This window comes from Candidatus Alistipes pullistercoris (assembly GCF_027665465.1).
Classification (GTDB): domain Bacteria; phylum Bacteroidota; class Bacteroidia; order Bacteroidales; family Rikenellaceae; genus Alistipes_A; species Alistipes_A hominis.
This window is the reverse complement of the sequence record NZ_JAQDED010000005.1, coordinates 209721-267391: the sequence shown is the minus strand read 5'-3', so window position 1 is coordinate 267391 and position 57671 is coordinate 209721. Positions and strand designations below refer to the sequence as shown.

Here is a 57671-nt window from a genome sequence, read left to right as displayed (position 1 = left end):
TTGCAATCCGTCGCAACGGGTTTCCAACGGACACCGGCCGGTATGCGTACGGTTGACGATATGCGGCACGCAAAGCCTGTAACCGGTGCCGACCGCATTTTTCTCCAGCAAATCGAGGGCCGGCCGGCTGATCACATCCGCAAATACCTCTTCGACGCCGCCCAAAGCCAGCAACGCTGCGGCCGCCTTGCCCACGACCTTATCCGCGACGAAAGCCCCGCGCAGGAGCCCGGGTTCCTCTTTCAGCAGCCGGTACAAGTCTTTCACGCCCCGTTCATAGAATACCCGCATATCGGAACCGTTACGAATCACGCACGAACACCGTTCCGCAAAGAGCCGGTCAATCGCCTGCCTTCGCAACTCCGGAGTTATTCCGTTTGTATCCCTTGCCATACTCCGTTCATTTTAGTTAGAATGCACGCCCCTGCTTCAGATCTTCGACGAATTTGTCGATGCGCTGCATCTCCGCGGGAATGTTGATGCTTTGCGGACAATGGGGATTGCACTGGTTACAGCCGATGCAATGATTGGCCTGCCGCAAGCGCGGCACCGAACGGTCGTAGCCAACCAGAAACGCCCGCCGCGCTTTCCGGTAATTCGCATCCTGCGACGAAGAGGGCATATTACCTTCGTTGATACACTTGTTGAAATGCAGCAGAATGCCCGGAATATCCAATCCGTAAGGGCACGGCATACAATATTTGCAGTCGTTGCAGGGAATGGTCGGATAACGCAGCAACGCCTGCGCCGTCTCTTCCAGAAACTCCTTGTCCGAACCGGTCAGTTCCTCAAGCGGCGAATAGGTACGCAGATTATCCTGCAGATGCTCCATGTAAGTCATACCGCTCAGCACGGTCAGCACGCCGGGAAACGATCCCGCGAAACGGAACGCCCACGAGGCGACGCTCGCTTCCGGACGACGTTGCTTCAGTTTAGCGGCGATATGGTCGTGCACGTTCGACAGCCGGCCGCCCAGCAGCGGCTCCATGATGACGGCCGGAATACCCCGTTTTTCGAGTTCACCGTAAAGATATTCGGCGTCAGTATTCCTATCGTTGACCTCTTTGGCGTGTTTCCAGTCGACGTAATTGAGTTGGATCTGCACGAAATCCCATTTGATCTCATCGTGCCGCGCAAGCAGGTAATCGAAGACCTCGATATCGCCGTGATACGAGAATCCCAAGTTTCGGACACGTCCCGCTTCGCGTTCGGCAACGAGAAAATCGAGCATCCCGTTATCGAGATAGCGTCCTTTCAGCGCCTCCATACCGCCCATACCGATGCCGTGAAGCAACAGGTAGTCGAGATAATCGACCTGCAACTCCTTGAACGAATTGCGGTACATCGCCAGCGAAGCTTCCCGGCTCCAAGTCGCAGGAGCAAAGTTAGACAATTTGGTGGCAATCAAATATTTGTCGCGCGGATGACGGCTCAGCGCAATGCCCGTTGCGCGTTCCGAACGCCCTTTACAATAAGCGGGCGACGTATCGAAATAGTTGACGCCGTGCGCGATGGCGTAATCGACCAGCGAATTGACCATCTGCTGGTCGATCTGCTCGTCGCTGCTGTCGGCAACGGTCGGCCAGCGCATACAACCGTACCCCAGCAACGACACGCGGTCGCCCGTAGTCGGATTAGTGCGGTAGGTCATCTTATCGGTCGGAACCTCGCCTTGCGCCGAGCGGTCGCCCGACGCCGGATTGCGCTTCGGACGGCAACCGGACAGCGCAACCGCCGAAACGGCCGCTCCCGCGCCGAGTCTTTTCAGAAATTCGCGCCGGTCTATTTTCTCTTTTTTTATCTTTTTTTCCATGAGTTCGCAATCTTAAATCGTTCTGTGATTTTCGTGTCCTTCGATATAGATCGCACTGAACGGACGCGCCGGGCAAAGGTTTTCGCACGCGCCGCAGCCGATGCACCGCTCTTCGTTCACAACGGGGATTTTCGGAGAATCCGCCGTATCGGGATCGGACGGAACCATCGTAATGGCTCCCGTCGGACAATGGCGAGCGCAGTTGCCGCAATCCACCCCGTCCGTAAGCGGCACGCAGTTCTCTTTCACCCAGACGGCATGGCCGATCTGAATCGACGATTTTTCCGCAAGACCGGTCAGGCGTATCGCATCCGTCGGACAAACCTCGGCGCATTTAGCGCACTCCGGACGACAGTAACCACGCTCATAAGACATTTCGGGCTGCATCAGGGTCGCCAGACGGGCCGAAGGCCGCAATACGCCGTCGGGACATACCGACACGCAGAGCTGGCAGCCGGTACAGTGGGCCGCCATATTCCGGAGACTCCGGGCTCCGGGCGGGACGACGGGCGTCGCCCGATCCGGTATCTTCTTGTCCAAAATAACGGCCAGGCCGCCGTCCACTTTTTTCTCCTGCGCCCGGACGGCTGCCGAAGCGGCCAACAGTCCCAGACCGGTCAAAAAACTGCGGCGGGCTGTATCCGGCTTTCGCGTATCGCCGACCGCTTCGAAAGCGACGGCCGGTTTCGCACCGGTTTTCGCAAACCGGAACCGATAACCGACGGCTCCCTGCCGGCAAGCGTCGATACAATCCATACAATCCACGCACCGGCTGTAATCGATCCGGTGCTTCGACGAATCAATGCAGGCCGCTTTGCATTTACGCGCACAAAGACCGCAACCGTTGCATTTTTCCGTATCGATCACCGGACGGAACAGGGAATACCTGGAAAAAAAACCCAGCACCGTACCCACCGGGCAAATCGTATTGCAATAAGTACGACCGTTACGCCACGCCAGCACGATCAGCGTCACGAAAGTAACGGCGGCCACGAGAAAAGTCGGCAGGCTTTTCATCCACACCTCCGTCCGGTAGAAAGCGTAACTGCCGGCCCTTTCGGCCAGATAGGCCAGCAGGTTGTTTCCCCACTGATACGCGGGAGCGAACAGGTTTTGCACGATGCGGCCGTAGGAACTGTACGGAGCGAGCAACGCCACCAGCGAACCGATACCGGCGACCGCTGCGACGACGAACAACGCCAGCGCACCGTACCTCAGCCACGATACGGCCGGCGAATACGAAAAACGGTATTTTTTCTTTTTCCGTTTCCCGCTGATCCACGAAATCGCGTCCTGAAATACCCCCAACGGGCAGATCACCGAACAGTAGACACGCCCCGACAGAAGCGTCAACGCCAGCAGCGCCACGATTACGCCGACATTCAGCGCCAGTACCGCCGGCAAGAATTGAATTTTCGCCAGCCACCCGAACCACGCGTGCAACGTTCCCGTAAAATCGAGAAACAACAATGTGATCAGCGTAAAACAGACGACGGCGAGCGTTACTCTTATTTTTCGCAACATAGGCTTTTATATATTATCGTTCTTTCGTTTCCATCTTTTACTCCCCGCACCACAAAAATACCTAAAAACAGGCCATATCGACCGTACCCGAATTACGGATAATCCTACCCGTATTACAGACGGGAAACACGTGTGCATAAGGATATTTCCCCGATGTTCGCAAAATTAAAAAAACTTATAACAATTTCACGATCGCTTTTTATTTATAACGATCCGGAACGGAACCGTTTCGCCCCGCTTCGCGGGTTTCGAAAAAGGGTCCGCCTCGGCGAAAGCCGCCGCCGGCCCGCTATGCATCGCCTGTCGCCAGACAGTTCCGGGCATCGGGCAGGATTTACATTCCCGCCGCTTCGCAACGCGCCGACGCCGTCATTCCCACGTCCGGGCAAGAGTATCTGAAAACAAAAACATCCGTACAACCGCCTCACGGCCGGCTGTACGGACATCTGCAATTATCTCAAATCGCGGAGAAAGGGGGATTCGAACCCATCCTCGCAATTGCCTATTTATTAATGCTTACCGCATTCCAATATTTCAAACAGTAACGATTTGGTAACGATTCTGACTGACGTATTTGTCCAGCATTTTACGTCACTTTACCTATCTATTAAGCAAAGGTACTATCTTTTATAGAATTATGCAAGAAGTTTGTCGTAATCTGTAAATCCCGATAAATCATTGAACAAAGACACCTAGCCTCCCCCCGCCCAACCGATTTAATTAATACACCTCAAACAGACAAAAATTACTACATCGGAACTATAAAAACGCGACATAACGATATTCCACAAAAATCGTATATTTGCCCGTCACATTTAAGACTCAATAAAAATGAAAGAATTATTTGAGAAGATCCAGGCCAAGATGGCTGAATTTTCTGCCGATGCGACCCGTCAACTCGAAAATGGAAACAAAGCAGCCGGCACCCGCGCCCGCAAAGCTACCCTTGAACTGACCAAACTGATGAAAGAATTCCGTCAGGCATCTCTGGAAGAGTCGAAAAAATAAACCGTCTTCGGTTTTGCCAATAGAGCCACGCTTATATAGGCGTGGCTCTATATGTTTGTATGGGAATATTAACAGCCATCAACCCTGCTCATACACATAGAGCTAAAAATGAGATTTCTGAGAGATTAGTAGGAAAAAAATAGCTCGTCCATCCCCTTACATTTTCGTAAATACACATTATAACGCTGAATTTCATCAATATAAAACATCTACATCAGTATTTAATTATGCTAAAAAAATAATCCTAATACTGCATTGTATTTCAATCATTATTATTATTATATTTACATCGAACAGATTTTAAATCTCAAAATAAGCAGAGGTTTTACTCGACATAAATAGTTATGTGAATTGTATTGATGAAGATGTTGGAGTAAACAAGGGAAGCCAGTTAAGTCAATTCATTATTTTATTAATTTAAATATAAAAATACGATGAAAACAAAACTTACCTTGGACAAGCTAAAATCAGCAGATTTTCTAGAGATTATTGAAAAAGATGAGATGGAGTCCTCTATTGGAGGGAAAGAACCCCCACCTTCATGTGTATTCCATTGTTTAGATTTTCTAGACGGAGATGCCTTCGACTGGCAGCATTACTCAATTGAAACGCATGAGGTACTAGGATATTGGGCAGGTAGTGGGGGCGAAGTAAATGCAAGTGATATTCCCACAATGGGATCTTTCGGAGACATGGAGGTATTTGAAATCGGAGATAATCAGATATCGATTTCTCAGCAAGGAAACATCACATATAACGGCAAAGAGTACAAAGGGATGATGGTTTTCAATAATGATAATGGCCAGGTGGGCCATGCGGTGGTTATCACCGGCACCTACCTAAATCCTAACACAGGAAAAACTCAAATTAAGTACTGGGATGAGGCAAATCAAATGCCTGGCAAGGTTGATATTGGCGCTTGGTCGACGATCTATGCCGTCGGAGAAGTAGGGTCGTATTCTGCCGGCGGTTCTATATTTTAATAAAAACAGACTATGATGCGAACATTCATATGCCTTATTTTTTTAATTCAGTCCATCATGGTACCGGTGTTATGCCCTGCCCAAAACCAGAAAGTCTGGGCAGGGGACGTAACCCGGAACATCAGTTATTATGAAAACAGATGGTTGGGGAATGAAAACTCCAGGATACTAAAATTGATGGGCGCAACATACACTAAACCGCGTGAGTTCGACGAAATTTTGTATGGGGAAGACTTTTATGGTTATCCTAAATTAAGGAAAATCATGACTGCCGGCTATAACGTATTATATTCCAAAGACCGGCAATGTATCGCCATGTTTTCCTTGTTTCCGCCCCTTACCCCCGAGGACACGCTGTATATCATATCGATGAAACGTTACTCTCCCGACGATCCGCTTCGCGTACTCGACATGCAACACATGTGGTCAACCAGAGCGGATATTATCTTTGCAATGGGACATTATCATTATTTTTTACATGGAAGAAACGATATAGACTGGCGTCAATACCTCGAATATTATCCGGAAGAAAAGGCTAAAAGTATATTCAATGCCGATACGGCTTTCCGGGTTTCACTGAATTTTAAACCTGTGAACGAATACTACGACTACCAGGGGAAGTATAAGTATCTCGACACACTGGTGATCCAAAAGAAAGGACGGGGGTATATTATGATGTACATCTTCACTACGGAGGAAGGACATAAGAAATTCCCTGAATACTTGGAGCAGATAGAAGGAATGTTCCGATATGAGGACTAACAGGTTTCGACGCCAAACGCAAAAAGGGGGAAATTCTCCCTTTTTTTATCGATTTTTCAAAATATAGCGGTCATAAGCCTCCTGATAAATCTTTAGTTTCATCCCGGAATTTGTAAACCGATACATTATCTCGCATTGCAAAGTCCCCAGTCCTCCCGATTTCGGGTAATTCCGAACAGAAATAAATGGGTAGAGCGTCATTTTATGGCTAGTCATTTTCGAAAGATTCTGGTCGAGAGTCAAATTTTCTGTCCCCGGCTCATCGAGCAAGTTTTGATAGAATTTTACATATATGATCGTGAAAGACGAAACCATGAAACTATCGATCCAATACCGATTTCGGCTCAACGGAACGGCATCCTGAAAACTTGCGACACCTCCGCACAAAATATTACATCCTTGTCCATGAGCCTCTATAATATTTCGAATCAGATAATCCTTATGGTATTGTGCCGTAAAAATATGATCGGACTCGCAAAGGACAAACAAATCCTCCTGAGCCTCAATCGCTTTTTTCACGCACCGTTTCACTGTTTGCCAACGATCCGGTTTCCCCCGAGCATCTTTCACGTCATCAATCATACTCAGACAGAACTCATCCCTTCCTTCAAACTGTTTGAACGCTGCCTCTACGGTACCTCCGTCAAATTGACTGCCGATTAGGTAAACCGGCAATTCGATATTAGCCGTCTCCATAATTCATCGCATATTACAATAATAGCGTCTAACCTTATCGATCTTCGATAGCTTTTTAATCGTCGTATCGAACAAGTAATCCACTCGCCCGGTATTATTGTTATTATTCGTTGCATCGGAGTATCCGAATTCCTTCTGAAGTGAAATAAACGGGAATATAACGAATTTGTTTTCGGACAGTTCAGATATTTTTTTATCGGCAGTCATATTTTCAAAATCAGTTATTCCCAAAATCACAGGATAGAACTTATTGAATATCACCACAAACTGATTACCGGTATACTTATCCACCCAGAACATACGATCAGATACCTGTACGGCCGTTTCCAACCAACTGACACCTCCAAGGAGAATATCGGCATTGTGACTCTTCGCTGTTTCGATACCTTCTTGCAGTACCCCGGACGTATAATGCTTGGTAAATGTATGATCATCCTCACAAAAAATGAAATACTCGTCATCGTACAGAGACATCTCTTTTACCACTCCGATCAATGATTGCCATAGCCCGATCGCGCCCACTTCATGTTTGATAGCTTGGACGATCCGCAGATTAAATTCATGGCGATCGGAGAACTCTATTTCGATATGGTTCTTACGTTCGGTACGGCTTTCCAGATTAATGCAGTTTACTCTAATCATATTTTCCCTCCTTGATTTTACAGGTACTTCGAAATATTATCGGCATTTCGAATCAGATTATCCCATTTCCCGGATATGAGCTTCTTTTTCATCAGAGGATATCCCCGCTGTATCATCTCCTCCCAGAAATCAATATGCGGATTGACACTTTCAACCGATCGACACATCTCCGAACATAGTACTTCTGATTTCATCCAAGACACTGGCTTCACTTTACGTCGGATCATATAGCGAGTTAACCCAATTTCGCATTCCTTGATAATGAACCGTCTCAGAGTGGTCTTATTCTCGATTGAAAAGAAACGCCTGAAATCTATCTCATCGAAAAAATCTAGCAAATACTCAATGGCCCGCCCTTTAAATACGAGCAAATGGCTTTGCAAATGATATGCATATCGGGGATCGACATCTTCAGGTGCCTGATAGCTATCGGTAATTCCGCAGAACGAAGATCGTTGTAAACGGCACCATGAGAAAAAGTCATGTAGGGAAGCTCCTCTCACTAATCGATTACTATTATTTACAAACCCGACAGTATGATAGTATGCTAAATTCATCCGTCTAACCGCCTGATAGAAAAAACCGAAGTCATATCCTTTATTTTCCAACAACATATATTCATAACCAGGAACTTCGTCCGATGGTTGATAATTAGTCAGTACAATCACCCTACAAAAATGTTTCTGGAGCTCGCGGATATATTCCATATCTTCCGGAGCGGTCACACCTGAATCGGAGTATCCGACGAAAAAACAAATTGAACTTTTAGAATCAGAATGACTACTTCCACTTGAACTTGGAATCAACTGATACCGTTTGAAACTGGCCCACTCTCTCCGGGCTTCCACAAAACACCGCTTCAGTAAATATCCAGATGCTTCTTTATAAAAACGAAGTTCGTTGATTGTATTTTTGAAATAGTTCCACGTAAAAGCCAGTGTCCTACTGTAACTTACATTGTCAAATCTTTTCCCCAGGATGTTTTTACGTATATCAAAGATCGTATCCCAGGTATCTGAGCGGGGAATCCCGGCCTGCTGTTTTTCATGTATCCTATAACTGATCAACTCTTGATCTACGGGATATATTTCCTTATTCATCGCTAACTGGCTAGCAATCATCCAGTCGTGATATTCATATCCATACCTGTGATAAAACGGAAGAATTTTATCCCTACATGCTGATTTTAAGACCAGCGTAGCGCCTGTAACAACATTGCCGAAACGTAGAATAAACTCCAATATTCTATCTGTAGTCAAAAGGCACTCCTCGTTACGTTTAGCACCAAATGCCTGCCATAAACACCCGTCGATAGGCTCCCCTTCCCCATCAATCAGGGAAGCATTGGTAAAGCAAGCCTGAATTGTATTATCATTTTCAAGAATAGGTATAAGCACTTTCAATTTATCAGGATGCCAGACGTCATCCTGATCCGACAGGCAGATATAATCTCCTTGGCATCGCATGATTGTACGTTCGAAATTCTTCACAGGGCCCAAACGCTCATCATTTACGGTCAAATGTATTTTCCCGTATTTTGCCTGAAATTCTTGGATAATATCAATCGTATGATCTGTCGATCCATCATCACCTATTTGAATTTCATCGATAAAATATTCATCCTGGCAAAAAATGCTGCATAGTTGTTCAGCAATATACTTTTCGCCGTTGTATGTACACAGCGCGACCGATATTTTCATAGATTGATCAGGCAATAGAATAATTACAGGTAATTATCTCTGTCGAATGACAGAATCTAGCATTGAAAGTTACAGTATTTCCCTGATTTTCACAAATAATTTTGGCGAATTTTCCGGATATTTTCACTATCGTGATTTGCCAATTATTATCCCGACCAGATTTCCACATGAATCTTGGTTTAAGCATCTAATCTCGGATGAAGACCTGTATCAAATTAAAATTAATTCCTATATTTATAACAAATAAATTCAACTATTTCTATTAGCAATAATCTTCAGCGAAGCTGGCCCGCAGTCTTGCGAGTCCATCTGATATTCAACCGGAAAGAGTTTAAACATAAAGTTGGGTGAATAGGTTGGACAATCAATTTCTGGATGTGACGGATCGGCAGGATATATTATTTCTCCGCTTTGGCTTTCAGATTATCGAACAATCTCTCGATCAGTCGCTTTCGTTTAGTGATAATCTCTACCTGGCCCTGCGTTTCGAAATCGAGAGGAAGACGGCGACCAAAATTCGTCGTCATGCCATCCGGAAACGATATGGTAACCAAATAAGTAGGGGTGATTCCATTCTCAGTATTGATATTGTTTGTGATCCGTGAAATGGAACTTACCTTACCACGCAAATAACCGTACTCGTCATAAGGATATTTCAGCAATTTCACGTTGGCCTGCTGCCCCACCTCGACCTTTCCCGCTCCCTGAGCCGGAATCTTTATCTCACCGAAGAAATCGCCTTTATCCGGAATAACCGTGAAAAGCTCCTGTCCGGAATTGACAAAACTGTTCTCCCTCCAAAAGCCGAGATATTCCAATTCTCCGTCGATCGGTGCATACTGTAGATATCGCTCTTTCCATACATTGACAGCGTTCTCCAACGCATTGCGGGCCGTATTCACCTCGGCGAATGTCTTAGCACGGGTTTCATTTTCTTCGAGTGTGATACGCTGGATTTCCAAACGATTCTGGGCAATCTCCGATTGTTTGGCCAACCGGTTATTCTGCAACGTTAATACCGCCTCTTCCAGAACAAGACAGTTATTACGTTGTTGTTGATACTCCGCCACAGACAAGGCGTTTTGTATTACAAGTAGGCTATCCCGATCTAATTGTGCGTATGCGCTGTCCACAGCCTGTTTCTTCAGCTCGATTTCCCGGACCATGTTCACCACGATCTGCTCATCAAGGGCGATCTTGCCCGTGAGATTCCTACGCATCGTTTCATAAATATCCGACTGAATCAGAAGCTTGTATTGGGCATACGCAACCATAAAAGAGTTGTAGGCCGTACCCACGTCACCGAGGATCAGATCTCCGGGCAACGAGTCCATACCGGTATTCTCAAAACCTGTTGAACGTAGTGTTGAGTCCAGGTACAGGATATCCCGATAGTCGGCCCCGCTCTCGATATAAGCGATTACATCTCCTTTACACAAATAATCTCCACTTTCACGAAGCAAGTACATTTTGCCGCTCGTATTAGCCACAAGACGTACCGGAGCCGCATGGGCTGTCACTGAGATCTGACCATCTACCGTATCGGGGTATTTGATGATAAAACCCAACGCGATGATCCCTAAAATCAACAATGCCGTAAGCAACGAAATGCGCTCCGTCCACCGTGTAGGTATCCGATCAATGATATCCTGAACTTCTTCGCTCTTGTCAGCATCCTGATTATCATTCATTGATATGGACTGCCCAGCGCCGACACCAGGAGAAATATCGCCTTCTTCTCTTATTTCAGTCATATGCCCTACTCAGACTATCCGGATAGATGTTTTTATTAATCCCCCTTTTTCTTATTGGATCGCTTCTTCTTTTTTTGAAAGCTTTCTTTTCTGAATTTGTATCAGGGGATATGTTTCAAATTTTTATCTCGACACCAAAATCTCATTTTGAAATATCAACTTAGTGAACGGTAACGACTGTCATGCTTTAGTATCAGGGAATATCGAATCTAACGCTTTCTTCACATAAAAACAGCCATTTACCCTTTCAGCTTTGATCTGTCCGAGGGAAATTATTCTGAATGGCGGCAATTTCACCTTTTCGCCAGGAACGGATTGTTTCCCCAAAAAAAATTTCCATCGAACGATACACCCTATCCGAAGCAGCTCCAAATGAAAGAGAAGTACAGCTATAATCCAATGCGGTAAGGAATAAGGTGCTATCGAATAAAACCCATATCGTGGCATATGGTTTTTCAATAGTGCTTCTCCGCCTCCTCAGGATGTGGAAATCAGTAAATATGAACCCTCCTTCACCGCACGCTCCTCGATAATCTTTAAGATCCCGTAGAGGGGACTCGCTCAATATCCCAGGCATGTAAAACGAGATCATACCTCTGGTGTGCAGTTGCCCTTATACCTCACTGTCCATCATCGTTCTCGATAACCGACAAGATATCTACTAGTTCATTGAGATTATATTTCTTTCGATTGTTTTTCATGGTAGTTTTACTTTTATAATTATGTGCGATTTCTTAGCGCATTGAAAACAATACTATCAGCCTCCCTTTTTAAAAAGGGACTTTATTATTATTATCGTCGTATAAGTCCAAATATTTCAAATGATACCGTTCCATGTATTCGTTTACTTTACCCCGATTCTCCCTGTTCTCTATTAACTTTTTCTGGTATTCTTTTTCATCGTCTTCCGTAACGGGAAGAGTTTCTATTTCCCTGACCGAAACGAGTTTCCCCTCGTCGAAAGTCAATTCTTGAAACGGACTTTTTCTCCATGCGCCCAAATCGAAGAATTCCCCGGGCTTATCCACCGCTTTTTTGACGTAAAACAAGCCTGTTACCCAGGCGGCCCGAATGGGTGTCTTATCGAGAGGAGTTTCGGCTTTTTTCACCGCTTTTTTACTTATGAGGAATTTCTTCATTTCCGGAATATATTGCGTACTCATGTAGACTCTCGGTACCGTTCTTATGCCGTCGATAGCTCTCAGATAAAGCATGCTGTCAACCAACGTCCAGATCGCTGCGTATTTTTTATCATCGTTTCCTATTGTTCCGGGGGGGTATGGCGGATCTATCATCGTCACTCCTATGGGCAGCAAATACTCATAACCTCCAAGTCCATACAGAGGCGATCGGTCCATCAGGTAACGAGTACTGTCGAGAAATATCACATCGCTCGTCCAGCTATGAAACTGCCGAGGAGGAACTTTTACGCTATCTGCACACGATGTAATAAGAATCCAAATACCCAGAATGAACATTGCAATGCCCCTTTTCCCATGGTAAACTTTCTTCATTTCAATTAAAATTAGAAATAAACTGTTCCGCCACGGAGTACAAAATCACATAACACCCGCAATTGGTAATCTTCGGAACAACGGCTGAAGTAAGGATCGTTTATCTGCGCTTGCCGGGCCAATAATTCCCGGTCATCACTAGTCAAATTGGAGCCTATTTGTCCCAAATGAGTCCTTTCATGCAATAATGTCGAATATACATCCCAAAAATCACACTGCCGGTATACACTTCCGTAATAATTCATATAGATCTGCCCCGAAGGCGTACAATATGCTTCTTCAACATAGCCGTTGGCATCTGGAACCGAGGCACCGGCCGTGACTTGACAATCGACTCCCGCTATCTTGGAAAACACATTACGTTGAGCCTCAGAAGACGCATAACAAAGTAATTTAGCGGTGCTATACATTCCATTACTGTATTGCGCTTTATCAATCACGCGAATTTGATTGCCCCCAGGCTGATAACCAAGCAACTCTCCTTGTTCTGAGTAATAGTAATCTCCACCTACGGAATTTTTCTGTTCTTCATTCCCGATAATTGGCATAATCCCCGCCAACTGGTTGAGATTGCATTTTTTTCTATTGCTTTTCATGGGAAATATATATGTTTGGTTAATATTGATTTTCGACCAGAATATGACAAATAATGTTAAATATTCATAACAAAGTATGTCGTAAATATACAAGCCCCTTTTCAATAAAACAATAGTCATTTAACATTTTTTTAACCCGTAAATGTTAAATACCACATAAACATTAATTACACATATTTAATAATAAAAGAATGCCAAAAACAAATTTCTTAACAGGAAACAACCATCAAAACACAAAAAAAAAATTATGGGAAATATTCAAAAAAATCCATTTAAAGAAATTTTTCCCTACTTTTACATCGTCGACTATACTCGACCCAACCATATTGAAAAGCGTTCAAATTTGTTTTGCTTATACGAAATCTGGTAAATGTTATCCTATATTTGCATAAATAACATTTAATCAGTAAAATATAGCTAAGAACAACCGTTGAAAGAAACAATATAGGAACAAAAGGGGATATAGCATCGGCAATCTAAGCACCTCTCGGCACTCTTGTTTCGTGTTTCTTTTTCTTTTCGTCAGCACATTTAGGAGCGTTTTCCCTGACAATTGCATTATCCCCCTCTTATCGCTTGAATGATACTTGTTTTTTGCTGGCCAAAAGAAAAAGAGTTATCGAGGTGCACCGCATTTGCGAAGTTAAACATTTTCCAAAAACAAAAGCGTACAGGCAATCCAATCTACCCGCCTGAATTTAGTTTACATTAGTTTAGCTTATATATAAAGCTAACCCGACTAAACTGAATCCCCGAACCTTTGCAGATATACGCCTCCCTACAAAAATTACCGACCTACCGAAGACCCGTTCTAACCTCACGAACGGACCGAACATAATCGAACCGGGACGCACTTATATAAGTGCGTCCCGGTTTACTTCGTGTACTAATGTTATGTAGAGGATATTCCTCGTCGAAAGGTTATTACAAATCCCGGTATTCGATCGTGTAACCGCATTTGTCGGGATTCAACAGCACGGTTTTCCAGTAGTTCTCGGTCCCGTCTTCCTGAAGATCGTCTTCGTATCCGGTCGCACCGGTAGGCACGATCAGTTTCTTTTGTCCGTCAGGCACGTTCAAGCCTGCCAGATAGTTTCTGCCGTGGTCTTCATTGATCATTCCGAAATCCTCGAATTTCACCGCAGGGGCTTTCATAGCTTTGCAGGTGATGGTTTCCAGATTGTAGCATCCGAGCAACACCCTATTGTTGAAAGCGGCCGTATTGGACGGGAAGGTCACGGATGTCAACGCTTCATCCTGATAAAAGAATCCGAGTCCGAATGTCAACGGAGCTTCCCCGTCTTCGATAACGGCGGTTTTCAGGTTCGGCATATCGGCGAACGCCACCTGTTCAACCGTGGATACCGTACCCGGAATGGTGATCGACTCCAGAGCAGTCCAACGGAAAGTTTCAGATCCTATGGATGTAATATCGTTGGAGAAAGTTGCCGATGTCAGTTGTTCGCATTGTTTGAACATCCTCGGCGACAGTACGGTAACCGCGTTGGGAAGTACGATCGAAGAGATGGATGTTCCCGCAAAAGCGCCATAATCGATACTGGTCACCGATTCGGGCAGATTGATCTCTGTTATACCCGAACAACCGCTGAACGCATTGTACCCGATGGTTTCCAGTTGCGGCGGGAAAGTTACGGCCCGAATGCTTTTGCAGTTGGCGAATATTTGATCGGGAATCGCCGTCATATCGTCGGGGAAAGTTACGTTCTGTATCTCTAAATGTTCGCACCCCTCGAACAGCAGACGCTCGTAAGTGGTAATGTTCGACAAATTGACGGTTCGCAGATTCGTACAGCCTCTGAAAGCCATTGTCCTTAACGTCGTCACGCTTTCGGGCAGTGTGACTTCGGTCAGCGAGGTGCAGTTCTGGAACCCGCCGGCCCCGATATATGTCATTGCATCGGTCAAACCGACACTTACCAAATTACTGCACCCTTTGAAAAAATAGGCTGGCATATAGGTAATGTTCTCCGGGAATATGAACGAACGCAAAGCCGTGCTGTTTTCGAAGGAGTTGTTGAACATGGTATTCCTTTCGAATATGGCTTTGCTCAGGTCGATCACTTCGAGATTCCGATCCTTTATCGCGGTGAGATGATTCTGAGTCAATTTCTGTCCTCCGACGGAGAGCGCCGCGAACGAAGAATAGGTCCCTTCCGGCATATCCGCTGTTTCCCATTTCGTCCAGTCTTCACCGTCCAGCGAATAGTAAAGTCCTGTTTCGGTAGGCGTATCTTTCGGCTCGGTCGTTTCGATGTCGTCTCCGGCGAAAGCGGCCTCGGTCTCGACATGGAGCGTTCCGGTTTGAGTAAGCAGGGCGCCGGTCACGTTGGTACGGTAGTTCTGTTGCAACGGAATGTTGGTCATGTTATATGTCACGACTTCGCTATTGTCGGCACGGTAGAAATGCACGTCCATATCCACTACGTTTTTCCCTTCGGACGAAGTGAAATAATAACCGGTGAACACCTTGTTCTTGTCGGGCGTAGTACCTTCCTTTTCGGTCTTGACAGCCACATACGAGCGGAGATCGGAAGTCGCCGAACCGAACGAAGTCCCGGTCAGTACATTGAAATCCGCCGCCGTCGTTATGGTAAGGCCGGTGTAGACGGGTCTGAAGCTCTCCTCCACCTGCTCATAGTCCGTAGTAAAGATATTGAGCTGCGCTACGGCACGGGTCAGGGTAATGGTTTCGTTTATGGGTGCATCTGCGGTCACTTGCTTGTGTGCCGAAAAAGCATCGCGGGTGGCTGCCAGCCCGTAGTCGTGCTGCTCGTCGGTAATATAGGTCTTTTCGGACCGGCTGACCTCCTTCAAACCGTTGACGGTCGTATAGTGCATATCCTCGTTGCCGCCGTCCTCGGCATAGTCGGCCCACAAGAGAAAATCGAAAGTACGGCCGGAAAGGAGCGTGACGTCGAAAGAGGTCGTCTTGTCTGCGTCCGCCTCCTTTACGATCCGTTTGTAGAGTTCGGGCTTATCGCCGCTTGTCCAGATTTCGAGGATATACCGCAGGTGGTATCCCTCTATGTCCGCTACCTGTTCGGTTACGGCCCTCGATTGCGGGGCCGACGGCAGCCGCGTAGCGAGTGAAACGGCTACTTCCTTCGTCCGGACTTGTCCCGGATCAAGCTCTTTGCTGCACGATGTAAAGGCCAACGCGGCCGATAACATCACCAATGAAAACAATGTGAACTTTTTCATAGAATTAGAATTATTAAAAAGGTGAAACTTAAAGGTAGATATCGTATTCTCCGTCATAATCCGGATCGATGCCCACACCGGAATTGTAGCTTCGGGTCAGAAAGTCCCCGTATATCCGGGTGACGACATTCCGCTTATAGGGAATGCGGATGCCGGTGCTTTCGCTGACGAGTTCGCCGCCGTCGTCATATATGCGTATGTCGGCCGTTACGGCGGATTCCGTACCGTTGACGAACACATAATCGAAAGCGAGCGTAGCCGAGGTTTCGGTCACTTCGGCCAGCGATGCGTTGAAAGCGACTCCCTGCACGGCATCGCTGGGATTGTCCGTAGCCGCGTTATACGTGGACGGCAGGTATCCCCGGTAGGCGACCTCGACCCGGTAAGAGGAGAGGTCGCCGCCCGTTCTCGCTTCGGCGGCACGCTGCCGCCGGAACTCCGCCACGTCGCGCGTGATGATCTCGTAGCGGGCGAGGGGCCTGTCGAGGGTGATTCGTTCCTCGACGACTGCGTTCCGCTGTCCTCTGTATCGGGAAAGGTCTATGCGTTTGTTGGCGGCGAAGGCGTCTTTCGTTTCCGCATTACCGCGATAAGTTCCGCAGAAACATACGCTGTGAAGTCTGTCGGCCGTGTAATGCAATTCATCCCCCGTTTCGGCATCCTGATAATCGGCCCATGCGAGGAGCAGGTAGGCCCGGGGAGCCAATTCGAGCGTCAGTTCTACGGGATCGTCGCAAAAGGCCCTTTCGTCCAACGGGATCACCTGCCGCAAGCAAGGTTCGGCCCCGTATATATCGGAAGGGTACAGTTCCCCGCCGGGATGGTTGTCGGTATAAGCCTCGACGATCAACCGGGCAGGCCCTGCGGCGTTTTCCGTTCCGGCAGCGCCCGCACGGGTAATTTCATGGACATCCTCAAAAGGGGTAAGGAAGTTTATGTCGGCCATGATCCGGACCTCCATCGTCGAAGGTGTTCCGAAATCATCCGGAAATTCGTGCACGTCGCAGGCGGTCAGCCATGCCAGCGGAAGGCATATCGCCAGGTACAGTAGTCTTTTCATCGCCTGCCTCCTTTCTTTTTCAGGTCGAACGTATAGGAGAACGACACGGCGGCGTTATCTACCCCGAAGAAGGTCTTGCGGACGGTCGAGGAATACGCTCCGCCGGGTTCGTTGTGGAACTTGTCGTAATGCAGGCGGTACGCGCCCGCGCCGAGCGAGAACTCGACGTTCCAGCGGTCGCTGCGGCCGAGGGGCATCCGGTAGCCGACGCTTACGCCTCCGCCCAAAGCCGGGGTCATCCCGTCGTGGTCCTGTATGCGCCACTTGCCGCCGAGGGCGAGATTGTACGAGGCGACGCCGAAGTGGACGCCCGCGAAGAGGCGGCGATCCCGCGTGGGCCAATAACGCAGTTCGGGCTGGGCGGCCAGCATGCGGAACTTGGTCGTCCCGCTGAAGTAGTTCCATGCGGAGTAGTAAACCGGAATGTTGAGCGACAGCTTTTGCGAGAGGTCTATCTCCACCGCGACATTACTTATGGCCATAGCCCAGCCGACGGCGTTGGTCTTGACTACGAGCCGGGGAGTCCACCCCTTCGCTTCGGGACTGGCCTTGCCTATAAGTGCCGGGATTGCTTCCCCGGCTTCGTCCGTACGTTCAGGTGCGGCGGCCGTATCGGGAACGGTTGCCGGTTGCGGCTCGTCGTTCTCCGCAGGTTTCAGTCCAGGTTCCGGAGCAGGGGGCGGAGCGACCGCAGGCGGTTGCGTGCTTTCCGGTGTTTCTTCCGACCGGAAGTATAATGTCACGACGACGCTGCTTCGCAGGTCGGGGAAGAACTCCCGCAGCATATAGCGATAAGGTTCGCCGCCGCGCAGGTCCATCAGCCGTTGTTTACGGCCGCCCACGACCTGGTTCTTTTCATCGAAGATCCAGACGGGCGTGTTGTCCAGCACGTCGAGCACTTCGTCGCGGTACAGCATGCCGGATGCGGCCACCTGTGCCCGCAGTTCGTCCCACGCTATCCCGGCGGCCTGCCTGTCGATCAGGGAGGCGGGAACGGAGCCGTGGCGGACTATCCATGAAGAGAGCGAATCGGCACGCCGTTCGGAGAGCAGTTCGTTGGCACGGTTAGCCCCGTCCGGGGAGGCGTAGGAACGTATGGAGATACGTTCGAGGCGGCCCGCAGAGCGTGCCTCGCCGATATACCGTACCAGTCGGTCCAGCGCGGCGCGGTTATCGCGGAATCCCGGTTCAACGTAGCGGTAGCCTGCTCGGTAGTAGATACGCACCGAATCGGCTCCCTGTCCGGCATGGGCCGACAGAAAGCACGACAGGCAAATGACCGATAAAAAGATTCTTTTCACCGACATAGCCGCGAACATCCGTTAACCCGTTCGTAACCGGGAAAATCTTTCATGTCGTTGCGGAGGCCGGTAATGTTGTATTGATCGAATCCGGTCGGCACGGCTCCGACCGATAGAGCAGAGATAGGCAGATTGTGTTTCATGTGTGTAAATCGGTCCCGCCCGTCCCCCGGCGGAAGTTTAGTTACACATATAAAAAAGACGTGGGACAGTACCTTTTATTTGCTTTTGAGGTCTTGGCCAACCGTGCAGACAAATAAACGAGTAAAGCCCACGTTTCCGTGAGCGTTTACGCTTTACTCTTGTCTGCGATTAAAACGGCCAAGTTTCAAAAGCAAGAATAAAAGCTAACGCTTTTTATATTTTATCTCTTAATATTTCTCCGTTTATGCCATAGGCATCGTCTAATTAATTGGTTTGTCGCGGTAAATATACGAAAAAAGACTATATATTGATTGAATACGGGAAAGAGAAAGGAAAGATCGGGAGCAGAATTTGTGCGGACAAAGCAGGAGTTGCCCGTTTTGCGGCTTTCTCTTCCCTTTTTTCGGCCAAGATATAAAAATCATTAAGTGTAAATACAATTGATTATCAGTTATTTATTGTTGGCGCGATAGAAAAGTGGAATGGTTTTTCTTTGAATGCATAAGTAAAGCTGAATTTAACTTTTGTAAATCACAATAAATGAAGTGTGCAAGTTTTGTGCTGAAAGTATTACCTGCGAAGAATGGCCATAGTGTTCTGTTTTTGGACTCAATATAACGAGAACTTTTTAATAATTATGAAAAACGAATGTACAAATAAGTTTTGTATTTCAAAATCCACTTATCGCCAACTATTTTGTATATATTTGCGTTCAAGTTAAAGATATTTATAAATGAGGGATTTAAATCGAATCAAAGTTGTGCTTGTTGAAAAGAAGAGAACAGCTAAATGGCTTGCCGAGGAATTAGGGAAAAATCCAGCTACTGTAAGCAAGTGGTGTACTAATGTCTCCCAGCCTGACCTATACACATTAGACAAGATTGCAACGTTACTTGACATTGACAAGCGAGAACTTATAACGGGTAAAGATTGAGACCATGACAGACATTACGCAAATACAAGGATTAGAGTATGATGCAATTCTGCGACAGGCTGTCGCAGTTATTGACAGAACAAGAGCTATGGTAGCAACAGCAGTATGTTCTGCCATCGGTACGGCTCATTGGGAAATAGGGAAATTGCTTCATGACAGAAAAGTTGAGAGCAAGCATGGGTGTAGCGTAGTCAATCGTTTGTCCTATGACTTGAAGCAACGCTACCCTCAGATGGGTGTTTCTCCTAGAAACCTGTGGGACATGAAGAAATTCTATGAACGCTTCTGTGGTAGCGAGTCAAAACTGCGACAGCTTGTCGCAGTTATACCATGGGGACATATACTTACCTTGATGCGTAAGTTCGGGAAGATGACAATGCCATATTATACTATGCACAGGAAATAATATCAAAAGGGTGGAATCGTGAACTTCTATCTAGTGCCATCTCTCTGAAAATGCACATGAGGCAAAATGAGCCTTCTGATAATAATTTCGAGCAAACACTACTTGCCGCACAGGCGATGTTTGCCAATGAGGTGTTCAGAAGCGGTTATAATTTGGGATTCCTTGGTGTTAAAGCCCCTATATTGGAAACAGAACTTGAAGTTCGATTAGTAGAAAAGGTAAAGCAATTCCTTTTGGAACTTGGCAAAGGCTTCACCTATATAGGCAATCAGCATGTGCTCGAATACACTAGAAAGCGGAGTAGAGTTGATATGCTTTTCTTTCATCGTGGGCTATTGCCTTGTAGCTATTGATTTGAAAATTGGCGAGTTTAAGCCGGAATATGCAGATAAGATGAACTACTTCTGTCATTGCTTGACCGCTTGGAGCGTAGGGAAGATGAGAATCGTTCTATCGGCATTATTCTATGCGCCGAGAAAGACCGTGTGGAAGTGGAACTGGCATTGGAAGAAATGGGTAAACCTATAGGTGTGGCAGATTATCGGTTAATTGCACCACAGGAAGAACTAAAGAAAGTCGTAGCAGAAGAAGTTGAGGCTTTTGGCAAAGAACTTTCTTTTTGCACTGATACTGAAAATGCTTCAATTCAGGGATGAAGATATTTGTAACATAAAATCGCAGATTTATGTATTTAAGTAAGATTTACATAAAGAACTTTCGGGGAATCAAGGAACTATTAGTGGAATTCGATAAGAAATTGAATGTGATTATCGGAGCCAATGGGCAGTTGAAGACATCTTTGATGGATGCGATTCGCCTTTTCTACGCATGGGGTGAACCTAATCGTGATATAGAGATTTCGAAAGAGGATTTCCATGTGGAGGTTACACAAAACGCTGACGGGTCAACAACAGTAATACCGTCAACGCGAATAGATATTTGCTACTTGTTTGAAGGATTGTCTGCACAACAAGAAGGGGCTTTCTATCAGTATTTGGAGAGAAAAGACGATGGAACAATGACTGCTAGGGTTCATTTGAGTTTCGAGATGAAGGAGAAGGGAAGGATTTATTCCTCATACATAACAGGCAAAGAAGAGAATGGTCTCCGTGCTGACTGGGATACGTTTCATTATTTTCATCCATATTATCTGGGGGCATTACGCGACAGTACGCGTGACCTGATGAGTACTCGCAATAACCTGTTAGGAAGGGTCATTAAAAGAAAGGTTGACAGGGCGGGTTCGGAGGATGATGTGAAAAGTATAGTGGATAGCGCAAACAAACAACTTTTGCAGAGACAAGAAGTAAGGGAAACTCAAACTGGTATAAACGACAACCTGAACCAGATAAACAGGTCAGAACTTCAGGACGTAAAACTGCATATAGAGCAGAATAGGATTGAGTATATCGTTAATATCATTAAACCTTTCCTGCCATATTCTGCCGCTGATCAAAAAGGATTTGTTTTGACTCAAAATAGCCTTGGGTACAACAATTTAATATATATAGCTTCGGTATTGAGTGACATCAAAGATTGTCATACAGATGATAATGTCAGTGTATATGCATTGTTGATAGAAGAGCCGGAGGCTCATCTTCACCCACAATTGCAGGTTAATTTGTATAACTTCCTTGAAAATGCAGATGCTAGTGAGAATAGTCAGACATTCATCACAACCCATTCGCCGACTTTGACATCAAAGATACCGCTGGAGAATCTGATTTTGCTGAAGAATAATGCAGCTTATCATGTGGGTAATTGTTTTAAAGAGCGACACACGGAAAATATTGTCCGTGATGTTGCTAGTAACAACAGGCTATTAAAGGAGAAAGAAATAGTAGCCTACAGAAAGATGATTGCCCGGTATTTTGATGTTACTCGCTCGCAAATGCTATTTTCTAATGGATGTCTGTTTATTGAAGGCATATCAGAGTGTCAGTTAGTAGAAACATTCTCTAAGTTGATTGGCAAATCACTTATTGACCACCAGATAGAAATAGTGGATACGGATGGAACGGCTTTTTACCAGTTCCTAATGTTGTTTAACTCTTCAAATGATAAAAAAAGATTACCAATTAAGACTGCTTTTGTAACAGACGAAGACCAGTTTACTGATTCTAAAGATAAAGAGTATAATCTGGACTCTCTTGTGGAAAATGGATACGCGAAACTAAATGTATTAAGAGACGGAATCAATAGCGGGTATGTGAATGGTCGCGTTAACAATATGAACGCCATGGCCAACGGTCAGGCAAATATTAAAATTAGTTCGGGAAAGAAAACTCTGGAATACCAAATATGTAAAGCAAATGTTTTTACTAATAAAGAGAAGACGAAAGGAACTTGGCTTTACGAACTGATACAGCAAGAGAATGCAGCAGGTATAAGCAAAGTGGATTCTTATATGGCTGGACTTGAAGATCGAGATATGAGCGAAGAAGAACAGCAGAATGTCGCCTTGCTGATGTGGAAATGTTTGCCGGGGAAAGCTGAATTTGCTCAAACACTGAATTCATTTTTGTTAGATAAGAAAGAAGAAGGCGGTGACATAAAGTTCGCTTTACCATCATATATTCAAGACGCGATTACCCATTTGGTACCATGAATATAGAATACGATGTAACACATCAGCGACAAGCATACCTAGATGCTCGTGGATATACAATTTTAACAGCGTGTCCAGGTAGCGGAAAAACAACGAGCATTGTGGAAAGTCAGGTTCTTATTGATACCGCAAACATCCCCGATCTCTTTCAGGTAAGCGTTCATCTTCTGGTTACTGATTACCGGCAGCAATTTGCCCTGTGGTAGTTGACCTGCATATTTGTCGAGAATCATCTTAGGTATGTCCATCAATGGCACATTGACTTTTACATTGGTTTTTATTCGTTTAGTCATTATCCAAAGTTTGCCATCAAAGTTTTTCCGGATATTTTCTGCTTTCAAGTTCATCACGTCGATGTAAGCCAAACCGGTGAAGCAGTAGAAGATTTTAATTTTATCTATTGATTAATAGATATTTAGAAGAAAGAGAAATAGCAATGGGTAACGATATAGAAATGAGCAAACTACTTTAGTCTGCTGTGTTTTGCCACTACCTCAAATAACTCCTTACAAAGGTAAATAACTATTTTTATATATCAACTAATCGTCTATCTTTTAACCAATTTCTTTTGGTTATTCATCCATTGAATGGCTTCAGCGGTATTTTTCACTCCAATACGTGCAAATATCTTTTTCTTATGGTATTTGACTGTGGGAATTGATATTCCAAGTATTTCAGCTATTTCAGTCTCGGTTTTTCCATTACTTGCGAGTTTCAAAATCGTCATTGCCTTTGAGGTAAGTCTTTGGGTTTTTACTTCCACGAACTTATCTATAGATGGTATATACTGCCAAACAACCGAATTGTCATTCAGTTTCAAATAGGCATTGCCCGGCTTCTCTGCGGTAGGATAGCTGATAACACAAAGTGTCAATCTTATTACCCCGTCATTGGTTAAATCAAGTATGGTTATTTTTTGGTTTATCAGAATCATTTTGCCTCTTCTATCCCTAACCCTCAAATCATATGTATAATAACCGTTGAAATTCAATCTTTTATTTAATGGTAAAGAATAGAAATATTCAAAAACTTTCCTATTACAAGGAGCTCTTGTCTCAATATCCTTCTCATGTATGAATTTCTCAAAATACAGATACCCTTCTCTTTGGATGTCATCCAAAGTGTTTCCCAAAAAGAGTGAGCTTCCTTTCGTAACATACAGTATCTTTTTATTCATATAATCAAGAATATAGGCATCAATATCCATCAAAGCCTCAAGTGCTTTCAAACATTGGATAAAATGCTGGTTCCGTTCCGAATAGTCGATACTATCTTCTGTATCAAAGACGTGGGACGGATGAGATGATACGAATGTGGATTTAGTTGTCATGTTGCTTTCCAGTTATAGTAGAGTACAAAGATAGTAAATCCACTAATAAGGCTATTCTTTAGTATAGTTAATTTTACCTTCCCATATTTTGATTATATATTTGCATTACAAATATATACGTAATAAATTTATGTTATGGACACAAATTATTTATCCCATAGAACTGTTGAAGTTAGTAATCTAAAAAAATTATGTCAGCTACCTAAAGATGAGGAAGAATTGTTTTTTATGTTTCCTAAAGCTGAATATCCATTGACTGAAAGCCAATTAGAATCTGCCATTAATAGCCGCCTTGATTCCACAGTTATTTTGTTTAATGACATTATTGTTGGGTTTGCAAATTTCTACGAGGTGAAGAAAAGTCAATATGCTTCGATAGGGAATGTAGTGGTAGATGCTAACTATCGAAATCTTGGAATCGGCAAATACCTAATTCAAACAATGGAGCAAATTGCCATAGAAAAATATGGTGTTTTAGAACTTCATCTTTCGTGTTTTAATACGAACACAAAAGGTATTTTATTGTATTCGAAATTAGGCTATTTACCATACGAAATAGAAAAATGGTTGAGCTTTCAAAACGAATCATTAGCATTAATAAAAATGAAAAAGAGAATATCATTTATTTAATGAACTATAAGATTTTGATTATGAAAGAAATAACAATACGAGAAATAGAGCCTAACGAAATTAGTCTACTAAAAGAGATACTTTATGAGGCAATATATCGACCAGATACAAGTACTTTTATACCTAAAAGTATACTTGAAAAACCAGAAATGAATGCTTATATAAAGGATTTTGGGTGTAATAAGGATGATTTTTGTTTAGTAGCAGATTTAAGGGATAAAATTATAGGAGCAGTTTGGGTTCGGACTTTCTCAGGCAACATAAAAGGCTATGGTTATTTTGACGACAACACCCCTGTATTTGTAATTGCTCTGTATAAAGAATATAGAAATCAAGGTATTGGCACACAGTTAATGGCAAACATGATTAAACACTTGCATTGCAACGGATACAAACAAGCCTCTTTAAATGTCAAAAAAGCAAACTACGCCGTCAAACTTTACAAGAAAATGGGTTTTGAAATTATTGGAGAAAGTGAATTTGATTACCTAATGTTGTTAAAGTGTAGTTAGAATTTAATATATAGATAAGTAGTTAGCTGTTCATGTAGCATAAAAAATAAAATATGATTTTATCTAAATATCAATATTTACAAATTAAAAATTATGCCTATGAACGAATTGTTAAACATGAGCTTATTCGGACTATTGTCTGAAACCTCACAAAAAGTAACTAACGAAGAAATGCAAGAAGCCTATGGCGAATTTGTCAAACAAATTAGAACCGTAAGTAATGAAAATGATTATTTGACTGCTTATCGGATTCTTGTAGCTACCCGTATCGAGATAGCTTCATTTGAAACAACACCTCTTTACGGGCAGGGGGAAAAATGCGCTTAAAAAGCTATTTTCACAAAAGGCACTGGCGATTATTAACGCAGAACTGGAACTGCTAAATTTCAAAATCACGCATCCCGAATCGTTTTCTTCGGCAACTCCATTAGTATTTGAATCTCCTTTATCGGTCATACCTAAGTTCCAATATCTTGGAATTATGGGTATGACCGAAATTCTTTCAGCCCTGATGTTATTAGGTGGCATTGCCGACAGTACTGGAAAGAAGTCCTCTATTATTGCTTTCTCCGATGTATTTGAACAGGCTTTTGGTTTTAGTTTTAATGGCATCTATGACCGTCAAAGGGAACTATACAAACGTAAACCGTACAACATTACAAAAACGCTTGATGCTATGAAAGCTGTTCTTCTTAAAGAATATAAGAAACGGCAAGCAGCACAGAAAAACAAAGATGAAAAAAGATGATTTTGCAATAGATTGATAAATAGCCGCTTATGCTTTCCATATAGAGGGGTCAATACCAGACTCCTCTATTTTTAATTCCTTATTCTGCCGAACTTTGCTTCATCAATCGATTGAAAACAATAATGTTGAACTTAAAATTGAAGCAAAATGTATATAGACAATGAAAACTTCGACAAGTGGATGGAACGGCTATCGAAGAAACTCACTGAAATCGGGCACGACCTGAAATCTCTAATCAACACCGACAACGTACTGGATGAAAACGACAAACTGTTGGATAATCAGGATTTGGCATTTCTGCTCAAAGTATCGTACCGCACTCTGCAACGGTATCGGGCAAGTGGCAAACTCCCTTATTTTACGATAAGTCATAAAACCTACTACAAGGCATCCGACATTCGAGCATTTGTTCAAGAAAATGCCGATTGTAAGACCTACGAACGATTCAAAAAGGAAAACCAACTTGATAAGCAAACCGAAGCAAAGTAGAAAGGATGATGTTACCGCCTGATGAAGTGCCACCGCTCCCCATTTAGCAGAAACTGCCTCGCTCTGTGGCTCGGCTCATTTCGCTAAATGAAGCAAGAGGGAACTGGACAAGTCCTGTTCTTCCCTCTTGCCCTGCGGGGCAAAGCCTTCGGCTTTAGCGTGTTACAAAAACACGCTGTAATGACACCTGTAATAATTCTTTTCTTTGAAATGCTTATTATCAGGTATTTATCTATTCATATTTCTATAAAAAAGTAATTACCATGCCAAATAGCAGTCGAAAAACGATATTTACTACCATTTCCGTAGACAAGGAGACGGCAACTTTGGTAGAGAAGATATGCCAACGCTATTCGCTGAAAAAGAGCGAAGTTGTAAAGTTGGCATTTGTCTATATTGATAAAGCACACATCAATCCATCCGAAGCCCCTGAATCCGTAAAATCGGAACTGGCGAAGATAAACAAACGGCAGGACGATATAATCCGTTTCATCCGCCACTACGAGGAAGAGCAACTAAATCCGATGATACGAACCGCCCATTCTATTGCGGTTCGGTTTGATACCATTGGTAAGACATTGGAAACGCTTATTCTTTCTCAATTGGAATCCAGTAGGGAGAAGCAAACAGCCGTCTTGCAAAAAGTCAGCGAGCAGTTCGGCAAGCACGCCGATGTAATCAATCAGCAGGGGAAACAACTCACTGCCCTGTATCAGATACACCAACGAGACTATAAGAAGTTGCTCCAACTGATACAACTCTATTCGGAGTTATCCGCTTGTGGCGTGATGGATAGCAAACGGAAAGAGAGCCTAAAAGCCGAGATAACCAACCTGATAAACACATAGAGCCATGCACATAGATTTTGCCCCACCATCAAAAGGAACATACAACAATGCAGGGAGTAGCCGTCAATTAGCAAATTATTGCGAGCACGAAGATTTGGAACGGATGGAGAAAGGAATCTATACTGATGGCTTTTTCAATCTGACGGATGATAATATCTACAAATCAAAGGTTATTAAGGATATAGATAGCAATATCGGGCAACTCTTGAAAACAGATGCTAAGTTTTTCGCTATCCATGTCAGCCCATCGGAAAGCGAACTTCGGGCAATGGGGAATACTGAGCAGGAGAAAGCCGAAGCAATGAAGCGGTATATTCGTGAGGTATTTATTCCCGAATATGCCAAGAACTTCAACAAAGGGCTATCCGAAGCAGATATAAAATTTTACGGCAAAATCCATTTCGACCGTAGCCGTTCTGATAACGAACTAAATATGCACTGTCATTTGATTGTGAGCCGTAAAGACCAATCGAATAAGAAAAAACTATCACCGCTAACCAACCACAAAAATACCAAGAAAGGAACGGTAACGGGTGGTTTTGACCGTGTAAACCTCTTCCAACAGGCAGAACAGGGCTTTGATAAGTTGTTCGGCTACGACCGCCAACTATCTGAATCCTTTGAGTATGCCAATACCATGAAAAACGGCTCTATCTCTGAACAGCTTGAATTTCAGGAACAAAACGTTACTGGCGAAAATAAAAAAGAGATATTCCAATCCAGTGAAAAAGAAAACAATATTTCTTGCAATCTTGATAGCAAACAGGATAATAAACACGCTTACAATCAACAGAATAATAGTGGCGGCGATTCTTTGTTATCTATTTTTTCATTGGGAGATGGCAACAATTACGATGCTACACAAGCAGAGAATTTACAGGCACAGAAACGCAAGAAAAAGAAGAAAGGGATAAGACGATGATTGAATATGAGGAACTAAGAGCCGATATAGACCGCTACCTGATGGAGCGGTTTAAGTATCGCAAATCGCTTGTACGGCTGACAGCGGATAACATCATCGCCACCCGTAGGAATAGCCGAGTAGATTTGTATTTGCGTATCAGGAGGATAGAAAGTAGATTTCCACCTGATTGTCTGATTATTGCCCGATTGGGTTTTAGCAAAGAACGGGTAGGACACGGTACGCACTTTGTCCAATTTTTGACTGGTGTAGCCAAGAAATATGGTTTTAATTATATCGGCATTGAATGCGCCAACGACAAAAGTAGTGCATTAGCCAAGAAGTTAGGCTTTTACTCCATAGATAGCGAGAATTATGCAATAGCCACAAGTAATCTAATATCTTATTTTTCAATGGAATAATCTTAATTAATCCTTTCTTTCTCTGAACACAAAGGTATATTCCAAGAATAAAACGGCAACACCAAGCCCTACGGGTTTTGATAAATTTCTTCCTTTTTCGTTCCTCAAAAGAGTAAATTTCCCAAAAGTGTTGCCTTATTCATTCTTTCCATATATGTAATGTTTATCAGAGAAAAAAAGGAAAAAATATGTGGTTGGAAGGTGACGGTGTAGCCAATAGCAGCCAGTTCAGTCCACTGCATACACAATTTCCCAAAGCGGTTGTTTTTATCTCTTTCTTTGCTGCAAATCATTGCAATGAAAGGAGTTTATAACAATCTAAAACAACATCAATATGGAAATTGTAGCCATCGAAAAACGAACCTTTGAACAGATGATGCAGAGGTTTGAGGATTTTGCCAAGCAAGTAAACGCACTTTGCGGAAAGAACCAAAGTAACGAAAACTGGTTAGACAACAAGCAAGTTTGCGAACTGCTTAAAATCTCTTCCCGTACCCTGCAAACCTACCGAGATACGGGAGTTTTACCCTTTTCTCAAATCGGGCGCAAGTGTTATTATAAAGCTATTGACATCGAACAGTTTATCAATCAGCAACAAATCAAGAAATAGACTATGGAAAGAGAACTTTTTGATTTGGATATATTGGTCGGGAATTGGGAGAGTATTAACCTAAATCCAACGGTGATGATACACAGGAACGGTGAGTGCCACCAGTTAAGCATCATCCACATGAACGAAATCACAAAACAGGCAAGTCCTGCAACGTATGAGATTCAGGAGGACGGACAGGGCTGTTTTGTGTACCTCAATGGCAAGCGAGCTTCGATTACCTATTGCCAAAGGTTGGATATGCTAACCATTGCCACATTGGGCGATTATATGAGAAACTAACAATCAATGAATCATGGATATACTCGACAACAAATCTCCGCAAGTAAGCTCATTCTTTACGGCTTTAGACGAACTTTTAAATACCATTCAACAAGCCCTGAAAAACCGCACTCCGCAACTTAACGGTGAAAAGTACCTCACCAACCGAGAGGTCTGCCAACTTTTGCGTATTTCACCCCGTACCCTCCAAAATTGGAGGGACACGGGGAAAATACCGTTTATTAGGCTGAAAGGGAAGATTCTGTATAAGGAATCAGAGATTTTGAAAGAACTAAAATAGCTAAACCAATAAAAATAGTCGGCAGGGAACATCTTGCCGACTATTTTTTGATGTTATTATACCGTTTTGAATATGGTCTTTTGAACACGCTTCTTTGTCGGAACAACATCCGAAAACTCGTATTTGTCTTGAATCCGTTCTGCCAAATTTGTCATATCCTCATTAATTTTAGTACGAGTAACCTCTGCATAAATCTGAGTAGTCTTAATAGAAAGGTGTCCCATCATTTGTCTAAGGCTCTCTATTGGAACGCCTTGTGTTAGGCATACGGTAGTTGCGAACGAGAAACGGCTCATGTGGAATGTCAGCCGTCTATCAATACCAGCAGCTTTGGCAATACGTTTTAATTGCCAATTCATACAAACATGGTGTTGTAATTTGAAAACTTTCCCGTCTATGCCCGAGAACTCCGAATCCCTGTATCTTGCAAGAATCATTTTAGGAATATCCAACAGAGGAATATAAGAAGTTGTTCCAGTCTTTTGCCTGTCGAGAATAATCCACTGGCTACCGTCTTCCATCTCTTGAATATTGGAATGTTGTAGATTTCGCAGGTCAATAATCGCTATGCCTGTAAACGTCGAGAAAATAAACATATCACGGGTAAAACGCCATGTGGCAAGTTTTAATTTAGCGTGCATAATCCGTTGTATCTCATCATTGGAGAGCCACGGGCGTTTTGGTATCACCCGTTCGGGAACAAAGTCAAAGAACGGATTTTGCCGTAGAATTCCTTTATTACAAGCTCTCACAATTGCTTGACGAAACGGGTTCATGTTTGTTTTAACTGTTCGTGCCGTCATTTTTAAATCAATTTTCAGATAATGAAAATAGGCTTCCACAAATGGAGTGTCAATTTTGCCGAATGGAATATCGGTAAGGTTGTGCTTTTCTTGTAGAAACTCTTTCATGTGGCGGTAGGCATTGGTATATACTGGAAAGGTGCTTTCAGTTATACGTACACCAATACTTTTCCGTTTCTCCTCTAACAGTTCCGCAAATTCTTGCATCAAGGTATTGCGATGTACCCCAATACCACGCAACGCATTTTTAAGGGCTTCGGCAGTTACATAGCCGTTATTAGTTACCATATCCTTGTAGTAAGTGGAGATTTCATTGCGAAATCGCTCTATCTGCTTGTTTACGGATATGGATTCTTGGGATTTACCTTTTGCTGCCCCTGTTTCACCATCCCAGCCATCGGGTGTTATTTCCAATCCTGTACTAAAAGTCGTATTCTTGCCGTCCACCGTGATACGCCCAACAATCGGGCAAGCCCCTGATTTTTTGGTCTTACTTGTGTTCGGATAGAAAAATATAGCAAATGTACTTCTGTTTGTTTTCATGGCTTACTGTTCGTTATAGGTGAATTTATCGGAGATACGAAGAGATAATTGTTTCATATCGTTGCCAATCTTCTCATTATTGACACGGGCGTACCGTTGAGTGGTGTTTATGTTTTTGTGTCCCATCATTCGGCTAACACTTTCAATAGGAACACCTTGAGACAGACACAGTTCCGAAGCGAAAACGTGCCGTCCGACGTGGAATGTGAGTTTGGTGGTAATATTACAATGTTTGGCAATGATTTTCAGCGCATAATTTATACGTCCCTGCCCTAATAGGTGGAATACGTTATCTCCCTCTCCCAATCCTCTGTATTTCTCTATAATCTGCATTGGAATATCCAACAATTTGACATGAAACGGTATTCCTGTTTTCTGTCTATCGGTGGAAATCCACAAACTGCCATCCTCTTCGGTAATTATCTCTTTCCAAGTAAGTTGTTTTAAATCCACATACGGAAGCCCTGTAAATGCTGCAAACACAAACATATCACGGATAAAACAAAGGCTTTTAGATTCTAATGGAGTGGATATAAGCCTTTTGAACTCATCTTTCGTTATCGAGCGTATTTTGAAATCGGGCTTTTTCAGTTTGAAACCAAAGAACGGTGGATGCACAATTAGTTTTCGGTTCAGAGCAATACGCACAACCTTGAACAGCACCAACATAGTAGATGATACGGATTCATCCGTCATTTTACGCTCCACTCTTAAATGGTAATCAAACGCTTCGATAAAGGGTAGGTCTAACTGGTTTAGGGGAATATCCTGAACATTGTACTTGACTTTCAGAAAGCGTTTTACTTGTTTGCGGATAGTGATATATTTATGGTAGGTGCTTTCTGCTCTGTCTATTCCGATACGGGTCTGAAAATACTGCATCATTTCACTAAAGAGGACGAGTAGTGTTGTCTGTGCCGATGCTATGCCTTGAAAGGCGGTCTTAACTTCTTGGGCGGTAACTGTTCCAGTTCGCTCTAAAATATCCCTGCAATGCGCATGTATGGAGAGATTAATTTTATTAATCTCTCTGTTGAGTTCAACGGCAACACGACTTTTGCCGATTGCCCGACCTGATTTTACACTCCAAAGCCGTTCTTCGATTTTCAGTTTTGAGCCGAATTGGGCGATGGTGTTACCGATGATGATTTTTCCGACAATCGGAAAAACGGTATCAGGATTTGTTTCTGTTCTCTCCGTGTTTCCCTCTCGTTTGAGGTAAAAGGAGACTTTAAGTTCGTTGTTCATAACGCTCACATTTTTAAGTTCGTAAAATTACTTTCTTTGTGAGTTATTTGAACAATGTAAACCGCAGACAAACAGTGCTATAAGTGGACGTTCAAGGTCGTTAATCTGCTGCGTTTTTCGTGAATAGTAGGGGGTAACGATTTAGAAGTGGAAAGTTTGCCTAAATCTGCTTTTTCCTGCAATTTCACTACTGGACACCATACGACACTAAAAGACATACATTTCTATCGTTCAATCAATTACCCTCTTTTTCTCTTTCTTGCTTCTAATGTTATAGGTTGCTGAAGCACGAGAATATAAACAAATCCCGTACATGTTCCAGTCTTTTTGTTACCATTGGCTTCTTTAAGATCAGAGCGATTTCGTACTCTGTCAAATAGCCCCTATCAACTTCTTCTAAGCGTACTTTATATTCTGCAAAAGGATTCGTTTGCAATTTTCCGTTTTCCCGGGCTATGATGATTATGCGCCTGAAAAACTGGAGAAACTTTACGGTTGTGTTGTGGCAACATTTACATTCCGTCCGCAAAAACGACTCAAAACCGGCAATAAACTTATGATTTATATCTCGCAGGGGCATGTCCGAGAGTTTGTATTCACTGAGAATGAAATTTGTCAGATGTCGCCGGGTGACCTCGTATTTCAAGTAAGTCGGTCTCGTTATTGAGATTCCTATCTGTTTCTTGCTGTTTTCATTATGCTCTTTGAATAGGGCCAATACCGTTTCCTGCTTGATACGGTATCCCAAAAACTCATTCTTCACCGTTTCAGTGGTGACGTAGTAATTGTCCCGCTGTTGGTCGTGGTAGATTTTATTCAACGAAGACCGGACGTCATCCAGCAGTGCGTTTATTTTACCCGCATCTTTACCTTTGACTTTTCCGGCCTCCACATTCCAGTTTGCAGGCAAGACACTTTGCTTGGTACTGAACTGGGCAACTTTACCATCGATGGTGATGCGAGCCATGATCATGGCCCGTCCGTCTTTTCTTTCCGATCCTTTTTTCAGGTAGAACAGAATTGAAAATGTGCTTTTCATATCTCACGTTGTTTAATTCAATTAAGAATAGGGAATATCCCTAAACTTGGAGATAAATAAACTTCGTAAAATGTGGACTTTACACAGTCATTTTCGGACAAATCGTTACCTTTTTTGTCCCTTGAAAAAAAGGTAACGATTTGGTAACGATTTTTTGTCAGTCGTTGTCTTTTTGATGTCTTGGAATGTCGATTCAGTGGCAACAAAAAAGCCTATAAATCTTAGATTTATAGGCTTTTGTCTGAATTCTATCCGGATTTGTCCGGAAGTTCAGCGGAGAAGGCGGGATTCGAACCCGCGATACCCTTTTGAGGTATACACACTTTCCAGGCGTGCTCCTTCGACCGCTCGGACACTTCTCCTAAAAACTTTTACTGAAACTTCCGAGCCGGGGTCGAAGTAGTGTTCGGCTCAAAAAGCGCAGCAATGTACGAAAAAATCCTGAATTATTAAAACCGGACGGCATTTTATCGCAAAAGATATTCCGTCGTAACGTTTACCGGCCCGCTCCGGGAGTGGAAAACGTCAGAAGAACGCGTCGCCGAATATCTTCCGGACGCTCCGGGCGGTCGTCTCCGCCACTTCGTCCGGCGAAATACCGTAAATCGCGGCGATCCGTTCGCAGATCAGCGGCAGGTAACCGCTTTCGTTCCGTTTGCCGCGGTACGGCACCGGAGGCAGGTATGGAGAATCGGTTTCGAGAAGCAGCTCGTCGAGCCGCATGGCCGGCAGCACTTCGGCCACGGCCGATTTTTTATACGTGACCGGACCGCCGATCCCGAAACAGAACGTCCCGACCGCCCGAATCCGCCGGTAATGTTCGGCCGTTCCGCAAAAACTGTGCATCACCCCGCGCAAACCCCGTCCGCCGAAATCCTCCAGCAATCCGCACATCTCGTCCCAGGCATCCCGCGTATGGATGGCGACCGGCAGGTCGTAAGCTAGCGCCAGTTCGATTTGGAAGCGCAACGCCTGCATCTGCTGTTCCCGGAAATCGCGGCTCCAGTAGAAATCGAGTCCGATCTCGCCGACACCGCAGAAACGAATCCCCGCGGGAGGCGCCTGCAAGTACTCCGCCACGCGGTCGAGATCGGCCCGGTAGTCCGGATTGCCATTCACAGAAGTCGGGTGCAGCCCCATCATCGGGCGGCAATACGCCGGATAACGCCTCGACAGGGCGAACATCGCATCGTAGGACTCGCGGTCGACGGCGGGCAATAGCATCTTCCCCACTCCGGCGGCCTGCGCGCGCGCGATCGCTTCGTCCCGGTCATCGTCGAAAGCGACGTCGTACATATGGCTATGCGTATCGATCAACATCTGACGTAAAAACTACCCCGCAACGAGCGGATCAATCCTGAAAATTCGAGTTCCAACAGCAGCGGCGACAATTCCTGCGGCGCAATCCCGCTGCGCAGGCTCAATTCCTCCGACGATACGGGAACGTCGGTGCCGATCAACTGCAATACCGCTTCTTCCGGCGAACCGGCAAGTATATCGATCGGCGATTGCCTCGCCGGTTTCCGCACCGGTTCAACCGGATCGGCAGGCTGCCAGTTCAGCGCCTCGACCACATCCTGTCCGCAGCATACCATCTGGGCTTTCAAGCTCTTGATCAGGCCGTTCGTTCCGTCCGACGACGAGTCGGAGACGCGCCCCGGAACGGCCATAACGATCCGGTGATAACCGTCGGCCATCCCCGCGGTCACCAGCGAGCCGCCGCGACGGTGCGATTCGACGACCAACGTCCCGTCGCTCAGGCCGGCGATAATCCGGTTCCGGCAAATGAACGAAGAGCGTTCGGTCTTATACCCGCTGCAAAACTCGGTCACCACGGCGCCGCCTTCGTGCACCATGCGGCGGGCATCCCGCGTATGTTCTCTCGGATAGATGCGATCCAGCGGATGCGCGACGACCCCGACCGTAGCGAGTCCGGCCTGCATGGCAGCCCTGTGCGCCGCAATGTCGATCCCGAAAGCCAATCCGCTCACCACCACGATATCGGGACACAGGCCGGCCACTTCGCGGATAATCCGTTCGCATACGCCGGCCCCGTACGCCGTGCAATCGCGCGTGCCGACAACCGTGAGCCAACGTCCCCGGTTCAGATCGATATCCCCGCTGACATAGAGCACATGCGGATAGTCAGAACACTCCCGAAGCCGCTGCGGGTAGTCGGGCGACAACGAATCGATAGCCCGGATCCCGTTGCGACGGATCGAATCGACCTCTTTCGCAGCCCGTTCGTGATACTCCCGGCGGCTGATTCGCTGCGCCAGGTCGGGTCTCAGTTCGGCCCGTTCGACGATTTCATCGGCAGTCGCGGCGAATAGCCGTTCCGCCGAACCGAAACAGGCGATCAGATGGATCGCCGTCCTGGATCCCACCCCGGGATACAGCGTCAATGCAATATCATCCACCAACATATGCTGAACGTTTAAACGATCGGTTATCAACTCAATTCAACCGCCCCGGACAAAATACATCGCCCAGGCTTACCGCCGCCCGTACATCTTCTCGTAATACTTTTCGTACTCGCCGCTGGTCACGCTGTCGAGCCACGCCTGATTGTCCAAGTACCAGCGCACGGTTTTTTCGATACCTTCCTCGAACTGCAGGCTCGGTTCCCACCCCAGTTCGTTTTTCAGCTTCGTCGAATCAATGGCATAGCGCAGATCGTGCCCCGCCCGATCGGTCACGTAAGCGATCAGCTTTTCGCCCGCTCCCTCCGGACGCCCCAGCAAACGATCGACCGTCCGGATGACCACCCGGATCAAGTCAATGTTTTTCCATTCGTTGAAACCGCCGATGTTGTAGGTTTCGGCGATTCGGCCCCGATGGTAAACCGCGTCGATCGCCCGCGCGTGATCTTCCACATAGAGCCAGTCCCGCACGTTCTCGCCCCTGCCGTAGACGGGCAGCGGCTTGTCATGACGAATATTATTGATAAACAGCGGGATCAGTTTCTCGGGAAACTGATAAGGCCCATAGTTGTTCGAACAGTTGGTAATCACGGTAGGCAGTCCGTAAGTATCGTGAAACGCCCGCACGAAATGATCGCTGCCCGCCTTCGAAGCCGAATAGGGACTGTGCGGGTCGTACTTGGTCGTTTCGGTGAACAGCGTCCCGTCGAATCCCAGCGCGCCGTAAACTTCGTCGGTCGAAACGTGGTAAAAACGCCGGCCGTCATAATCGCCGTCCCAATACTCACGCGCGGCCTGAAGCAGCGAAAGCGTCCCCAGCACGTTGGTTTTCGCAAAGGTGAACGGATCCTTGATACTGCGGTCCACATGGCTCTCGGCCGCCAGATGGATCACCCCGTCGATCGAATACGTCCGGAAGATCTCTTGCATCTTTTCATAGCGGCAAATATCTTCTTTTACGAACGTATAATTCGGCGCATTTTCGACATCCCGCAGGTTTTCCAGATTGCCCGCATAGGTTAGTTTGTCGAGGTTGACGATTCGGTAATCGGGATATTTATTTACAAACAGCCGGACGACATGCGAGCCGATAAACCCGGCTCCTCCGGTAATCAGAATGTTCTTTTTCATCGCTTTTTGTCTTTATTTTTCGGTCGGGACGGACAGGATCGCCATGCATTCCCGCAGCGAATCCAGCCAGTAGGGAACACGGACGCCGGCCTCCCTGATTTTATCTTTTGCAAGCACGCTGTAAGCCGGACGACGGGCCGGAGTCGGATAAGCCGCCGTCTCGATCGCTCCGACGCGGATATCGATCCCCGCCAGCGCAAATACCGCTTTCGCAAAATCGTACCACGAGATCGCCCCCTCGTCGCTGAAATGGTACACTTCGAAACCGGATACGCCGCGTTCGGCAAGCCGCAGGATCGCATGCGCCAGATCGGTCGCATAAGTCGGCGTTCCGACCTGGTCGTACACCACGTTCAGCTCATCGCGTTCGCGGCCCAGCCTCAGCATCGTCTTAACGAAATTATTCCCGTACTCCGAGTAAAGCCATGCGGTACGAATCACGCAGGCATTGCACCTGCTCGCTTCGATCGCCTGCTCTCCGGCCAGTTTCGTGCGGCCGTAAACGCCCTGCGGCGCGGTCGGACGGTCTTCCTTCAGCGGATGACAACTCTCCCCGTCGAACACGTAATCGGTCGAAATATGGATCAGACCGATCCCGCGCTCCCGGGCGACGCCGGCCAGCACTTCCGAGCCCTGCACGTTGATTTTCGCCGCCGTTTCGGCATCGCTTTCGGCCCTGTCCACCGCCGTATAGGCCGCACAGTTGACGATCAGGTCGATCGCATGTTTCTCCGCCAGAGCTGCGATACACGCCCGATCCGTGATATCCGCCTCCGGGACATCGGTAAATACGAACCGGTGCTGCGGGTACATTCCGGCAACTTTCCGCAGCGAACAACCCAGCTGTCCATTTCCGCCGGTAACCAATATATTCATAGCTTAATACAATACGCCATTAAACAATACGGCATCGCGCAGCAGCGGATGATGCCGGTCTTTCTCTGAAACGACAATATCCGACGCCGGCAGCCGCCAGTCGATTCCCAAAGCCGGATCGTCGTAAGCGATCGCTCCCTCGCATTGCGGCGCGTAGAAATTATCGCACTTATACTGGAACAGCGCTTCGTCGCTCAATACGACGAATCCGTGCGCGAATCCCCTCGGAATAAAAAGTTGGCGATGGTTTTCGCCGGTCAGTTCCACCGCCACATGCCGACCGAACGTAGGCGATTCCCTGCGGATATCGACGGCCACGTCGATCACCGTTCCGCGGATCACCCGCACCAGCTTGCTCTGTGCGTGGGGCGGCAGTTGATAATGCAGTCCGCGTAATACTCCATAGCTCGATTTCGATTCGTTGTCCTGCACGAACACCGTCTCGCACACCTTTTCGGCAAACTCCCGCTGCGAAAAACTTTCGAAAAAATAGCCCCGGTGATCCCCGAAGATTTGCGGTTCGAGAATCACGACGCCCTGTAAATCGGTTTCTATAACATGCATATCCGTTCTTTCATATTTAAATTCATACCGTCTTCGACAAACCGGACTACAACAGCCCGGACAGATATCGGCCGTATCCGTTTTTCAACATCGGCTTTGCCAATTCCCGGAGCTTTTCCCGCGTGATCCATCCCTTGTTAAAAGCGATCTCTTCGAGACAGGCTACTTTCAACCCCTGTCGTTTCTCGATCACTTCGATGAAATTCGACGCTTCGCTGAGCGAATCGTGCGTCCCGGTATCCAGCCAGGCGAATCCTCGACCCAGCAACTGCACCTTCAGCGCTTTTTCTTGTAGGAACCGCTGGTTGACCGTCGTAATCTCCAGTTCTCCGCGCGCCGACGGTTTGATCGTCCGGGCGACCTCGACCACCCGGTTCGGATAAAAATAGAGTCCGACTACCGCATAATTGGATTTCGGCTGCACAGGCTTTTCCTCGATCGAAAGCACGTTGCCCGCGGCGTCGAACTCGGCAACGCCGTACCGCTCCGGATCGTTGACATAATAACCGAATACGGTCGCATTCCCCTGCTCTCCGGCCTGTGCGACCGCCTCGCCGAGCATCTTCGTAAAACTCTGTCCGTAAAATATGTTATCGCCCAGCACGAGACAAACGTCGTCCCCGCCGATAAACTCCTCGCCAATTAGGAACGCCTGTGCCAATCCGTCCGGAGAAGGTTGTTCGGCATACGCGAAACGCACGCCGTAATCCGAACCGTCGCCGAGCAGCCGCCGGAACATCGGCAGGTCTTCGGGCGTCGAAATAATCAGGATATCCCGGATACCGGCCAGCATCAGCACCGATATGGGATAGTAGATCATCGGCTTGTCATAGATCGGAAGCAACTGTTTGGACACCCCCTTGGTAATCGGGTAGAGCCGGGTACCGCTGCCCCCCGCCAACACAATACCTTTCATAAAACTATATTTTTTTCAATTCGTTACACAAAGATAGCTTTATTTGACAAAAAAATGTGTCGAACCGGCAAATACGCACGATCCGACACACTTTTTATTTAAATAGAACTTTGAAAACGATAAGTGCCCGAAACCACTTCGTACAACGCCTTGCCGTTCTCCATCCGCAAGAACCGAACGCCCGGGGCCTCCGCCGCCGGACGGCCCGATTCGGTGATCCCTTCCGCCGACGCAGCCGGCACGTGAACGACCGCCGACGTATTGACCGGCACCGTCACGTCGAGCGTCAACCGCTCGCCGTCGCGCTTCCAGCCGCTTTCGATCCGACCGTACATCGAATCGTGCCACGCCTCGACGAAAGTCAGATCGCCGACCACCGACGGGTCGATCACGAAACGTTTGAATCCGGGATATTCCGAAACGCAACGGATCCCGGCCAGGTACTTGTAGAAATAACCGCTGATCAGGCAGAACGGCGGATGGTTGCGCGAAGCCGAGCCGTCCCACGTTTCCCACATCGTATTGGCTCCGTTGGCCACCATAAAGCCCCACCCCGGATAGGCGGGCTGGGTCGCCAGCCGGTAAGCCAATTCCGGATCGACTTGCGGCAACAGATCCATCAGGGCCATCGTACCGACGAAGCCGGTTCCGATGCGGCCGTCGTACTTCTGCAGATCGGAAATCAGGTTCCGCTGTACCGCGTCCCGGTCGCTCTGAGGAACGATCCCGTATTCGAGCGGAACGACGTTCGCCGCCTGGCGGTACGGAGTCGGCTTATCCCCGTGATAGGTCTTCGTAGCCGGATCGAAAAACTCGCGGTTGAAACTCTCGGCGATCCGCGCGGCCCAGGCGTCCATCCGCTCGGCTTCCTGCGGGCGATCCAGGTAACGCGCGATCCCGGCGAGGTATTTCACGACGCGGTAGTGCGAAGCCGTCCCGTAAAGAGTCAGCCCTTCGGGCGGCGCCATCTCATAAGATTGCAGCGTATCGGACAGCGTCATGTGCGGCGACACCCAATCGCCGAGCACCTCGCGGATGATCTCCGGCTTGCCGTCCGCCTGACGCAGCAGGCTGCTTTCGGCGAAACGCTTCATCGTTTCGTAATGCCGCTCCACCACGCGGCGGTCGCCGTAATAGCACAGCAGATCCCACGGCACGAACACGATGGCGGCCGGCCACACGGTCGAAATGCTCTGGTCGTACCCGGTCGACGGCGCCACGGTGCACAGTCCGCCGTTCCGGTCGGCCGTACCGGCCAGATCGGTCGCCCATTTCGCATAGAAAGCCGCCATATCGAAATTGTAGATCGCCGTCTGGTCGGTCATATAGGTATCGGCCGTCCAGCCCTGCTTCTCGCGGTGCGGACAGTCGGTCGGGATGCTGTGGATGTTGTTCAGCAGCGTCGCGCGCGACATCTGCTGCAAGCGGTTCACGGTCTCGTTCGAACAAACGAACGATCCGGCGTCGGCCACGTCGGTATGCACCGGAACGCCTTCGACCCGCTCGACGGTAACCCCTTCGTCCGCAGTCACGCGGATATACTGGAAGCCTTTGTACGAAAAACGACATTCGAACGTCTCCGGCCCGCCGCCTTTAAGAATGTAACCGTTCTGCTGCCGGATATTGATCGACTTGTCGTAAAACGACGCGTAATCGGGATCGCCGATTTTGAATTTCATTTTCGACGGATGGATATCCGGCACGAGTTCCGGATCGGATGGCAGTTCGCAGTACTCCACGAGCACCCGCGCTCCGGCCGGACCGCTGACGCGCACCCGCGCCCACCCGGCGATGTTCCGGCCGATATCGTAAGCCGTACGTCCGTTCCCTTTATCGAAGGTTTTGACCGGGGCGATCGGAGCGAAACAACGTACCGGCGGCATCATCTGGGCATACAGCGGCCCGCTGCCGTCGACCACGGCCGCGGGCCTCCAGCCGTCCGCGACGAATCCCGGCCGGTTCCACCCGGCTTTCTCTTCGCGGGCGTCGTACAACTCCCCGTGCCGGGTATCGTCGTAAAGAATCGGACCGCCGGCGGTCGTCCAACTGCCGTCGGTCACTATATCAGCAGTCGTCCCGTCGGCGTATTCGACGCTGAGCAACGCGATCGCCTTCGGCTGTCCGACCCACAGGGAGCTGCCCAATCGCCAGATATCGTTGCACAACGGGTTGTACTGTCCGCGTCCGACCATGATCCCCAGCGCGTTGTCCCCGCGCCGGACATCGGCGGTCACATCGTAGGTTACGTAAAACGTCCGTTTATGAAAATTCGTCCAGGCAGGATCGAGGACGTGATCGCCGATTTTTTTTCCGTTCAGAAAGGCTTCGTAATACCCCACCCCGGTCACGTACAGCGTAGCTGCCTTCACTTTCTTCCCGAGCGCGAATTCTTTGCGAAACAGCGGCGACGGATCGTAATGCGGAGAAGCCATATCGTACAGTTCCCAAATCGTCCGGCCGGTTCCGACGAACCACGGCCACGTCGGTTCGCGGTGACTGTTCTCCCGATCCTTGTGAGCCTGCCACTGCTCGCGCCACTGCGCATCGTCGCGGTAGGCAATCCAACGGGCGCCGCCCCAATCCCGTTCGGTCAGCAGCCCCATGCTCCACATCGCGGGCTCGCTCCACGGCCCCGCCTTCCCCGCGGCATCCCACACCTGCACCTTCCAGTAACAGCGCATACGGGATTCCAGCGGCTTGCCGGCATACTCGACCTGAATCGACCGGTCGGAAGGCACCCGGCCGCTGTCCCAAAGATCCCCCCGATCCTTTTTCAGCAGTTCCGCAGAAGAGGCCACCAGAATGCGGTAAGCGGTCTGGCAGTCCCCGCGCTTGCCGGAAACGACTTTCCAACTCAGCCGCGGCGACGTCACGTCGATCCCCAGCGGATTATCGAGGTATTCGCAACGCAGCCCCTCCGTGCCGGCCGCCCGAAGGCCGATATTTCCGGCCAACAGCAATCCAAGTAAAATGATCCTTTTCATGAATTAAAATTAAGTTCGGTTATTTCGGGGCAGCCGTCCGGCTACCCAATCGGTTAGTTCGACGAATTGAGCGACATTCAACACCTCGGGACGCAGCGGGAAAAACGCATGTTCGTCTCCTCCCAGGTCGCCGAACGCGGCGCGCAGCGAATTGCGGATCGTCTTGCGGCGCTGGTTGAAAACGGCCTTGACCACCCGGGCGAACAGCACCTCGTCGCAACCGAGTCTCTCTACCCCGTTGCGCGTCAGCCGGATCACGGCGCTCTTGACTTTCGGAGGCGGGTTGAACACCCCCTCGCCGACCGTAAACAGGTACTCGATATCGTAAAAAGCCTGCAAAAAAACGCTCAGAATCCCGTAGTCTTTCGTACCGGGCTTTTCGGCTATCCGCACGGCCACCTCGCGCTGCACCATCCCGACCGCTTCGGGCACCCGGTCGCGGTATTCCAGAATTTTGAAAAAAATCTGCGACGAAATATTGTACGGGAAATTACCGATCACGTTTACCCCGTCGGGAAACCGCTGCGCCAGATCCATTCGCAAAAAATCGCCTTCGATCAACCGCGGCGCGAACTGCGGATAATGCTCGTGCAAGTAAGCGACGCTCTCGGGATCGACTTCGGCGCCGTAGAGCGTAATATCCGTCCTTTCGAGCAGGAACTTCGTCAGCACGCCGGTGCCGCACCCCACTTCGAGCACCGTGGAGCAACGATCGGCCCGCAGGCTGTCCGCAATCCGTTTCGCGACCGACAAATCGGTCAGGAAATGCTGACCGAGGTGTTTTTTGGGTTTTACATACATAGGTCTCTCCGTCACGTTATCAGCGCACCAACATCACTTTGCCTTTCGAATCGGTTCGTACGCTGCCGTAATTGATCGACGGGATCGTTTTCCGGGCTTCTTTCAGGTCGATCACCGCATAATACGGATCTCCGGCATCCACACGGGACTTCACCTCGTCGAATTCCTCCTTCGCCACCGCCATTGCGTTTTTAAAATTGGCCTTGCTCGCCTCCCATTTCTCCTCCGCCGTCGTCAGAGCGTCCAGCCGGACGTTACCGATCATGGTCGTTTCGAGAAAATAAGTCAGATCCCCGTTCGCATCGCCGATGCCCAAAAACATGTGATTCGGTTTCAGAATCAAGTACGGAAACAGATCGAACCGTTGGTAGATCGAAGCCAGCATGCAGGTTCCCTCCACGCAGTTCGCCTGCGCGCTGGCCAAAGCCTGACTAAAAAAACGAACATTTTGCACCCTGACATCCTCCGCCTGACCGGGAATTTGGGTCGCATTGCTGTAACTGACCCCAGTTTGCTGCAAAACGTACCAGATCGCGCACATCTGCTGAAACAGGTAATTTTCATCGCCCGACTGGTAACCGTTGAATCCCGACGGCAAAGCGACCTCCTGAAGCGCCTGCTCCATAATCCGGTCGATCTCCGGATTTTCCTCTTCGACGTAACCGGCGAACATCTCGGGAATTTCGACTGCATCGTCCTCGTTGACGACCAGCCCCTGCGGCCGTTCGTACGGATATACGATCAAGGCGTTCACACACTGACTGACCGAACGGCACGAAAAGGTGCGATCGACGGTACAAATCTCCCTGCCGTCGGCCGAGATCGTCCAGCGCAGCGCCAGGTTGCGCGTCCGGTCGAACCGGCGCAACGCATCGTACTTCCAGACCATGCGGGGCTGCATCCACAACGTATCCCCGCTGCGGGGCAGCGTATATTGCCCGACGACCTCTTCGTTGAGCTCGCTTTCGTGCATCTTCAGTTCGATCGTCGCCCCGCTACGCGGACTCACCAGCGACAGCTTGAAAATATCTTTCGTCAGCAACCCTTCCACATTCACGCCCTGGTAGTCCGTTACGAACGGAATCATGTAAAGATAAGAGGTGTAAATCTGATCTTCGAAGCCGCGGGGCGTCAGCACCACGTCCACAGCCACGTCTCCGGCCGCAAGCGGCGGATCCGACTCATCTTTGCTGCACGCGCACAGCGTAAAAACCGCTGCGGCCAAACACAACGATCCGTTCCAAATCCTTTTTCGCAACTTCATTACACCCAATTTATTCATAATCAGATTATTTAAACAATTTCTAATCACAACGCTTCGTCCTTTCCTCCATTATGCAGGGAAAGTCCCCGGCAATTAACGTTATGCCGGACCCGTATCGGACGAGTCCGGCATCATTCCGCCGTATTACCGTTGATCAGTTCCCCATTTCGCTCATGAACCTGGCCCTTACCAGCCGGATCTCCTCTTCGGTGAAATCGGGGCCGAGCTCCTTGACCGCCTCTTCGAGCGAATCGCTCTCGGCGTCCTCCTTGAAATAGAGATAGATCTCTTCGGCCTTCTCCTCGTCGATCACCTCATTCACGTAATAGCCTATATTGAGTTTCGTCCCGGAATGGATGATGGCTTCGATCTCGCCGAGCAGCTCTTCGAAATCCATGTCGCGCGCTTTGGCAATGTCTTCAAAATCCATCTGACGGTCGATGCTCTGAATGATGAACACCTTGTTGCCGCTCTTGTTGACCACGCTCTTGACCACCATGTCCTGCGGACGGACGATGTCTTTTTCATCGACGTATTTCTTAATCAGTTCGACGAACGGCTTGCCGAACTTCTTTGCCTTGCCGACGCCGACGCCCGTGATGTTCTGCATCTCCTCAAGCGTAACCGGGTACTGAATCGACATGTCTTCGAGCGACGGATCCTGGAATACCACGAACGGCGGCAACTCCATCTGCCGGGCCACCTTCTTGCGCAGGTCCTTCAGCATCGCGAAAAGTTCCTCGTCGGCTACCCCGCCTTTGCCGGCCGGCGGCGAAACCGACTCGTCGTCGTCCGTATCATCGTACTCGTGGTCGGCGGTCATCATCACCGAATAGGGATTCTCGATATACTCCTCGCCCGCCTCGTTGATCGACAGCAGGCCGTAATTCTCGATGTTGCGGTCGACCAGCCCGAGGATCAACGCCTGGCGCACTACGGCTCCCCAGAAACGGTCGTTGTGATCGTCGCCGATGCCGAACCACTCGCTCTTATGGTGATTATAAGACTTGATCAGGGCGTTGTTGCGACCGACCAACATGTTGACCAGGTAGTCGGCCTTGAACTTATCGCCGATGGCCTGCAACACGCGCAGCAGCAACCGCAGGTGGTCGCGTCCCTCGAAACGCGGCTTCGGATTGACGCAGTTGTCGCAGCAACCGCAGTTCTCCTCGGGAAACTCCTCGCCGAAATAGTGCAGCAACGTCTTGCGGCGACACACCGAACTCTCGGCATAGGAGACCGTCTCCTGCAACAGCAGCTTGCCGATCTCTTGCTCGGCCAACGGTTTGCCCTGCATGAATTTTTCGAGCTTCTGGATATCCTTGTAACTGTAAAAGGCGATGCACTGCCCGCCCCCGCCGTCGCGGCCGGCGCGGCCGGTCTCCTGATAATACCCTTCGAGACTTTTCGGAATGTCGTAATGGATCACATAACGCACGTCGGGCTTGTCGATCCCCATCCCGAACGCGATGGTCGCCACGATTACGTCGACCTGTTCGTGCAAGAACTTGTCTTGGTTGCCGGCCCGCGTCGCGGCATCCATCCCGGCATGGTACGGAGCGACCTTGATGTTGTTGGCGGCCAGCAGTTCGGCCAGTTCCTCGACCTTCTTGCGGCTCAGGCAGTAAATGATCCCGGACTGTCCCTCGTGGTTTTTGATATAACGGATAATATCCTTCGTGGCATTCGCCTTCGAACGGATCTCGTAGAAAAGATTCGGCCGGTTGAACGACGACTTGAATACCGAAGCGTCGAGCATACCGAGGTTCTTCTGAATGTCCATCTGTACTTTCGGCGTAGCCGTCGCGGTCAGCGCGATCAGCGGCGCCTGCCCGATCTCGTTGATGATCGGACGAATGCGGCGGTACTCCGGGCGGAAATCGTGTCCCCATTCCGAAATACAGTGCGCCTCGTCGATCGCATAGAACGATATTTTGATTTTCCGCAGGAAATTGACGTTATCCTCTTTGGTAAGCGATTCGGGAGCGAAATACAGCAATTTGGTTTTCCCGGCCAGCACGTCCTCTTTGACCTTCGTGACGGCCGCCTTGTTCAGCGACGAATTCAGAAAATGGGCGACGCCGTCCACCATGCTGAACGTGCGCATCGCATCGACCTGATTTTTCATCAACGCGATCAACGGCGAAATGACGATAGCCACGCCGTCCATCATCAGCGCGGGAAGTTGATAACACAGCGATTTGCCGCCTCCGGTAGGCATCAGCACGAACGTATCGTTCCCATCCAGCACGTTGCGGATCACCGCCTCCTGATTTCCTTTGAAATTATCGAATCCGAAATACTCCTTTAAGCAATGATATAGCTTAGAAACCTCTTTATCAGACATCTACATCCAATATTATTTGACAACAAACCTATTTAATAAAGGAAAGATAAGAATAATTTCCGAATTTAACTAACTTTGTAGAAAATTTTTCGCACACTGCGTATCCAACCCTATGAGACTATACACGAAAGACCTGGTAAAACGCTATAAAACCCGCACGGTGGTCGACCATGTGTCGATCGAAGTCAACCAGGGGGAGATCGTCGGACTGCTCGGCCCGAACGGCGCCGGCAAGACCACGACGTTCTACATGATCGTCGGACTGATCAAGCCCAACGAGGGTTCGATTTTCCTCGAAGACCAGGAACTGACCAACGAGCCGGTCTACAAACGCGCCCAGAAGGGGGTCGGCTACCTGGCTCAGGAAGCTTCGGTATTCCGCCGACTGTCGGTCGAGGACAACATCCGGGCCGTCCTGCAGATGACCAATTTCACGAAAGAGTATCAGAAAGAACGACTCGAAAACCTGATCGAAGAGTTCCGGCTGACCAAAGTGCGCAAAAGCCTTGGCATCCAACTTTCGGGCGGCGAACGACGACGCACCGAGATCGCCCGGGCGGTGGCGATCAACCCGAAGTTCATCCTGCTCGACGAACCGTTCGCCGGGGTCGACCCGATCGCCGTCGAAGACATACAGAGCATCGTGGCAACCCTGAAAAACAAGAACATCGGCGTTATCATCACCGACCACAACGTGCACGAAACCCTGTCGATTACCGACCGCACCTACCTGTTGTTCGAGGGACGCATCCTGAAAGCCGGCACGGCCGAAGACCTGGCCAACGACGAAATGGTGCGCAAGGTCTATCTGGGACAAGACTTTAAACTGCGTTAACACATGGACATCACCCTATCCGAAGGAACCGTATCGGGCAGCGTTACCGCCCCCGCATCGAAAAGCTACGCGCAGCGGGCGATCGCCGCCGCGCTGCTGTGCGAGGGCGAAAGCGTCCTGTCGAACATGGTGCAGTGCAACGACACCCGCGCCGCGCTGCAAGTCGCCGCCGACCTCGGCGCGAAAATATCGGCTCACGAAGACACATACACGCTGCACGGCGGCCTGCATCCGCGCAAACGCCAACTGAACATCGGCGAATCGGGCCTGGCGACCCGCCTATTCACGCCGATCACGGCGCTCTGCACCGAAACCATCACGCTGACCGGCAAAGGATCGATCCTCAAACGCCCGATCTCGATGATGGAAGAACCGCTGCGGCAACTCGGCGCGACGGTCAGTTCGCAAGGAGGCTACCTGCCGATCCACATCCGGGGAGCCATCCGCGGCGGCAACATTACGGTCGACGGTTCGCTCAGTTCGCAGTTCATCACCGGGCTGCTGATGGCGCTGCCGCTGGCCGCACAGGACACGACCCTGACGGTCAACGACCTCAAAAGCCGGCCGTACATCGACATGACGATCGGACTGCTGAAAAATTTCGGCATCGACATCAAACACAACGACTACCGGCAGTTCTTCATCGAAGGAGGCCAACGCTACGTCCCGACGCGCTACCGCATCGAAGGCGACTGGAGCGGCGCCTCGTGCCTGCTAGTCGCAGGAGCCACGGCCGGTCGGATCACGGTCGAAAACCTGAAACCGCTGTCGCTACAAGCCGACACGGCCATCATCGACGCCCTGACCCGGGCCGGGGCCGAAATCACGACGACGGCCGATTCGGTCACCGTCCGCCGTAACGAACTGCACGCGTTCGAATTCGACGCGACGCACTGCCCCGACCTTTTCCCGGCGCTCGCCGCGCTCGCCGCCAACTGCGACGGCACTTCGGTCATCCGAGGCACACACCGGCTCATCCACAAGGAGAGCAACCGCGCCCAAACCCTCGCCGACGTTTTCGGCGGCATGGGAGTTGCGGTGGACATCGAGACGGAGAACGAGATGCGGATCATCGGCGGAACGATTCACGGCGCTACGGTCAGCAGCCACAACGACCACCGGATCGCCATGGCGGCGGCGGTAGCGGCGCTGAACAGCGACGGGGCCGTCACGATCCGCGGAGCCGAAGCGGTCGACAAATCCTATCCGGAATTCTGGGACGATTTCAGAAATCTGGCCGGACGCGAGGCGGAAGATAAATTGTAAATAATTACGGATACGCACAGGCTTTTTCACTTTGCGACGGGCCTGATCCTAAAAATAAACCGAAATGAACAGTTTTGGCAGATTATTCAGAATTTCCATATTCGGAGAGTCGCACGGCGAAGCGGTCGGCGTGACCCTCGACGGAGTACCCGCGGGACTCGAACTCGACGAGACCTCTTTCGAAAAAGACCTCGGCCGCCGCAAAAGCGGCAAACGCGGCACGACGCCGCGTAAGGAGAGCGATACGCCGCACCTGCTGACGGGCGTCTTCAACGGCCGCACGACCGGCGCGCCGTTGACCATCCTGTTCCACAACGAAAACACGCTGTCGGGCGACTACAAAAACCTGATCACGCATCCGCGCCCGTCGCATTCGGACTGGGTGGCGATACAAAAGTTCAGGGGATTCGCCGATTACCGCGGCGGCGGACACTTCTCCGGCCGGCTGACCCTCGGGCTGGTCGCGGCCGGCGTGGTAGCAAAAAAAATACTGGGCGGCAAGATCCGGATCGAAAGCCGCATCCTTGAGATCGACAACTGCAACAACCCGGACGATTTCCCGAAAGTCATCGAAGCCGCGCTGCGTTCGCAGGATTCGGTGGGCGGTATCGTCGAATGCACGGCCACCGGCGTACCGCACTCGCTCGGCGAACCGTTTTTCGATTCGGCGGAGAGCGTCATCAGCCACCTGTTCTTCTCGATCCCGGCCGTCAAAGGCGTGGAATTCGGCGCCGGATTCGAAGCGGCCCGGATGCGCGGCAGCGAGCACAACGACCCGATCATTTCGCCGGACGGAACCACGGCCACGAACAACGCCGGAGGAATTACCGGCGGGATCACCAACGGCAATCCGGTCGTGGCGCGGGTCGTCGTCAAACCGACCTCCAGCATCTCGTCGCCGCAAATCACGCTGAACACGGAAACCGGGAAACCCGAAGAGTTGAAGATCAAGGGCCGTCACGACGCCTGCATCGCGCTGCGCGCACCGGTCGTCGTCGAAGCGGCGATGGCCATCGCGTTGTGCGACCTGACATTAATCGCAAAGTCGCAACGTCCATAGCGCGGACGATCGGCGGAAACGGGATTCCGTACCTTCCGGCCGGCACTCCGGACAATACGGAAGGTACGTTTCCCGTTAGCACGGATAGGATACTCTATTATTCACGGAAGGTTTGGCAATTACGTTTAAATTATATACCTTTGCGGTCTGTTTTAGCATAGGATGAGTACGCTTACAAAATGTTCCATAGCCCATAAGGCGCTGAGTGTCGGGACACACCGATTCGATTTCAAAATCGGCGATCGCTTTTTCGAAGCTTTCGAAGGATCTGAAATCCATCGGGGAAAAGCCGATGTACAGGTCGTGCTGAACAAGCAAAGCAACCTGCTGACCCTCGATTTCAGGATCGAAGGGGAAGTCTGCGTGACCTGCGACCGCTGCCTCGAAGAGTTCATGATGCCGGTCGGCTATACGGGAACGCTTGCCGTCCGCTACAGCGAAACGGAGCAGGAAAGCGACGGCGAGGTGATGTGGATCGGCCCGTCCGAAACCGAGATCGACTTGTCGCAGTACATCTACGAAAGCATCTGTTTGAGCTTGCCTTACCAGCGGGTGCACCCTGTCGGCAGCGATGGTAAAAGCGGTTGCGATCCGGACATGCTGGCGCGGTTCAACATCGTAAGCGAAGAGGAATTCGACCGGCTCACCGGCAACGAGCAGACCGAAACGCTACAAGACAAACTAAAAACGAAAAAGTCTACAAACGAAAAATAAACGAGAATACTAACAGTAGTAAATATCTTTAAAAATGGCACATCCTAAACGTAAGATCTCGAGCACGAGACGGGACAAAAGAAGAACTCATTACAAAGCCGAAGCACCTACGATTTCTACCTGCTCGAACTGCGGAGCAGCCGTGCTTTACCACCGGGTATGTCCCGAATGCGGATTCTACAGAGGCCGCTTAGCGATCGAAAAGAAAGCCGAATAGAGTCCTAAAGTCATAACCGTATGACGAAAATAGGAATTGACGCAATGGGCGGAGATTATGCTCCGCAGGCGGTGGTGTCGGGTGCCATCAAAGCGTCCGGCCTCATCGGCAGGGACAGCAAAATCGTCCTGTTCGGAGACAAAGTCCGGATCGAGGAGATTCTGTCGCGCGAGAACTGCCCGCCCGACACGTTCGAAATCGTACCGACAACCGAGGTTATCGGCATGGGAGACAATCCGTCGCAGGCATTCCGCCAGAAACCCGATTCCAGCATCGCGGTCGGCTTCCGTTACCTGATGGAACAGAAAATCGACGGTTTCGCGAGCGCCGGCAGCACCGGGGCGATGATGGTCGGCTGTATGTGCACCGTCAAGCAGATCGAAGGAATCATCCGCCCGGCCATCTCGTCGGTCATCCCGACCATCGACGGCGGCGAAGTGATGCTCCTCGATGTCGGACTGAACGTGGATTGCAAGCCCGAAGTGTTGTGCCAATACGGTACGATCGGCAACCTGTATGCGCAGGGGGTCATGCACAAGGAAAACCCGCGCATCGCCCTGCTGAACATCGGAGAAGAGAAGGAGAAGGGCAACCAGCAGACCAAAGCCGCCTACGAGATGATGGAAAACTGCCACGATTTCAATTTCGTCGGCAACATCGAAGCCAAACACCTGTTTTCCGGTGAAGTGGCCGACGTGGTGGTATGCGACGGGTTCGTCGGCAATACGATCATCAAACAGGTGGAAGGCGTCTATTCGATGGCCCTGCACGACGGTCTGAAAAACAGCTATTTCAACAAACTCAATTACGAAACGGTAGGCGGAACCCCTGTACTGGGCATCAACGCTCCGGTGCTGATCGGTCACGGCTGTTCGAGTGCCGAAGCGATCAAGAACATGGTGCTCCAGACCGAAAAAACCATCAAGGCTCAGCTGGATTCCAAACTACGAGAAAGATTTAGTTAATGGCAAAAAAGAAAACCGCAGCAATAACTGGCGTCGGCGCATATTTGCCCGATTACATTCTGGACAATATCGAGTTGAGCCAGATGGTCGATACATCCGACGAATGGATCATGTCGCGTATCGGCATCAAGACCCGCCACATCCTGAAAGGAGAAGGGCTGGGCACCTCGTTTATGGGCGAAAAAGCCGTCCTCGACCTGCTCGAAAAGACCAATACCGACCCGATGGATATCGAAATGGTGATCTGCGCAACGGTCACCCCCGACATGTTCTTTCCGTCGACGGCCAATCTGATCTGTTACAAGACCGGGATGAAACAGGCGTTCGGGTTCGACTTGTCCGCAGCCTGCAGCGGCTTCCTGTTTGCACTGAACACGGCTTCCAAATACATCGAAGCCGGTACGCATAAAAAAGTGATCGTGATCGGCGCCGACAAAATGTCGTCGATCATCAACTACAAAGACCGCAACACCTGCCCGATCTTCGGGGACGGCGCGGCAGCCGTGCTGCTGGAGCCTTCGACCGAAGGCTACGGCGTACAGGACGCTATCCTGCACTCGGACGGCGGCGGCGGCCAACACCTCTACATGAAGGCGGGCGGCTCGGCCTATCCGGCCACGCACGAAACCGTCGAAAACAACTGGCACTACGTCTATCAGGAAGGACAGGCCGTATTCAAAGCCGCCGTATCGAACATGGCGGATACGTCGGTCGAAATCATGGAACGCAATAAGCTGACTCCGGACGACATCGCCTACCTGGTTCCGCATCAGGCCAACCTGCGCATCATCGAAGCGACGGCCCACCGCATGGGACTCGCCAAAGAGAAGTGCATGATCAACATCAACAAGTTCGGCAACACGACCGCAGGCACCATTCCGCTCTGCCTGTGGGACTACGAATCGCGGCTGCGCAAAGGCGACAATTTGATCCTTTCGGCTTTCGGCGGCGGTTACACTTGGGGCTCCATTTACGTCAAATGGGCCTATAACGGCGGCGATTTTTCGAAATAACCGGATAACTTTTATTCCCTTTTACGGAGAGGATAAATGGACGGTCTCATAGTTCAAGGGATAGAACGGAAGTTTCCTAAACTTTAAATGCAGGTTCGAGTCCTGCTGGGACCACAAGCAGGCTGACAATCTAATGATTGTCAGCCTGCTTTATTTCAACAAAGGGCTACGGCCTTTTAAAAGCCCCCTGGCCCCGTTTAAAGACGAAACCGGAATATCCCGCACGTCCCGATCGCCGGTATGCTCTACGATCGCACAAAATTTTCGCGTGACGGCCGGGGTACGATCATCACGCGAAAAGAATCGAATAACCGACGACCGTGCGGCATCAACCGCGCTTTCGGCCGACTGTCGCTACGGCATCATACAAACCCTCCGCAGGCCGATCCATGCATAAGAAGTCCGGGTGTTCCGATCGACCAGTTCGAGTCGCAGATTGCGGCCGGAAAAGGCCGAAACGTCCATGTATCGGTGCGTAAGACTGTGTACCCCGGCCGACAGCATGACAGCCAGCTCGCGGCCGGTATCGGCGTCCAGCAGCCGAATACAGAGCGTTTCGTTCCCGTCGGGATCTTTCATCGCCGTTCCTCCCTGGGTGTCGAAGTCGAGCTTCGCACACCACTCCGGCAACCGGAACGCCGGCGACAATGCCCGGCCCACGGCGGTTTCTCCGTTTTTGGCCAGCGAATTCAGGGTCGCTTCGTTGAACAAGGCAGGCACCGGAGCGACCGAGAACGCATCTCCCTCGATCTGCCACCGGGACAGCGAATCGGGAGCCGTCAGATCGAACAACGGCACCGGGGGCAACCGGCGGGCGGGCGGAAACCACGGCGTACCGGCCAGCGCGCCGAAACGGTCGGCCGAATAACCGGTAACGGCCACCAGTCCCAGCGCGGAAATATCGTCCAGCGCTTCCAAGTCGATCCACGCCAATTCGCGGATACGTTCCAAATCGAGCTCGACCACCGCGAAGACACCCGAACGGGTGACCGCTGCCGCGCTGCCGCTCCACCATACCGGCTGCGGAAAAGCCGGAGCCCGGCCCTCGGGCCGATCGGCCTGAACCGGAGAAAGCAGCGACAACGGAGGAGCCGTCAACGAACGGTTCTGCTGCGTCGTCGCGAACTTTCCCACGGCCGACGGCGGGCACGACCAATCCAGATCGCCCGGAAAACTCAGCGTCCGCGTCACCTCGCCCCCTTCCGCATCGCGCACGGTGATACGCGCAACGCGGGTGAACATATCGGCATTATCGAGCAACGGCACGAACAGGAAATAAAGTTTTTTACAATGCAAACCGTCGCCCGGAATCCGGATAAACGGAGTTCCGTTGCTGCGCGACAAAGCCGCGAAGCGGTGCGACGGAACCCGGAACGATAACCCCGGAATCTGCGGCACACGGAACTCGCGAGTCGTATCGAGCGCCTCCATCGGCGGCGGGCAGGAGTGCCAGGGCGGATGATAAAAGGCCTGGTATTTCCGGACTTTCTGCCACGATTTGTCGGGCGTATCGAGCAATCCGTCGATCGCGATCGGACGCAGATTCTCTTTCAGGAACGAATCGAGCGGCCCGGCTTCCGGCAGGTCGCCGAACGCCAGCCTCAGCGGGAGCGACTCTCCGCCGGGCAAGGTCAATTCGGCACAATTGACGCCCGGCGCAAAGAGCGTTGCGTCGCCCGCTCCGAAAGCGATATTCCGCCGGCACTCGCTGCGCGGCGCCAGATCGACGCAGAACGGGAAAGCGGCTTCTCCGACACGCAGCACGGCCCGGCCCGTCACGGCCCGGTCGGTATTGTTTCGCAGCAATACGTCCGCCGACAAAGAGTCCGTAAACTTCAATCCGCCGAGCGGTACGGCCTCGAACCGGGGCAATACGGTCAGGTCGACCGGAATGTAAAACCCGACGTCCTCGCCGGTCTGGGCGCGCACGAACAGCGTACGCCGGCTGAAATTCAGTTCGCCCAACGCCCCGAACGACCGGTACTCGTCGAGCAATCCCTTTTTCAGAGTCCCCCGCAGAACATTTCCGTCGGTGCATACCGACGCCAATAAGCCGCCGCGGTCCTCGATTCCGAGCAATTCGGCGCCCTGCAGCGCGACCTGTAACGATTCGCCTTCGGCCACCGATCCGGGAACCGAAAGGTTCAACGGCACGGGATCGAACGTCACGACAATCCGCGAATGATTCTCGGCTGGCAGTTCGGCTTCGGCGAACACTCCGTCGATACCGGACCGCAGGCGAACCGGAATCGGTTCGCCGTGATCGGTCAGCCGCACGTTCGTGCAAACAGGTAACGACCATCGGATTTTCCGGGCGAGTTTCGCGGTCGTATGCAGGTCGTATTCGAGCCGGTTTCCGGATCGCCGGAAATCGACCCGATGGTTTTTCAGCTGCATCGAAGCGGAAGGCCAATCGTCCGGAAAATTGGGCGACACCCGGATACACCCCTCCGGAGCGTGCATTTCCAGGCCGAAAAGCGCCTCGACCACAGCCGCCACATACAACCCTGCCGGAGCCGAGAAATAAGCCGGAACCGCTTCGGTCGAAACTTCGGGCCACGATCCCCGGTGGTTGTCGTCCATTACCCAGCCGGCCAGCGCATGCAACGGATCGGACACCCGGTTGCGCAACCCGGCGGCCGCGTATCCCCACGCGCCCCACGGCTGCTGAGCGGCTCCGGCCTGCATTCCCCAGGTCCCGACCGCATGATACGGAAAATTATTGGAACAATAAATCGCTCCGGAGCTGTCGGTCAGCCGGTCGGACAGGTGTCGGAGCGACGTATAGGAATCCAACAGGTCGGTTATCCCGAAAATAGCCGGATAGGTCAGCGTATGGTACTGTCCGTCGAGCCGGGGATTGCCCTGCAGATCGTCGAAATAGACGAACCGCCCGAGATCGGAACGCCACAATTTCGCGCGCAGCCGCGAGACGGTCTCGTCGGCGCGGGCGCGCCACAGCAGCGACGCGGTAGTATCCCCGAGTCCGGCGGCCAGTTCGCTGCGAGTACGCATCATGTTGATCCCTTCGACCGACGGGGTCGTTCCGTCGCCGGCGGTAGCCACGTAATCTTCCTGATTGCCGATCTGCAGGCCCCAGCCGAGCAGCAAATTGTCATTCCTGTCGTATTCGGCGAACGTCTGGCCGATTACCCGGTCGAGCACGGGCGCCGTCGCGGCGGCAAAATCGAGGTCGCCGGTAAAATTCCAGTAACGGCGCACCTGCCATGCCCAGAACTGGTTCGTCCCGCCGAAATCGCGACGCGTAAAACCGAACGGCGCGAAATGCGGGATCGACCCGTCGGAATTGATCATCTCGGCCTGTTTGAGCGTCGTGGCGCGCGAACGGTCGGTCTGACCGAGCCACTCGGCCGCCGCAGTCTGCTGCATGTGCCACAGCGAAGTCCAGTGATGGATGCACTCGACCCAGCCGTACGGATCGACCCAGGTATATTCGAGCGTGGTCAGCGCGCTGCCGAAGGCCCGGTCGAGCAGCGAATCGGGAGTCTCGATCCGGTTCGCAAGCAATTCCCCGTAATGACAGTCGACATCGGCCAACGCCTGGGATATATCGAGTCCGGAGATCTTCGCCACCCGGGCCCGGTCTTCGGCAAAGGCGAGCAACACTTCGCCCGACCCGCCGGCGAAAGCGCAGTCGAGGTACTCTCCCCCGCCCTCGCCGCGCCGGACATCGACGACGGCGGAAGTCCGCACTCCGGTAATCGCGCTATGTTCGCCGGTGGCGATCAAGTAGGTTTTACCCTGCTTGTCGATCCGGTTGTCGCGCGGGTCGAGCGACTCGAACGGCACTTTGTTCATATCCTCGAAAGCCGACCGTTGCCAGAACGATTCGCCGATCATCAGGCGCACCGTCGCTTTCGGTTCGGTGCGGATACTGTACACGGCGGCCCCGACCTGGGTGGATTCGCCCGTACCGACCATCAACGGCGTAAACCGGCTCTCGACCTCGACGCCGCCGAGCCGGAAACGCGCCTCGACGCCGCCCGGAAAATCCTCCACGCGGATATCGGTCGCCTCGGCCGCGGTATAAATGCGGCCGTCCACCTCGACCTGCGGCACGATGCGCGCGAGGGCCGTATATTGAATCCCGTAATTCTCGCGCACGTAAGTCAACAGGCGCGATACCGGAGCCCGTTCGTAAGTGCGTACCAGCGCATAGTTCCAGGCCGCCATCCGGTCCATCGGCTGCCGTTCGAAATATTCGGGAGCCAAGGATTGCGTTCGTGCGAGAGATCCCGTTCCCAACACAACCGCCGTTAGAAAAAGCTGCGCAAAGCGCAAAAGTCGTATTCGTTTCATAAGCAGATTAGGTTAGAACTATAAAGGTACGTATTTTACTGGATTTCCGATCTCGATCTGCACGGAATTTCTTCCGACACAACCGTTTGCCGCTTCCGAACTATTATCTATCTTGCAGAAGAAAATCCCGACGGGAACGAATTTTGCAGACATCGGGAGAAGGTCTGCGGCGGGGATCGCCATCGTCCATTTTCCGCCCGAACCGTCCGGATCGTCCGGCTGCATGAAAATTTATTAAACCATAATTTGATGAAAAGATTCGAAAACAAAGCGGCGCTCGTAACCGGAGCGGCCAAAGGAATCGGTTTTGCCACGGCCGAGCGGCTATGCGCCGAAGGGGCCTCGGTCGTCGTGGCCGACTACGACCTGGAAGGAGCTAAAAAGGCCTGCCAAACCCTGAACGACGCCGGAGGAAACGCCGTCGCCGTCTATTTCAATGCGGCGGAACTGGAAAGTTCGCGCGACCTGGCGGCGCATACGCTGAAAAATTTCGGCCGGATCGACGTGGTCGTCAACAACGCCGGGTATGCCGATCCCAAACGGGACGCCGACCTGCTGCACGCCGACCTGGATTATTTCGACGAAGTGTTCCATGTGATGGTTCGCAGCATGATGGTCATTAC

Annotated in this window: 51 protein-coding genes, 2 tRNA genes and 3 pseudogenes (2 of these 56 cut by a window edge); 27 read left to right on the top strand and 29 right to left on the bottom strand. The window is 49.6% G+C overall.

Annotated features, from left to right (window positions below):
- The 3 genes in view from PGR91_RS09400 to PGR91_RS09390 are tightly spaced (at most 16 nt apart) and all read right to left on the bottom strand, a layout consistent with a single transcriptional unit that may run on beyond the window.
- Nucleotides 1–393, bottom strand: the 5' portion of a protein-coding gene (locus PGR91_RS09400) for a DUF1893 domain-containing protein (protein ID WP_182424216.1). 63 nt of this gene lie to the left of the window's left edge; the window shows 393 of its 456 coding nt (coding positions 1–393); it begins with the start codon at nt 391–393; the stop codon falls past the left edge of the window.
- A 16-nt stretch (nt 394–409) separates the two neighbouring features.
- A complete protein-coding gene (locus PGR91_RS09395; RefSeq protein WP_055204881.1) occupies nt 410–1813 on the bottom strand; it encodes an aldo/keto reductase in 1404 nt (467 codons plus the stop codon).
- 12 nt (nt 1814–1825) lie between these two features.
- Nucleotides 1826–3337: a 4Fe-4S binding protein gene (locus tag PGR91_RS09390; RefSeq protein ID WP_101572697.1), complete on the bottom strand. Its 1512-nt coding sequence runs from the start codon at nt 3335–3337 to the stop codon at nt 1826–1828.
- Nucleotides 3338–4168: 831 nt separating this feature from the next.
- Between PGR91_RS09390 and PGR91_RS09385 the strand changes: the two genes are divergently transcribed.
- From PGR91_RS09385 to PGR91_RS09375, 3 genes are all read left to right on the top strand, one after another.
- Nucleotides 4169–4345 carry a histone H1 gene (locus PGR91_RS09385; RefSeq protein WP_118459034.1) on the top strand — a complete coding sequence of 59 codons (177 nt, stop codon included), beginning with the start codon at nt 4169–4171 and terminating at the stop codon, nt 4343–4345.
- A gap of 434 nt (nt 4346–4779) precedes the next feature.
- Nucleotides 4780–5328, top strand: coding sequence for a hypothetical protein (locus PGR91_RS09380; RefSeq protein ID WP_147387371.1), 549 nt, complete (start codon nt 4780–4782; stop codon nt 5326–5328).
- A gap of 57 nt (nt 5329–5385) precedes the next feature.
- Entirely contained in the window at nt 5386–6090 is a 705-nt protein-coding gene (locus PGR91_RS09375) for a hypothetical protein (RefSeq protein WP_147387370.1), read from the top strand.
- A gap of 45 nt (nt 6091–6135) precedes the next feature.
- Here PGR91_RS09375 and PGR91_RS09370 read toward each other — a convergent pair whose 3' ends face one another.
- The 9 genes from PGR91_RS09370 to PGR91_RS09330 all read right to left on the bottom strand — a co-directional run bounded on the left by PGR91_RS09370 (nt 6136) and on the right by PGR91_RS09330 (nt 18581).
- Nucleotides 6136–6786 (bottom strand): glycosyl transferase, encoded by a 651-nt coding sequence (locus tag PGR91_RS09370; RefSeq protein WP_118655930.1) that lies wholly within the window; start codon nt 6784–6786, stop codon nt 6136–6138.
- A 3-nt stretch (nt 6787–6789) separates the two neighbouring features.
- Entirely contained in the window at nt 6790–7428 is a 639-nt protein-coding gene (locus PGR91_RS09365) for a glycosyl transferase (protein WP_118459132.1), read from the bottom strand.
- A 17-nt stretch (nt 7429–7445) separates the two neighbouring features.
- Nucleotides 7446–9128: a glycosyltransferase gene (locus PGR91_RS09360; protein ID WP_118459134.1), complete on the bottom strand. Its 1683-nt coding sequence runs from the start codon at nt 9126–9128 to the stop codon at nt 7446–7448.
- Nucleotides 9129–9526: 398 nt separating this feature from the next.
- A complete protein-coding gene (locus tag PGR91_RS09355; protein WP_259336715.1) occupies nt 9527–10882 on the bottom strand; it encodes an HlyD family secretion protein in 1356 nt (451 codons plus the stop codon).
- A gap of 770 nt (nt 10883–11652) precedes the next feature.
- Nucleotides 11653–12396 (bottom strand): hypothetical protein, encoded by a 744-nt coding sequence (locus PGR91_RS09350; RefSeq protein ID WP_118459136.1) that lies wholly within the window; start codon nt 12394–12396, stop codon nt 11653–11655.
- 11 nt (nt 12397–12407) lie between these two features.
- Nucleotides 12408–13112, bottom strand: a complete 705-nt coding sequence (locus tag PGR91_RS09345) for a hypothetical protein (RefSeq protein ID WP_118655926.1) — start codon at nt 13110–13112, stop codon at nt 12408–12410.
- Nucleotides 13113–13916: 804 nt separating this feature from the next.
- Nucleotides 13917–16214 carry a leucine-rich repeat domain-containing protein gene (locus tag PGR91_RS09340; RefSeq protein WP_182424215.1) on the bottom strand — a complete coding sequence of 766 codons (2298 nt, stop codon included), beginning with the start codon at nt 16212–16214 and terminating at the stop codon, nt 13917–13919.
- A gap of 28 nt (nt 16215–16242) precedes the next feature.
- Nucleotides 16243–17274 (bottom strand): DUF6562 domain-containing protein, encoded by a 1032-nt coding sequence (locus PGR91_RS09335; RefSeq protein ID WP_118655922.1) that lies wholly within the window; start codon nt 17272–17274, stop codon nt 16243–16245.
- Nucleotides 17271–18581 carry a DUF3575 domain-containing protein gene (locus PGR91_RS09330; RefSeq protein ID WP_182424214.1) on the bottom strand — a complete coding sequence of 437 codons (1311 nt, stop codon included), beginning with the start codon at nt 18579–18581 and terminating at the stop codon, nt 17271–17273. Before PGR91_RS09330 ends, PGR91_RS09335 begins: the two co-directional genes overlap by 4 nt.
- A gap of 871 nt (nt 18582–19452) precedes the next feature.
- On the opposite strand from PGR91_RS09330, the gene PGR91_RS09325 reads away from it, so the two are divergent.
- From PGR91_RS09325 to PGR91_RS09310, 4 genes and pseudogenes are all read left to right on the top strand, one after another.
- On the top strand, nt 19453–19653 hold the full coding sequence (locus tag PGR91_RS09325) for a helix-turn-helix transcriptional regulator (protein WP_118655918.1): 201 nt from the start codon (nt 19453–19455) through the stop codon (nt 19651–19653).
- 4 nt (nt 19654–19657) lie between these two features.
- Nucleotides 19658–20059, top strand: a complete 402-nt coding sequence (locus PGR91_RS09320; RefSeq protein WP_306445621.1) for a DUF1016 N-terminal domain-containing protein — start codon at nt 19658–19660, stop codon at nt 20057–20059.
- A 50-nt stretch (nt 20060–20109) separates the two neighbouring features.
- Nucleotides 20110–20715 (top strand): annotated as a pseudogene (locus tag PGR91_RS09315) (PDDEXK nuclease domain-containing protein).
- Nucleotides 20716–20744: 29 nt separating this feature from the next.
- The gene (locus PGR91_RS09310) at nt 20745–22667 is read left to right on the top strand and encodes an ATP-dependent nuclease (RefSeq protein ID WP_118655916.1); all 1923 of its coding nucleotides are present in this window, start codon (nt 20745–20747) and stop codon (nt 22665–22667) included.
- Between the two features lie 71 nt (nt 22668–22738).
- Here PGR91_RS09310 and PGR91_RS09305 read toward each other — a convergent pair.
- Nucleotides 22739–23053: pseudogene (locus tag PGR91_RS09305) on the bottom strand (site-specific integrase); the annotation flags it as partial.
- 161 nt (nt 23054–23214) lie between these two features.
- On the bottom strand, nt 23215–23895 hold the full coding sequence (locus PGR91_RS09300) for a helix-turn-helix domain-containing protein (RefSeq protein WP_182424213.1): 681 nt from the start codon (nt 23893–23895) through the stop codon (nt 23215–23217).
- A 237-nt stretch (nt 23896–24132) separates the two neighbouring features.
- Here PGR91_RS09300 and PGR91_RS09295 point away from each other — a divergent pair, with 237 nt between their 5' ends.
- The 11 genes from PGR91_RS09295 to PGR91_RS09245 all read left to right on the top strand — a co-directional run bounded on the left by PGR91_RS09295 (nt 24133) and on the right by PGR91_RS09245 (nt 29719).
- Nucleotides 24133–24627 (top strand): GNAT family N-acetyltransferase, encoded by a 495-nt coding sequence (locus PGR91_RS09295; protein ID WP_118655912.1) that lies wholly within the window; start codon nt 24133–24135, stop codon nt 24625–24627.
- Nucleotides 24628–24647: 20 nt separating this feature from the next.
- A complete protein-coding gene (locus PGR91_RS09290; RefSeq protein WP_118656244.1) occupies nt 24648–25139 on the top strand; it encodes a GNAT family N-acetyltransferase in 492 nt (163 codons plus the stop codon).
- A 99-nt stretch (nt 25140–25238) separates the two neighbouring features.
- On the top strand, nt 25239–25466 hold the full coding sequence (locus tag PGR91_RS09285; RefSeq protein ID WP_182424212.1) for a hypothetical protein: 228 nt from the start codon (nt 25239–25241) through the stop codon (nt 25464–25466).
- Nucleotides 25423–25887 carry a hypothetical protein gene (locus PGR91_RS09280; RefSeq protein WP_259336714.1) on the top strand — a complete coding sequence of 155 codons (465 nt, stop codon included), beginning with the start codon at nt 25423–25425 and terminating at the stop codon, nt 25885–25887. Before PGR91_RS09285 ends, PGR91_RS09280 begins: the two co-directional genes overlap by 44 nt.
- 147 nt (nt 25888–26034) lie before the next feature.
- Nucleotides 26035–26376 carry a helix-turn-helix domain-containing protein gene (locus PGR91_RS09275; RefSeq protein WP_118655906.1) on the top strand — a complete coding sequence of 114 codons (342 nt, stop codon included), beginning with the start codon at nt 26035–26037 and terminating at the stop codon, nt 26374–26376.
- A gap of 263 nt (nt 26377–26639) precedes the next feature.
- Entirely contained in the window at nt 26640–27224 is a 585-nt protein-coding gene (locus tag PGR91_RS09270) for a BfmA/BtgA family mobilization protein (RefSeq protein WP_118655905.1), read from the top strand.
- Between the two features lie 4 nt (nt 27225–27228).
- On the top strand, nt 27229–28146 hold the full coding sequence (locus tag PGR91_RS09265; protein WP_118655903.1) for a DUF5712 family protein: 918 nt from the start codon (nt 27229–27231) through the stop codon (nt 28144–28146).
- Nucleotides 28143–28547, top strand: coding sequence for a GNAT family N-acetyltransferase (locus tag PGR91_RS09260; RefSeq protein WP_118655901.1), 405 nt, complete (start codon nt 28143–28145; stop codon nt 28545–28547). The genes PGR91_RS09265 and PGR91_RS09260 overlap by 4 nt, the downstream gene beginning before the upstream one ends.
- A gap of 334 nt (nt 28548–28881) precedes the next feature.
- Nucleotides 28882–29157 (top strand): helix-turn-helix domain-containing protein, encoded by a 276-nt coding sequence (locus PGR91_RS09255; RefSeq protein WP_182424211.1) that lies wholly within the window; start codon nt 28882–28884, stop codon nt 29155–29157.
- 3 nt (nt 29158–29160) lie between these two features.
- Nucleotides 29161–29439 (top strand): DUF3876 domain-containing protein, encoded by a 279-nt coding sequence (locus tag PGR91_RS09250; RefSeq protein ID WP_118655899.1) that lies wholly within the window; start codon nt 29161–29163, stop codon nt 29437–29439.
- A 13-nt stretch (nt 29440–29452) separates the two neighbouring features.
- A complete protein-coding gene (locus PGR91_RS09245; protein WP_118655897.1) occupies nt 29453–29719 on the top strand; it encodes a helix-turn-helix domain-containing protein in 267 nt (88 codons plus the stop codon).
- A 56-nt stretch (nt 29720–29775) separates the two neighbouring features.
- Here the strand turns inward: PGR91_RS09245 and PGR91_RS09240 are convergent, their stop codons facing one another.
- The 14 genes and pseudogenes from PGR91_RS09240 to recQ all read right to left on the bottom strand — a co-directional run bounded on the left by PGR91_RS09240 (nt 29776) and on the right by recQ (nt 46658).
- Nucleotides 29776–31065: a site-specific integrase gene (locus PGR91_RS09240; RefSeq protein WP_118655895.1), complete on the bottom strand. Its 1290-nt coding sequence runs from the start codon at nt 31063–31065 to the stop codon at nt 29776–29778.
- Nucleotides 31066–31068: 3 nt separating this feature from the next.
- A complete protein-coding gene (locus PGR91_RS09235; RefSeq protein ID WP_118655893.1) occupies nt 31069–32313 on the bottom strand; it encodes a site-specific integrase in 1245 nt (414 codons plus the stop codon).
- 274 nt (nt 32314–32587) lie between these two features.
- A pseudogene (locus PGR91_RS09230) lies at nt 32588–33352 on the bottom strand (phage integrase SAM-like domain and Arm DNA-binding domain-containing protein); the annotation flags it as partial.
- A gap of 274 nt (nt 33353–33626) precedes the next feature.
- Nucleotides 33627–33714 (bottom strand) — tRNA-Ser (locus PGR91_RS09225).
- A 163-nt stretch (nt 33715–33877) separates the two neighbouring features.
- The gene (locus tag PGR91_RS09220; RefSeq protein WP_055204877.1) at nt 33878–34672 is read right to left on the bottom strand and encodes a TatD family hydrolase; all 795 of its coding nucleotides are present in this window, start codon (nt 34670–34672) and stop codon (nt 33878–33880) included.
- Nucleotides 34666–35778 (bottom strand): DNA-processing protein DprA, encoded by a 1113-nt coding sequence (gene dprA / locus PGR91_RS09215; protein WP_118655889.1) that lies wholly within the window; start codon nt 35776–35778, stop codon nt 34666–34668. The genes PGR91_RS09220 and dprA overlap by 7 nt, the downstream gene beginning before the upstream one ends.
- A 69-nt stretch (nt 35779–35847) precedes the next feature.
- The gene (gene rfbB, locus PGR91_RS09210; RefSeq protein ID WP_101572623.1) at nt 35848–36906 is read right to left on the bottom strand and encodes a dTDP-glucose 4,6-dehydratase; all 1059 of its coding nucleotides are present in this window, start codon (nt 36904–36906) and stop codon (nt 35848–35850) included.
- 12 nt (nt 36907–36918) lie between these two features.
- Nucleotides 36919–37782, bottom strand: a complete 864-nt coding sequence (gene rfbD / locus PGR91_RS09205) for a dTDP-4-dehydrorhamnose reductase (protein WP_118655887.1) — start codon at nt 37780–37782, stop codon at nt 36919–36921.
- 3 nt (nt 37783–37785) lie between these two features.
- Nucleotides 37786–38346 carry a dTDP-4-dehydrorhamnose 3,5-epimerase gene (rfbC, locus tag PGR91_RS09200; protein WP_055204869.1) on the bottom strand — a complete coding sequence of 187 codons (561 nt, stop codon included), beginning with the start codon at nt 38344–38346 and terminating at the stop codon, nt 37786–37788.
- A gap of 46 nt (nt 38347–38392) precedes the next feature.
- Nucleotides 38393–39262: a glucose-1-phosphate thymidylyltransferase RfbA gene (rfbA, locus tag PGR91_RS09195; RefSeq protein ID WP_055204867.1), complete on the bottom strand. Its 870-nt coding sequence runs from the start codon at nt 39260–39262 to the stop codon at nt 38393–38395.
- Nucleotides 39263–39360: 98 nt separating this feature from the next.
- Nucleotides 39361–42246 carry a family 78 glycoside hydrolase catalytic domain gene (locus PGR91_RS09190; RefSeq protein ID WP_118655885.1) on the bottom strand — a complete coding sequence of 962 codons (2886 nt, stop codon included), beginning with the start codon at nt 42244–42246 and terminating at the stop codon, nt 39361–39363.
- Between the two features lie 9 nt (nt 42247–42255).
- A complete protein-coding gene (rsmA, locus tag PGR91_RS09185; protein ID WP_118457774.1) occupies nt 42256–43047 on the bottom strand; it encodes a 16S rRNA (adenine(1518)-N(6)/adenine(1519)-N(6))-dimethyltransferase RsmA in 792 nt (263 codons plus the stop codon).
- A gap of 19 nt (nt 43048–43066) precedes the next feature.
- A complete protein-coding gene (locus PGR91_RS09180) occupies nt 43067–44329 on the bottom strand; it encodes a hypothetical protein (protein ID WP_101572616.1) in 1263 nt (420 codons plus the stop codon).
- A 136-nt stretch (nt 44330–44465) separates the two neighbouring features.
- Entirely contained in the window at nt 44466–46658 is a 2193-nt protein-coding gene (gene recQ, locus PGR91_RS09175; RefSeq protein ID WP_055204859.1) for a DNA helicase RecQ, read from the bottom strand.
- A 112-nt stretch (nt 46659–46770) separates the two neighbouring features.
- Between recQ and lptB the strand changes: the two genes are divergently transcribed.
- From lptB to PGR91_RS09135, 8 genes are all read left to right on the top strand, one after another.
- Nucleotides 46771–47493 carry an LPS export ABC transporter ATP-binding protein gene (gene lptB / locus PGR91_RS09170; RefSeq protein WP_055204857.1) on the top strand — a complete coding sequence of 241 codons (723 nt, stop codon included), beginning with the start codon at nt 46771–46773 and terminating at the stop codon, nt 47491–47493.
- Between the two features lie 3 nt (nt 47494–47496).
- Nucleotides 47497–48759, top strand: a complete 1263-nt coding sequence (gene aroA / locus PGR91_RS09165) for a 3-phosphoshikimate 1-carboxyvinyltransferase (protein ID WP_118655881.1) — start codon at nt 47497–47499, stop codon at nt 48757–48759.
- A gap of 64 nt (nt 48760–48823) precedes the next feature.
- Complete coding sequence (locus PGR91_RS09160) at nt 48824–49819, top strand: chorismate synthase (RefSeq protein WP_118655879.1); 996 nt, start codon at nt 48824–48826, stop codon at nt 49817–49819.
- 162 nt (nt 49820–49981) lie between these two features.
- On the top strand, nt 49982–50533 hold the full coding sequence (locus PGR91_RS09155) for a YceD family protein (protein WP_101572610.1): 552 nt from the start codon (nt 49982–49984) through the stop codon (nt 50531–50533).
- A gap of 34 nt (nt 50534–50567) precedes the next feature.
- The gene (rpmF, locus tag PGR91_RS09150; protein ID WP_081032593.1) at nt 50568–50750 is read left to right on the top strand and encodes a 50S ribosomal protein L32; all 183 of its coding nucleotides are present in this window, start codon (nt 50568–50570) and stop codon (nt 50748–50750) included.
- A 20-nt stretch (nt 50751–50770) separates the two neighbouring features.
- The gene (plsX, locus tag PGR91_RS09145; RefSeq protein ID WP_081032592.1) at nt 50771–51715 is read left to right on the top strand and encodes a phosphate acyltransferase PlsX; all 945 of its coding nucleotides are present in this window, start codon (nt 50771–50773) and stop codon (nt 51713–51715) included.
- Nucleotides 51715–52728, top strand: a complete 1014-nt coding sequence (locus PGR91_RS09140) for a beta-ketoacyl-ACP synthase III (protein ID WP_055204844.1) — start codon at nt 51715–51717, stop codon at nt 52726–52728. The genes plsX and PGR91_RS09140 overlap by 1 nt, the downstream gene beginning before the upstream one ends.
- Nucleotides 52729–52770: 42 nt before the next feature.
- Nucleotides 52771–52842 (top strand) — tRNA-Arg (locus PGR91_RS09135).
- A gap of 240 nt (nt 52843–53082) precedes the next feature.
- On the opposite strand, the gene PGR91_RS09130 is transcribed toward PGR91_RS09135, so the two are convergent.
- A complete protein-coding gene (locus tag PGR91_RS09130) occupies nt 53083–57048 on the bottom strand; it encodes a hypothetical protein (RefSeq protein WP_270399329.1) in 3966 nt (1321 codons plus the stop codon).
- 249 nt (nt 57049–57297) lie between these two features.
- Between PGR91_RS09130 and PGR91_RS09125 the strand changes: the two genes are divergently transcribed.
- Nucleotides 57298–57671: the 5' end (the start) of an SDR family NAD(P)-dependent oxidoreductase gene (locus PGR91_RS09125; RefSeq protein ID WP_118655874.1), read on the top strand. It continues 439 nt past the right edge of the window; the window shows 374 of its 813 coding nt (coding positions 1–374); the start codon lies at nt 57298–57300; its stop codon lies off the right edge, out of view.

Bases quoted from the DNA above. Each gene is read 5' to 3' on its own strand.
- PGR91_RS09395 (WP_055204881.1), bottom strand. From the start codon at position 1,813: ATGGAAAAAAAGATAAAAAAAGAGAAAATAGACCGGCGCGAATTTCTG.
- PGR91_RS09390 (WP_101572697.1), bottom strand. From the start codon at position 3,337: ATGTTGCGAAAAATAAGAGTAACGCTCGCCGTCGTCTGTTTTACGCTG.
- PGR91_RS09385 (WP_118459034.1), top strand. From the start codon at position 4,169: ATGAAAGAATTATTTGAGAAGATCCAGGCCAAGATGGCTGAATTTTCT.
- PGR91_RS09380 (WP_147387371.1), top strand. From the start codon at position 4,780: ATGAAAACAAAACTTACCTTGGACAAGCTAAAATCAGCAGATTTTCTA.
- PGR91_RS09375 (WP_147387370.1), top strand. From the start codon at position 5,386: ATGGTACCGGTGTTATGCCCTGCCCAAAACCAGAAAGTCTGGGCAGGG.
- PGR91_RS09370 (WP_118655930.1), bottom strand. From the start codon at position 6,786: ATGGAGACGGCTAATATCGAATTGCCGGTTTACCTAATCGGCAGTCAA.
- PGR91_RS09365 (WP_118459132.1), bottom strand. From the start codon at position 7,428: ATGATTAGAGTAAACTGCATTAATCTGGAAAGCCGTACCGAACGTAAG.
- PGR91_RS09360 (WP_118459134.1), bottom strand. From the start codon at position 9,128: ATGAAAATATCGGTCGCGCTGTGTACATACAACGGCGAAAAGTATATT.
- PGR91_RS09355 (WP_259336715.1), bottom strand. From the start codon at position 10,882: ATGACTGAAATAAGAGAAGAAGGCGATATTTCTCCTGGTGTCGGCGCT.
- PGR91_RS09350 (WP_118459136.1), bottom strand. From the start codon at position 12,396: ATGAAGAAAGTTTACCATGGGAAAAGGGGCATTGCAATGTTCATTCTG.
- PGR91_RS09345 (WP_118655926.1), bottom strand. From the start codon at position 13,112: ATGACTATTGTTTTATTGAAAAGGGGCTTGTATATTTACGACATACTT.
- PGR91_RS09340 (WP_182424215.1), bottom strand. From the start codon at position 16,214: ATGAAAAAGTTCACATTGTTTTCATTGGTGATGTTATCGGCCGCGTTG.
- PGR91_RS09335 (WP_118655922.1), bottom strand. From the start codon at position 17,274: ATGAAAAGACTACTGTACCTGGCGATATGCCTTCCGCTGGCATGGCTG.
- PGR91_RS09330 (WP_182424214.1), bottom strand. From the start codon at position 18,581: ATGTCGGTGAAAAGAATCTTTTTATCGGTCATTTGCCTGTCGTGCTTT.
- PGR91_RS09325 (WP_118655918.1), top strand. From the start codon at position 19,453: ATGAGGGATTTAAATCGAATCAAAGTTGTGCTTGTTGAAAAGAAGAGA.
- PGR91_RS09320 (WP_306445621.1), top strand. From the start codon at position 19,658: ATGACAGACATTACGCAAATACAAGGATTAGAGTATGATGCAATTCTG.
- PGR91_RS09310 (WP_118655916.1), top strand. From the start codon at position 20,745: ATGTATTTAAGTAAGATTTACATAAAGAACTTTCGGGGAATCAAGGAA.
- PGR91_RS09295 (WP_118655912.1), top strand. From the start codon at position 24,133: ATGGACACAAATTATTTATCCCATAGAACTGTTGAAGTTAGTAATCTA.
- PGR91_RS09290 (WP_118656244.1), top strand. From the start codon at position 24,648: ATGAAAGAAATAACAATACGAGAAATAGAGCCTAACGAAATTAGTCTA.
- PGR91_RS09285 (WP_182424212.1), top strand. From the start codon at position 25,239: ATGAACGAATTGTTAAACATGAGCTTATTCGGACTATTGTCTGAAACC.
- PGR91_RS09275 (WP_118655906.1), top strand. From the start codon at position 26,035: ATGTATATAGACAATGAAAACTTCGACAAGTGGATGGAACGGCTATCG.
- PGR91_RS09270 (WP_118655905.1), top strand. From the start codon at position 26,640: ATGCCAAATAGCAGTCGAAAAACGATATTTACTACCATTTCCGTAGAC.
- PGR91_RS09265 (WP_118655903.1), top strand. From the start codon at position 27,229: ATGCACATAGATTTTGCCCCACCATCAAAAGGAACATACAACAATGCA.
- PGR91_RS09260 (WP_118655901.1), top strand. From the start codon at position 28,143: ATGATTGAATATGAGGAACTAAGAGCCGATATAGACCGCTACCTGATG.
- PGR91_RS09255 (WP_182424211.1), top strand. From the start codon at position 28,882: ATGGAAATTGTAGCCATCGAAAAACGAACCTTTGAACAGATGATGCAG.
- PGR91_RS09250 (WP_118655899.1), top strand. From the start codon at position 29,161: ATGGAAAGAGAACTTTTTGATTTGGATATATTGGTCGGGAATTGGGAG.
- PGR91_RS09245 (WP_118655897.1), top strand. From the start codon at position 29,453: ATGGATATACTCGACAACAAATCTCCGCAAGTAAGCTCATTCTTTACG.
- PGR91_RS09240 (WP_118655895.1), bottom strand. From the start codon at position 31,065: ATGAAAACAAACAGAAGTACATTTGCTATATTTTTCTATCCGAACACA.
- PGR91_RS09235 (WP_118655893.1), bottom strand. From the start codon at position 32,313: ATGAACAACGAACTTAAAGTCTCCTTTTACCTCAAACGAGAGGGAAAC.
- PGR91_RS09220 (WP_055204877.1), bottom strand. From the start codon at position 34,672: ATGTTGATCGATACGCATAGCCATATGTACGACGTCGCTTTCGACGAT.
- dprA (WP_118655889.1), bottom strand. From the start codon at position 35,778: ATGTTGGTGGATGATATTGCATTGACGCTGTATCCCGGGGTGGGATCC.
- rfbB (WP_101572623.1), bottom strand. From the start codon at position 36,906: ATGAAAAAGAACATTCTGATTACCGGAGGAGCCGGGTTTATCGGCTCG.
- rfbD (WP_118655887.1), bottom strand. From the start codon at position 37,782: ATGAATATATTGGTTACCGGCGGAAATGGACAGCTGGGTTGTTCGCTG.
- rfbC (WP_055204869.1), bottom strand. From the start codon at position 38,346: ATGCATGTTATAGAAACCGATTTACAGGGCGTCGTGATTCTCGAACCG.
- rfbA (WP_055204867.1), bottom strand. From the start codon at position 39,262: ATGAAAGGTATTGTGTTGGCGGGGGGCAGCGGTACCCGGCTCTACCCG.
- PGR91_RS09190 (WP_118655885.1), bottom strand. From the start codon at position 42,246: ATGAAAAGGATCATTTTACTTGGATTGCTGTTGGCCGGAAATATCGGC.
- rsmA (WP_118457774.1), bottom strand. From the start codon at position 43,047: ATGTATGTAAAACCCAAAAAACACCTCGGTCAGCATTTCCTGACCGAT.
- PGR91_RS09180 (WP_101572616.1), bottom strand. From the start codon at position 44,329: ATGAATAAATTGGGTGTAATGAAGTTGCGAAAAAGGATTTGGAACGGA.
- recQ (WP_055204859.1), bottom strand. From the start codon at position 46,658: ATGTCTGATAAAGAGGTTTCTAAGCTATATCATTGCTTAAAGGAGTAT.
- lptB (WP_055204857.1), top strand. From the start codon at position 46,771: ATGAGACTATACACGAAAGACCTGGTAAAACGCTATAAAACCCGCACG.
- aroA (WP_118655881.1), top strand. From the start codon at position 47,497: ATGGACATCACCCTATCCGAAGGAACCGTATCGGGCAGCGTTACCGCC.
- PGR91_RS09160 (WP_118655879.1), top strand. From the start codon at position 48,824: ATGAACAGTTTTGGCAGATTATTCAGAATTTCCATATTCGGAGAGTCG.
- PGR91_RS09155 (WP_101572610.1), top strand. From the start codon at position 49,982: ATGAGTACGCTTACAAAATGTTCCATAGCCCATAAGGCGCTGAGTGTC.
- rpmF (WP_081032593.1), top strand. From the start codon at position 50,568: ATGGCACATCCTAAACGTAAGATCTCGAGCACGAGACGGGACAAAAGA.
- plsX (WP_081032592.1), top strand. From the start codon at position 50,771: ATGACGAAAATAGGAATTGACGCAATGGGCGGAGATTATGCTCCGCAG.
- PGR91_RS09140 (WP_055204844.1), top strand. From the start codon at position 51,715: ATGGCAAAAAAGAAAACCGCAGCAATAACTGGCGTCGGCGCATATTTG.
- PGR91_RS09130 (WP_270399329.1), bottom strand. From the start codon at position 57,048: ATGAAACGAATACGACTTTTGCGCTTTGCGCAGCTTTTTCTAACGGCG.